This window comes from Phascolarctobacterium sp. (assembly GCF_030531065.1).
Taxonomy (GTDB): domain Bacteria; phylum Bacillota; class Negativicutes; order Acidaminococcales; family Acidaminococcaceae; genus Phascolarctobacterium_A.
The window spans coordinates 1-57,391 of record NZ_JAUNOQ010000008.1 but is presented as its reverse complement, the minus strand read 5'-3'; the positions used below and the strand labels follow the sequence as shown (position 1 = coordinate 57,391).

Genomic DNA, 57,391 nt, shown 5'->3' with positions numbered 1-57,391 from the left:
GCTGCCGGTGCTGCTGCGCTTGAAGCAGAAGTTCCCAGAGCTGGAGATAGAAGTTAATCGCTGCATGACCGTGGAATCGACCCTCGACGACGCATTTTGCAAAAAGCTGTATGATTTCGCTTTCGTACACATAGACGTGCAGCCGTTGTACACAAGGCGCGTGCAGCTGTGGAACCAGCCCATGGTGTGGGTGGCTGCGCGCGAGCTGTACGAAAGCAGGGGATGCGATAACGATATCTATAATTATCCTTTTGTCGGTTATCCGGCAAGCGAGGTTTATTATAAGCATTTGCAATCTAAGATAGACTTTTCGCGTTTAAAGCATTTTCTTACATTTAGCGATTCAGAGTCGGTTTTAATGGCGGTGCAGCAAAATTTGGGCATTGCGCTTACGCCGCGCGTTAAGGTGGAAAAAGAATTAGCTAACGGAAGCCTGGTGGAATTTCCCGATTGCTATTCCGGTAATATGCCGATTTCTGTATTGTACGATTACGAGTTGGATTTTACTTTACCTTGCAAACATTTTCTGACGCTATTGAAAGAGTCGCAGGAGAAAATACGCGATTAGATGCTTATCGTACTATAATAAAAAATTATCGTTATCGCTTGTTGACAAAATAAAGCTTATTCGATTCTTATGTGGCTTACCGGCTTACTCGCGCTGGTAAGTCTTTATTTTTAGTATAAAATTGACGTAAATGTGGAAATAAGTAGTAAAATTTTACTATAATCCCTGTATACAAAATGCAGCATAGCGTGTTATAGCTTTATGTATACAAGAATTTTTTCAATAAGCGCCGTTATGCTGATTTATTGTATACAAGCAGGCTTGATGATAAAATATTTTTAGATAGACGAGGTCATTGGCGCTATCTAAAAATTTAAGGCTGGGTTTGACGCAGCAGAATCGAGGGGTATCATGTCTAAAGATGAAACGAAGAAAACTAAACGGATGCCGACCTTTACGGAATCCATCATTCCCATTATTGCGATGATGGTTATCTTGACAATCGGCAAAGGCTATTTAGGCTATAACACCGAGCCGTTATTGCTGATGGTGGCCGCAGTAGCGGGTATTATCGCTTTCCGCGTGGGCGTAACGTGGGATGAAATGATGGATGAGATTTGCCAGAAGATCGCCAAAGGCATGCCGGCAATTTTGATTTTGACTTGTGTGGGCGCTTTGGTAGGCACCTGGATGGCGGCAGGCACCATTCCGATGATGATTTATTACGGTGTGCAGATCGTCAATCCGTCCTTCATGCTGGTAACGGCGTTTCTGATTACTGCCGTCGTATCCGTTGTAACCGGCACGTCCTGGGGCTCCGTTGCTACGATGGGCGTGGCGCTGATGGGTATTGCCAGCACGCTGGGCGTAAATCTGGCCGCCACTGCCGGTGCGGTTATTGCCGGTTCTTATTTCGGCGACAAGATTTCGCCGCTGTCCGATACGACTAACTTGGCTCCTGTAGCCGCAGGCTCCAAGCTGTACGAACATATTGCGCATATGTTCTGGACTACTATCCCGGCGACGATTATTTCTTTAGTAGTTTACGCCATCGTAGGTTTGCGCAACAGCGGCAGCACCGACGTGTCTTCGGAAGCGGTGACTACGCTGCTCGCACAGTTAGATTCTATGTACGATTTTAATTTATTACTGTTGTTGCCCGTAGTTTTGGTTTTAGCCGGTTCTATTATGCAAAAGCCGACGCTGCCTGTTATGATGGCTTCCACTGTTTTAGCGGGTATCGAAGCGTTGATTTTCCAAAGCGTAACCTTAAAGAGCGTTTTGGCTGCGACTGTTAAAGGCTTTAACGTAGCGATGATCGTGCGTCCCGGCTTCGACCCTGCTGCGGCTGCTCCCGCTGTCCTGAAATTGTTGAACCGCGGCGGCATGGTGGAAATCATGGGTACGACGCTGCTCGTATTCTGCGCCTTCTGCTTCGCCGGTATCATGAGCAAGGCAGGCTGCCTAGAGGTAGTGCTGCAAAAGATTTTGGGCTTCGCTAAGTCCACCGGCGCTTTGATTGCTTCCACCGTCGCTTCCTGCATTACCATGGGGTTGTGTACTGGTAATTCTTATCTGTCCATCCTGATTCCGGGCGAAATGTTCCGCGACGCTTATAAAGCCAGAGGGTTGGCCGCCAAGAACCTGTCCCGTACTCTGGAAGATTCGGGTACGGTGTTCGTACCCTTGGTACCGTGGTCTGCCGCAGGCGCTTATATGACGGCTTGCACCGGCGTAGAAACTCTGGATTACGCTCCGTGGGCTATTTTGTGCTACACAGGCTTTATTATCGCTATTTTCTACGGCTTCACCGGTATTGGTATCGCTAAGTTAGAGGATGAGAAGAAATGAGTTGTTTGCTGCTGAAAAACGCAGACGTTTATGCTCCTGAGCCGTTAGGCCTAGTTGACGTTTTAATCGTAAATGATAAAATAGTAAAAATAGCTCCGCAGATTCAAGCACCAGCAGAATTGGCTTGTAAGGTTTTAGATGTCGGAGGGCGCAAGGTCGTTCCCGGTTATGTTGACCAGCATGTGCATATTATTGGCGGCGGCGGTGAATCGGGGCCGTACAGCAGAACGCCGGAAATATTTTTAAGCGAGCTGACGCGGGTGGGCATTACTACTGTGATTGGCGTTTTAGGAACTGACGGGACGACGCGCCATAGCGAAAGCCTTTTAGCTAAGGCGCGGGCGTTGACCCATGAGGGTATCACCGCTTATATGCTGACAGGTTCTTATGAATTGCCTTTGCATACTATTACCGACGATGCGCGGCGGGATATTATTCTGATTAACGAGTGCCTGGGTATTGGCGAGGTTGCGCTTTCCGACCACCGTAGCTCGCAGCCGACGAGAGCGGAGCTGGAAAAGCTATTGACACAGGCCAGACTGGGCGGTATGCTTTCTGGTAAAGCGGGCGTTGTGCAGTTCCATATGGGCGTAGGGGAACGCGGTATTTCCGTGTTGATGGACATAGCGCGTGAAACGGAAATACCTGCCAAACATTTTATTCCCACGCATATCAACCGTTCTGCAAAACTTTTTGAGCAGGCTAAAGAATTTGCTCGTCTCGGCGGCTACGTCGATATAACTTCGGGTATTCGCGAGCAGGACGGCTTTCCCGTATGCGTTAAGCCGAGCGAAGCGATAAAAATATTGTACGAAGAAGGCGTGCCCATGGATAGAGTTACCATGAGTTCGGACGCTAACGGATGTATGAGTATAACTTTGCCGGATGGAATGCAGAAGCAGCTGGCCGTTTCGCCTGCTTCCTTCCAGGAAGAGGTTCGCGACGCTGTGCTGGCAGGCGTGCCTTTGCCAGTAGTATTGCAGGTAGTGTGCACTAATCCTGCCAAGGCTAACGGCTTGTATCCGCAAAAAGGCGCTGTGCGTGTTGGCAGCGATGCCGATATCATTATTTATGACGGCGATTACGGCGTTGATACGGTTATCGCTAAAGGAAATTTATTGGTTGAGGCAGGGACAGCTTTGGTTAAGGGGACTTTTGAAAGGTAGTGAATGCATTGATTAAGCTGATAAAGAACGCAGAGGTTTACGCGCCTGCGCCTTTGGGTAAAAAAGACGTTTTAGTTATCGCCGGTAAAATAGCGCGTATTGAGGATAAAATAGAAGGGTACGACGGCTTGCCGGAGGTTGAAGTTTTTGACTTAAGCGGCAATAAGCTGCTGCCCGGTTATATCGATATGCACATGCACATTACCGGCGGCGGCGGCGAGCAGGGGCCGGCTTCCCGCGTACCGGAGGCTATGCTGAGCCAGATTACCAGCTGCGGCATTACCACCGTGCTGGGGCTCTTGGGAACCGACGGCGTTACCCGCAGTATGGAAAATCTGGTGGCTAAGGCGCGGGCACTAACGGAAGAAGGCATTACGGCGTACTGCCTGACAGGCTCTTACGGTTTGCCGTCGGTGACGATTACCGGTTCTGTGGAAAAGGATATTATGATGATTCCGCCGATTATCGGCACCAAGATTGCCGTTTCCGACCACCGCAGCTCTAATCCTCAAGGGCCGGAGCTGATAGAAGTAGGCAGCGCTACCAGACGCGGTGGCATGCTGTCCAACACAGCGGGCTTAGTTACTATGCATATGGGTTCTGGCAAAGGCAAGCTGGATCCGCTGTTTTACGCGCTGGATCATTCCGATATCCCGGCGAAGAACTTCTTGCCGACGCATATGCTGCGCACGCCGGAACTGATGGAGGAAGGCGCGAAATTAGTGCGCCGTGGCGGTTATTTTGATATGACAGCAGGCAGTACGGACGAGAATATGGAAACCGGCGCTGAGCAAATAATGGAAATTCTCAGCTGGGAGGGCATGAGTACCGACCATCTGACTATGAGCAGCGACGCTTTCGGCTCCCAGCCCAAGTTTAACGAGCAGGGCGAATGTATTGGCCTGACCTACTGTTCGCCTAAGTATTTGCACCTGACGATTAAGAGCTTGGTGCGCCGCGGGCTGCCGCTGGAGCAGGCCATCAAGCTGCTGACCTCTACTCCTGCCGAGCTGCTGGGCAAGGCCGGCGTCAAGGGTTGCGTAGCAGTAGGCGCGGACGCCGACCTGCTGATTTTGGACGATAGCTTGGATATTGACAGCCTTTTTGCTAAAGGGCAATTAGCAATTTTGCATAAAGAGATAATTCTTAAAGGACGTTTTGAAGCGTAAAATAAAAACGGCTTCATCTGCTAAAAGTGCGGATGAGGCCGTTTTTGCAAATATGGGGACGAATATATTATTTCTTATTTTGCCTTAGTTTGTATAATTGAAACTCCACTGTTTCATCAACCAAGTTTTTGCCGTCTGCGTTTAGCTGCCGGTATTTTTTTATGAGTTCTTCCTCTTTGGCAGAAAGAGCAGGCGCTGCGCTGTAATTAGTCAGCGACGCGATTAACGACATGGGAGCGATGCCGAGAGCGCAGGATAGCGCGTTGATTTTTGTGCTTTTTAACGTCGGGAGCAGGCCGGCTTCCCAGCGAGATACCGTTGCTTCGCTGACGCCTACGATATCGGCCAGTTCCTTCATGGTATAACCGCGCTCCAAGCGCTTTTCTTTGATAATATCTTTAACTTCCATAGCGATTTCCTTTCCGTCTGCTTTTATAGTATATAGCCAATTTTACTGATTTGCAAGATGCCTTGCAAAAATGTATTGACAGCGGTGACGGAACGTGATATTATTTTCTTGCAAAAACGAAAGAGAATGTGGCTTCGCAATGCGTTGACGCTCGGAATGTAAGGCGAAATACTAATGATAGCGTGACGCTTTCAGCTCTTTCAATTAAAATTGCATTCGACTCCTAATTTTATAGGGAGGAGTGTCGCTTTTTGCTTGCAAAAATGCAATAAAATAAGTTTACGCTATACTTAGTTTGCAGTGAAAATATTTTGCCGACCTATTCGTTGAGTAACATTACTAATACTATTAGTATGAAAAATCGCTTTATAGGTATCAGCGACTCGTTCTGGAAAAGAGTAAAATAAATATGGATAAATTATGAAACGGTTCGGGGTGAAGCAAATTGTTTGCTATGGATATGAAGCGGATAGGCAGTAAAATAGCGTATTATAGAAAAATCCGTGGCATGACGCAAGTAGAACTGGCGGAAAAAGCGGAGATGAGCGCCAGCTATATATCGCGGATAGAACGAGGGGCTTCGGTGCAAGGCGTGCCGTTGACGATATATTTAAGACTGGCGGTCGCTTTGGGAGTGACGCTTGAGGATTTGTATAGGGATTGATATCGTGAGCGATGATGTAGGGAGTTGACCAGTATAATGGATTTTAGGCAACGTTTTGAAGAGGCTCAAAAAGAGGCTAAGGAATTATTTCAACAAGCAAAGGACGCAGTTCATAAATTAGTAAACTCTAATAAGCTTCAAATAGCCACTAAAGAATTTAAAGAATTGATAGACGGCATAAAAAATAAAATTAGCGCAGTAAAGATGCCTGAGCTTGTTTTGCCGTCGCTTTTCCTATTTCCTTTGAAAAGTACATTCACCAAAGAAAATTTTATAGCTTTGAGAAGCAAATTGATTGAATCTGTAAAACGATATCTGCGCATAGCGGAACAAAAAACTAATGCTTTTTTGACTACTAAGTTGCATATAAAATGCGCTAATGGAACGGCGTATAAATTTTGGGGTGCTTTAGGCGGCGTGGCAGTTTGTATATTCGCTTTAACAATGTTTTTGATGCGCCCCACTGTAGAAAAAGTTCAGGAAATGAAAGCCGCTGGAGATTTGCAGGGTCTTAATAAAGTGGTGCGGGAGTTAAAAGATACTTGGCTGTATGATGATGTCCGCATGTCGGCTATAAAAGCTCTTGTAGAAGTAAATACTTGTGAAAGCGATATTGTTTTAAATAGAATTATAAGCGATTATAAGTATGCTAAGGGTGGTTTTGCAAACGATGACAAAAAAGATATGGCGTTGTTGGAAGAGATAAAGCAGATACGCAAAGACGATATGCTCGAAGCTATTAAGAAAGATTCGCTCTATGTAAATAAAAAATTGGCGGCGTACATTGATTATGCAGGCGAGCAGAAAACATATAACGGTGAATGTGATGCATATTATAACTTGCAAGAAACTTTTAAAGATTTGGATTATGAACTTGAAGTAAAAAACGCTATTGCCGCTAATACGGTACGCGAAATTAAAGTAACTAACGAGATTCCTGATGAGGAAGATGCAAAAACACGGCTTGAATATGTAAGGAAATTGTTTGAGTACTCTACAAAAGATGATACTTCGCCTTATAAAGCCTTGGTTAATTTATATTTTGATAAAGCGAAAGAGGTAGAAAAGCTCGGAAACAGGGATGGCGAGATTGATAGAATTATTGATGATAATCTTAATGAAAAGATACAAATTGAAAATTTCTTTAGGACTAGCGACGATTATTATAGAAACCAAATGCGGCAAATTTATCTGCAGAAGGGAATAAATGCGGCGTTAGAGTATCAATCAAATATTACTAAAACGTATACGGAAAAAATAGATCGCTATTACGAGATTGATAGGGAAAATAATCAATTAAGAGCAGAACAAGCTAACTTACCTCAAAAACTCAAAGAATTGAAGAATTCGAAACGTAGAATTTGCTTAGCGATTCGAGCTAGAGGCAGCAAGGATATTGAAAAAATTAGAGAAAGCGCTAGCGAGCAAGGAGCGGCAAATACTTCCAGAAGAGATGAGTATGGTAAAGCAAAGCATATTTACTCTACAGAGAATAAAAATATTAATAATAAAGCTGATATTAAAACAGGTGAATATCAATGGAAAGGCTTTTCTATTAAATATCCAATTGTTAATTTAAGCAATGTTAACGCGCAAGACAAAATCAACGATGATATTTATGCTAGGGTAAAAAGATTCTTAGACCACCTGAAAGAGTTTCCCGACTATGATCCGGCTAAGGATGCTTCTGGAAGGGGAGCGGGAATGTGGTATAAAGTTACTTATGAAGATGATAAGTATTTATCGATACGCTTGGTTAGGTGGTTTGAGGGAATTGATGAACACCATGCTTTGGTGTACGATAAACGGACCGGCAATCTAGTTCCTCTGTCTAATTTCATTAATATCACCGTTGAGCGATTGAATACGGATATACAATTAGGCGAAGCGTTTTTAGTAGATAATGGTGGGTCTCAGTTCCAATTTGATAAAGATGTTGAAAAGGTCAGCAAAGATTATCTTTTGTTAGGTAATGGTATATTGGCGTTGCAATATTATAATTTTGAGTTGGGTCAAGGTTGGCGCAATGTATCATTCGTCATTGTGGGTGCTGGTACATATGATGAAAACCTTGGCAAATATATTAGCGATGTTATCTGGCCTCGTTCTTGATTATTATGATTAGAACTTGGGGAGGTATATTATAGAAACTCTTTCTTCAAACCAATGTCGGTATTAGAAAAGCATTTAAGGAGGTTGACGTAATTGGAAGTTATTATTTGGTTAATGTTTTGCGGCGCTGTGGGCTATTGGGCGGAGCAAAGAGGGCGCAGCCCGCTTTTATGGGGTCTGCTTTCTTTCGTTATAAGCCCGCTGCTGGCCGGGCTTGCTTTGGCTATGATGAAGGATAAAAAGCAGGAAGACAGCGTAGTAAAAACGCAAATGGAAGCGCAGCAGGTCAAAGAGCGCGTTGCAGTCAACGAAAGGGAGTTTAAGGAAAAAATCAATCGCGTGGAAGAAAGAGTACAGGTGTTGGAAAATGTTGTGGAGCCGGAAAAACAGCTCAACGCTTCGACGAACACTAATTCTAATCTTTTGAGCGACGGCGGCACTAAGCAATGCCCTGCCTGCGGTGAAACGATTAAGCGAAGCGCGATTAAATGCCGTTATTGCGGCGCGGAGTTAGAAGAAGTAAAAATGGTGGAGTGTCCATTTTGTAAGGAGCTTATTCGTTCTGACGCTGTGAAATGCAAGTATTGTAGAAGCGATTTGCCAAAGGCTACGGAAACAAAGGAAAATATTAGCGATGGTGAAAAATATGAAGCTTGACGGATTTATACGCAAATTACAAAATAATTTTGGCGATAATGTATTAACGCTATCCGGCAATATCTTAATCACCGCGCCGCTGCATAATGCTGCCGCCGCTTTGGACAATAGCAAGATTAAGCCGATAAAAGAAGCGGTGAAGCGTATTCGGCAAGGATATGAATTTTTAGAGGTTGATTTGGTTTACGGCCTGACGGATATAGAAATTAAATTTTTTGCTAATAAAAAAAGGCTAAACAGCAAAGAGTTTCTTGAAGAATTTAACGAAAAACTTTTGCTACTCGTGCAGGATATTTTAGCGCAGGATGCTTATTCTGTAAGGCTAAATATTTTTGGTAAGTATTGCGCTGAAGGAAAAGCTTTGACTTTTCGTTATCTGAACAAAGAAGACGATGTGAGGTATATCGTCGTAGACGAAGAGAAACGTTTGCTGGTAGATAAGATATTTACGCCGAAAGTTGTGACAGCGTTATTGGTATTGACTGCGGCTGGGTATGCGGGGTATGTATTGTACGGCAAGTATTTTAATAAATAATAGAAATTGACTTTTTGAGAAGGGAGCAATAATCATGTTTTGTCCGAAATGTGGCACTAATGTTAGCGACGATTTTAAATTTTGTTTTAATTGCGGCTTTGATTTGTCTGTTTTGCAGAATTCAACGCAGTCAACAGCAAAGCAACCTTTAAACAATAATGAAAAAAATAAATCAAAAGCTCAATCTTCTAACGAGTTACCGTCTGAAATAAAAATTTTTGACGGTAGCCAAGAAGAATACGAACGACTTTACTATAAATATGTTTATGATGAAGCTGATTTCGAGAAGGGAATATTATTAGATGAGTATGTAGGAGAAAACTATCCTGATAAAACATATTCTTTAAACTATTATTTAGGAATCAACACGTTATGGTTGGGGATTGCTAAGACTGCTGAAGAAGAAGGGGTTGAAAATACCATACTTTCTCTAGTAGATGAAGAAGATAAAGAAACTAATCCAATTTCTGAATATGCTAATTTAGCTGGATTTTTAGCAACAGATATGTATTTTTACAATACTATGGGACAAAGAAGGTATAAGAGCCAAAAGTTTTTCTATGAATGGAGTAAGGATTTTGATCAATATAATGAATTAAATGATGAACTTAGTAATGCTGATGATGGCACAAGAAAAACTTTAGAACGAAAAATAAAAATGATAGAGGATAAGTACGGTGGAAATATCGGCATGGAGTATATGGTGCTTAAATATATAAGCTTGATGGAAGCTGATAAAATTCAGGCGGATATTGGCGCTATTGCGGCTAGATATTCCGGGTGGATAGATGAAACATATACTAGATTTTTAGATAACGCTATACGAATGCATAATATCGGTGCTTTGCATAATATGTATCCTACTGTAGAGCAAAAAAATAAGTTTAGAAAAATAGTAGAGAATAAAATCTTAGACAAAACTAGACTTCTCTACAGCAAAATAGGCTTGCTTATTAGAAAAGCAGACGAATGTACTCGCTTGGCTAATAATGTTATGGAATTAAATAAAAAGACTAGTGGCGAGGAAGTATTAAAAAAAGGCGCACTTTCTTTAGGTTTAGCTATAGTGTCGGGGCCATTGGGAATATTAAATGGCATAAGAGAAGGCTATAATTTTTTTGAAGCCGATTCGAAATTACAAGAATTAAGGAATAAATTATGGGATACCTATGGTTCGTTATTAGATGAATGGACATCTTTGACTGAAGATTTTGTAGGTGCCTGCGGCGAGATCAATACTATCATGCAGGATGAATTGGCAGTCAATTATTTGTGTCCTGCAATCAATAGCATTGTAGACGTTATTAAAAAGAATAATATGGAATTGCATCCGTTAGGCGAGTATTTTAAGAAATAATTTTTTGTGCGTAATTGCAGGAAGGAGCAATGAAAATGGATTTTGACGATATGGACTACGGCTTTGACGACGGTATGGACGATATTGATAAAGGCTTTACTGCTCATGACGATTTTTCTACTCACAGTAATGTGTTCGGAGGGATGGATATTATAGATCATAACGGTAGTATGCTGGGTCACACGCAGGCAAATATTTTAGGTGGTCAGGATATTATCGATAACGATGGAGGTATGCTAGGACATACGCAGGCAAATATCTTTGGCGGGCAAAATTTGCATGATACCATGGGAAATTTGGTGCAAGAAACACATCAAAATATCTTCGGTGGGCAGGATATTTACCAAAATGGAACAAAAGTGGCTGAAACGCATGCTAATATTTTTGGCGGGCAAGACCTTTTTGAAAATGGAGTAAAGGTAGGAGAAAGCCATGCTAATATCTTTGGCGGACATAATGTGAAGAAGTTGTAAGATAATATCATAGTTTAATCACCGGGAGCGAAAACCATAATCTGCGCTTCCGGTTTTGTATTTCTATAGCTGCATAAGTAGGTGCGGTGGCAAAATCTTTTAGACGCTAATATTTTTCTCATTCATAAGTGGGTAGCAGCTCACCAGCATGGGGCAGCCGTAGTCGGCGGCTGCGCACTTTCTGGAACGAAACGATACTCGAAAAAGATGTTAGCAAAAAATAATACAGAGCTTGCTTCCTATATTGAAACGCGATAGGAAACGAATGTTTAAATCAAAAATGCTTTTCCCTTAACGCAAGGTTACTCCAAAAAAATAGCTGCTTCTGTTTACCAGTTTTGAAAAAAAATTGATTTTGGTAAATAGAATTAGTATACTATACTTGCGAGGTGGTGAATGATGAAGCTGATTGAACGTATCCAATATTTGGAAAAAATGATTAACGTAATTGGAACGCCGGATATAAAAGTTATTACCGGGGTTCGCCGCAGCGGTAAATCTAAATTACTGGAAGCTTTTAAAGAATATATAGAAGCCCATTGCCCTGACTGCAACATAATTCATATAAATTTTAATTTACTGGAGTTTGACGGCTTACTGGAGTATAAAGCCTTATATGATTATATAAAAGCAAAATATGTTCAAAAAAAGCAGAATTTTGTTTTTATCGATGAAGTGCAGATGTGCAGGGGCTTTGAAAAAGCGATAAACAGTCTGCATTCTGCGGAAAAATATGATATTTATATTACTGGCTCCAATGCATTTTTGTTAAGTTCCGACTTGGCTACGCTGTTTACCGGGAGAACATTTGAAATTAAGGTGTTCCCGTTTTCGTTCAGCGAATATATGCAGTATTTTAATTACGGCGACAAGTACGGCGCTTTTGATAGGTATCTGCTCGAGGGCGGCATGGCGGGTTCATATTTGTATAAAGACCAGGAAGCAAAGCTGGATTATATTGCAGACGTTTTCGATACGCTTATCGTCAGGGATATTCGTAAAAAATATAAGCTTCGCAATATGCAGCTTATGGAAAAGATAATTGATTTTTTGCTGGATAACATAGCCAATCTTTCTTCAGCGCGAAGTATTACTAGCGCGTTAAGCGGCTTAAAGGAAAAGGTTAATCATGTAACCGTCAGCGCTTATATGCAGTATTTGTGCAATGCTTTCGCTTTTTATAAAATTCGCAGATACGATATTAAGGGCAAAAAGTATCTTGCTAGCAACGATAAATATTATTTGAGCGACCACACCTTTCGCTATGCAAAGCTGGGAACAAAGAATATGGATTATGGACGGATGTTGGAAAATATTGTCGCGATAGAGCTGCTGCGCAGAGGTTATGAAGTTTATGCAGGCGTTCTTTACAAAAAAGAAATTGATTTTGTTGCCATCAAGCGTAATGAAAAAATATATATTCAGGTTTCCGATAATATTGAGAATGAAAAAACTTTTGTACGCGAACTGGCTCCCTTATTGCATATTAAAGACGCTTATCCTAAAATGCTGGTTGCGCGGACACGGCATAATGAATATCAGTATGAAGGCGTAAGAATAATTGATATTGCAGAATGGCTCCTGGCATAAATATAAAATATTTCAAGGCGTTTTTCTTTCCTATCGTGAAACGCGATGGGAAACAAATATTTGAATCAAAGGTGATTTTCTTGTAACGCAAGGGTACTCTAAAAATTCAGCTTCTGTTTACCAATTTTGAAAAAAATTTGATTTTGGTAAATAGATTCGTTATAAAGAAGGGCGGAAGCAGTCCTTGGGGTAACGAAACGTTAGTGGAAAGAATGTTCGTTAATATTTTTTCGATGATATTCATGCTTTACCATATGGCGGATTTGGTCGGCGTGAGCGTTACGTTCTTACACTGTCCACGACTATGGGTACAGTATATACAGTATAAGGGCGCAGCTTATATTAGTTCTACCGTAGGTTAGTATAAATATTTACTTTACTGAAGGAAGAGTTTACTAACGTAAATTCTAGTAGAATTAAACTGTACCCTTTGTCAAGGACATTTTTAAAAGAAAGAGGAGAAAAAAAGAAGCTCTATATATAAAAGCCAAATTTTGCCCAAAATCATACCATGCAAATTGCAAACTTTTTGTGAATTTTATTCTTGCCGTTTATTTCGCTTTTGACAAGTAAAAATACTTGACAAAGCTGGCGGCTTCGAGTATACTATCAAAGTCGAGTAAATTGTGTCGAGGTAGGATTATGTCAGCGGAAGAAATTTTTGAACAGCGTATGCGTTTGGGCAGGCTGTTTGACATTTACGGCAGCTTGCTTACGGACAAGCAGCGCGCCTGCCTGAGCTTATATTTTTACGACGATTTATCCTTGAGTGAAATTTCCGAGGAGCTGGGCGTTTCCCGTCAGGCTGTGCATGACCTGCTGAAAAGAGTAGAGCAGATTCTGGAGCGCTACGAGCTGGCTTTGGGCGTGCTGGCGCAAGAGGAGAAGCTGCACCAAAGGCTGCACGAGGTTGTGAGCCTTTTGGGCTGTGACGATAGAGAGAAAAAAGACGAAGCCGTCAGGATTCTGCAAGAAATCTGCGGCGAAGGTAGGTAAAAAAGATGGCGTTTGAAAGTTTATCCGAAAGATTACAAAATGCGTTAAAGATGTTTCGTGGCAGCGGTAAGCTAACGGAGGAGGATTTAAAGGCTCCTCTGCGCGAGGTGCGCATGGCTTTGCTGGAGGCCGACGTAAACTTCAAAGTGGTTAAGGATTTCGTTTCCCGCGTGAAGGAGCGCGCTTTGGGCTCGGAAGTCAGCGAGGGGCTGAACCCGCACCAGCAGATTATTAAAATCGTCAACGAGGAATTGATCGAGCTTTTGGGCGGTACGCAAAGCAAGCTGGCCGTGGCTCCCAAGCCGCCGACTATTATCATGCTGGTGGGCCTGCAGGGCGCGGGCAAGACTACGACCGCCGGCAAGCTGGCCAATTATTTAAAGCGCAAAAAGAAAAGACCCTTGCTGGTTGCAGGCGACGTTTACCGTCCCGCCGCAATTACCCAGCTGCAGGTTTTGGGCGAACAGCTCAACGTGCCCGTTTTCACTATGGGCGACCAGGTTTCTCCCGTAGAAATTGCGCAGAAATCCTTGGAAAAGGCGCATAGCCTGGCGTGCGATACGATTATTATCGATACCGCAGGCCGTTTACATATTAACGAAGAGCTGATGGACGAGCTGCGCAATATTAAAGGCGCGGTTAATCCGCAGGAAATTCTTCTGGTTGTCGACGCGATGACCGGTCAGGACGCCGTAACCGTTGCCGAAAGCTTTAACAGCGAGCTGGGCATCGACGGCTTAATCGTAACCAAGCTGGACGGCGACGCCCGCGGCGGTGCTGTGCTGTCTGTGAAGGCGGTAACCGGCAAGCCGGTAAAATTGATTGGCTTGGGCGAAAAGCTGGACGCTTTGGAGCCTTTCCATCCCGACCGTATGGCTTCCCGTATTCTGGGCATGGGCGATATCCTGACTTTGGTGGAAAAAATTCAGTCCACTACCGATTTGGCCAAAGCGCTGGAGATGGAAAAGAAGCTGCGCAAGGATGAATTTACCCTGGAGCAGTTTTTGGAGCAGATGCAGCAGGTGAAGAAGCTGGGCTCGTTGGAAACTATTCTGGGCTTGATTCCCGGTATGGGCGGCATCAGCCAAAAGCTGAAGGAAGCCAAGGTGGACGAAAAGGAATTTGACCGCATCGAGGCCATCATTCGTTCCATGACGCTGAAAGAAAGACGTAATCCCGACATCATTAACGGCAGCCGCCGCAAACGCATCGCTCAGGGCTGCGGTATGCGCGTGCAGGACGTTAATAAGCTTCTGAAAAATTTTGAAGAAAGCAAAAAGATGATGAAGCGGATGCAGGGTATGGCTAAGTTTGCTTCCAAGGGCGGCTTTAAGCTTCCCTTTGGACACTAATAAAAAAGTTCCATGTTGTGTAAGATTAGTTTAAGGAGGTGAAAATCAACATGGCAGTTAAAATTCGTTTAAAACGTATGGGCGCTAAAAAAGCTCCTTTTTATCGTATCGTTGTAGCAGACGCTCGTTCTCCTCGTGACGGCAGATTCATCGAATCCATCGGTTATTACGATTCCACCGTTAATCCGGCTAACGTAAAAATCGACGCAGAAAAAGCTGTGGACTGGATGTCCAAAGGCGCGCAGCCGACCGATACCGTTAAGAACCTGTTCAGCAAAAACGGCATTATGAAGCAATTTGCTGAAGCTAAAGCAGCAAAATAATTTAGAGGGGCGTGAGCTACATGAAGGAATTGGTAGAAATAATGGCCAAGTCTCTTGTAAGTGATCCCTCTGCAGTTGCAGTGGAGGAGGAAATTACCGGAACAACTACGGTACTCCGCCTCCATGTCGCTTCTGAAGATATGGGTAAGGTTATCGGAAAACAGGGCCGCATCGCCAAAGCTATCAGAACTGTGATGAAAGCAGTGGCAACCCGCGAAAACGTAAAGGTTATTGTCGAGATTATATAATTGAGGATGGTATAACTATGGATAAAATGACTGTAAGGGTTCCTGTTGCTGTCAAAGCGAAAGTGACTGAAGATTTGAAGTTGAAAATTATTGGAGATCTCCAAAACACTATAAAGAATATGGAGCTTGATTTGGAACAATTTGAGTTCCAGGCCAAAAAGGCTTTACATCAGGCTGCCAACGATTTGAGCATGCTGCCGGCTTTGCGTGAGCAAATCGACATCGAAAGACAAAAACGCACCGCCGCTAAAGCGGAAGCCGAAGCTAAGCTGAAAAGAGCCGAAGCTTTGGAAATGGGCGCCGAAATCGGTCACGGTACTTTAGAGCGTACTGTGGAAATTACCGTCGGCACCAATATCGACGCTTTGATGGGCGCGGAAATTCTTACGGAAGACGGCAAGATTATCGCCTTCCGCGAATGATCCATGAATAACCAAATAGTAATTGGCAAAATCGTCGCTCCGCACGGTGTGCGGGGCGATATTCGTATTCTGCCATTGACTGAAAAGCCGGAACAATTTTTAGAGCTGGATTATTTATTGCTGGCGGACGGGCGCAGGCTGACGCTGAAGCACGCCCGCTTTCACAAACGCATGGTGCTGGCTACGGTTGCGGAAATAAATTCGATGAACGAAGCGGAGCTGCTGCGCGGCCAGGAGGTTTTGATTAACGCCGGCGATTTGCCGGAGCTGGAAGAAGGGCAATTTTATGTGGCCGACCTTATCGGCCTGCCGGTTTACGACGAACAGGGCGCACAGATCGGCACCTTTAAGGACGCTTTGACTACTGGCAGCAACGACGTGTACGTTATCGCCGTGCCCGGCGCGAAGGATATTCTACTGCCGGCGCTGAAAATTTACGTTAAAGAAATCAATCTGGCGGAAAAACGCATAGTGGTAACGCTGCCGGAATGGGTTGACGAAGCATGAAATTTTTATTTGTAACCTTGTTTCCGGAGCAGATAGAGCAGGCGGCGGGCCACAGCATTCTGCAGCGGGCGCAGGCTAGGGGATTGATCGATATAAGCTGTATCAACCCCCGCGACTTTACGCACGACGTACACCGCACGGTGGACGACACGCCCTTCGGCGGCGGCGCGGGCATGGTGCTGAAGCCGGAGCCGATGGTGGCGGCCATCCGCAAGGCCAAGGAACAGCTGCCCAACGCGCGGGTAATCGCTATGTGCCCCGGTGGGCGCACGCTCAAACAAAGCGTGGTCGAAGAATACGCGGCCTGCGGTCAGGATTTGATTTTCGTCTGCGGGCATTACGAGGGCTTCGACGAGCGCATTTTTCATTGGGTGGACGAAAAGCTTTCCATCGGCGATTATGTGCTGACGGGGGGCGAGCTGCCGGCGCTGGTGGTTATGGACGCCGTCGCTCGTTTTCTTCCGGGAGTTTTGGGCAAGCTGGCCAGCGCCGAGGAGGATTCTTTCAGTACGGGGCTTTTGGAATATCCTCAGTACACGCGGCCGGTGGATTTTGAAGGGCTGACGGTGCCGGAGGTGCTGCGCAGCGGCAACCACGCTTTAATCAACAGCTGGCGCTTGCAGGAAGCGCTGCAGGCCACCTATTTTATCCGCCCCGATTTGCTGACGGCGGAGCAGAAGCAGCTTATCGACGGCAGGCTGCCGCTGAAAATGAAAAAATCCGAGCGCAGGTTCTGGGAGGAGCTGCGCGGTAAAATCGCGGCGGCCAAGGAGCTGCGCGCCGCCAGAAACGCGGCGGCAGCGAGCGCAGAGGAGGGAGAAAATGGCTGAATTATATGTGGGCCTGGTCCACTATCCCATTTATAATAAGCGGATGCAGGTCATTGCCAGCGCCGTAACTAATTTTGACATTCACGATATTTCCCGCACTTGCCGTACCTATAATGTGCAGCGCTATTATATTATTCATCCCCTGGAGCCGCAGAAGCGCATCATCGGTAAGATTATCGACTACTGGCAGCAGGGCTACGGCAAGGTGTATAATCCGGACAGGGCCGACGCCTTGGCGCGGGTCTGCTGGCTGGAGAATATTGCCGCCGCCGCTGCGGATATCGAGGAGCGCACGGGCAAGCGTCCCTATATTGTCACTACCGACGCCCGCGTTTATCCCAACACCGTGACCTACAGCTTTATGCGCAAAATGCTGCACGAGGGCGACCGTCCCGTACTGCTTTTGTTCGGCACGGGCTTCGGCATCGAAGCGGAAACGATGAAAAGCTTTGATTTTATTTTAGAGCCTGTGTACGGCCCCTGCGATTATAACCACCTGTGCGTGCGCGGCGCGGCGGCTATTATTTTAGACCGCCTGGCCGGGGAGGCCTGGTGGGAAAAGCCTTGACAGGAACTGGCTTAAGCGCTGTTTTTTTGTAAAAAATATTGCGTTTTTTCTTGATTTAATTTCTGGTTTATGGTAAAATTTTCGTTGTGTAATACGGACGGTCCGCTGTGGGGTTCACACATGAACGTCTATGATTTAGGAGGACATTATGAACATTATTGAAGTATTGGAACAAGAACAACTGCGTTCCGACATCCCTGACTTTAAAGCAGGCGACACCGTAAAAGTTTATTGCAAAATCGTTGAAGGCAGCAGAGAGCGTATCCAGCTGTTTGAAGGCGTTGTTATCGCCCGCAGCGGCTCCGGCGTGCGTGAAAACTTTACCGTTCGTCGTATTTCCTACGGCGTAGGCGTAGAAAGAACCTTCCCGGTTCACAGCCCGCGTATCGAAAAGATTGAGGTTGCCCGCCGCGGTATCGTTCGCCGCGCTAAACTGTACTATCTGCGCAACCTGACCGGTAAAGCAGCTCGTATCAGAGAAAAACGCTAATTCAGCGAAGATGTTCATGAATAATGAGAGGGACTGTAACATTAGTAGTGCAGTCCCTTTTATTATGGCGTAATTACCCTGCGGCTTGCGGGTATTTTTTACATAACTGCCATAACTTGCCCATGACGGCGCGGAATTTTTATGTTAAAATAAGAGCGTAAATTGTTTTAGAGAGGGGTCTGTATAATTGAGCAGCAAAAAAGAAACTTCCTGGCAGGACAGCGCCAGCGACTGGCTGGTGTCCATAATTGTCGCCGTTGCTTTGGCCTTTTGTATCCGTACCTTTTTAGTGGAGCCCTATATGGTTGAAGGCTCGTCCATGTATCCCACGCTGGTCAACCATGAGCGGCTGATTGTAGATAAGCTGAGCTATTTTGTGACCGACCCCAAGCGCGGCGAAATTGTAGTGTTCCGCTTCCCTAAGGATGAAAGCCGGGACTTTATCAAGCGCGTTATCGCGGTGGGCGGCGATACGATAGAGATGCGCAACGGCCAGGTGCTGGTCAACGGCACGGCCTTGAAGGAAAATTATATTTATAAGGACGACCCCAAGGGTCGCAATATTTCCAACTTCCGCAAGACGGTAGTGCCCGAGGGCACCATTTTTGTGCTGGGCGACAACCGCAATAATTCTGAGGACAGCCGCTTTGCCGACGTGGGCTTTGTTCCCCATAAGCTGGTGAAGGGCAGAGCGCTGGCGGCCTTCTGGCCCCTGAGTCAGGCGCGGGTTATCAAGGCTGACGCAGGTATGGGCCAATGATGCTGGAAGATTTTAAAATTCAATGGTTTCCCGGCCATATGACCAAAGCCAAGCGCATGATGGAAAGCCAGATTAAGCTGGTGGACGTGGTGGTGGAAATGCTGGACGCGCGCATTCCCCGTTCCAGCACCAATCCCATGCTGCAAAATATTTTAGGCGCGAAGCCCAAGGTTATCGCTTTGAACAAGGTGGATATGGCGGACAAAGCGCAGACCGAGCGCTGGCTGGAAAAGCTGAAGGGCAGCGGCCTGCCGGTGTGCAAGGTGGACTGCGCTACGGGCAAGGGCGTGAAGCAGCTCATCGGCGCTATTCAGCTGGCGGCTAAACCGGTAATCGACAAATGGCTGAAAAAGGGCGTGCGCAACCGTCCCGTGCGCGTGATGATTGTGGGCATTCCTAACGTGGGCAAGTCCACGCTGATTAACCGGTTAGTCGGGAAAAATAAAGTTATGGCGGCCGATAAGCCCGGCGTGACCCGCGGGCAGCAGTGGGTGACTATCGCCAAGGGCCTGGAGCTTTTGGATACGCCCGGCGTGCTGTGGCCGAAATTTGAAGACCCCGGCGTGGGCTTCGCTCTAGCGGCGACCGGCGCAATTAAGGAGGACGTTTTCGATAGGGAAATGGCCGTGGAGCTGCTGCTGGATTTTTTAATCCGCAGGTATCCCGAGGCCTTGCAAACTAAATATGCAGTGAGCTTAGAGGCTGGCGACGACGTTAACGCCGTGACGGCGAAAATCGCCGAAGCCCGCGGCTGTTTAAAGGCCGGCGGGTTGCTGGACTTGGATAAGGTGGACCAGCTGGTGCTGCGGGATTTCCGCTCCGGCCGTTTGGGCAGCTTTACCATCGACGAGCCCTAAGTTATGAGGTTTTAATTTTGAGAACCGCTTTGTAGTACCATTCGCGCTATAAAGCGGTTTTTATGCAATTTTTCAGGCTTTTAGCAAATTATTTTACAAAGGGAGTGTGAAGTAATGAAAATCAACGAGGTTAAGGAGCTGCTGGCAGGCCAGCCTGCGGCCGAGCAGCTGGAAGCTTTGCGCCAGGACGAACGCAGCGGCGTGCAGAAGTTGCTGGCGGCCTACGACAAACGCCTGGCTAAGGCTGAGGCCGAGCGGCGGCGCTTTGAGAAAATGCTGCGCTACGAGCATATTTATTACGGAAAGGGAGCGCAGTATGTGGCGGGCGTGGACGAGGCCGGACGCGGGCCGCTGGCCGGGCCTTTGGTTATCGCCGCCGTTATTTTGCCGCAGGAAATTTTTATCAGCGGGCTGAACGATTCCAAGCAGCTCAGCGCCGCTAGGCGCGATGCATTGTACGACGAAATTATGGAAAAGGCTTTGGCGATAGAGGTAAATATCGTCAGCGTAAGCAATATCGACGCTTATAATATTTACAGCGCCACCCAGCGGGGTATGGCGGCGGTGCTGGAGCATCTGCCGCTGCGTCCCCAGGTTGCTTTAATCGACGCGATGCCGGTGCAGGCTGCGGCAATCGAAACCGTTTCCGTTATTCACGGCGACGCCTTGAGCGCTTCCATCGCCGCCGCCTCCATCATTGCCAAGGTAACGCGTGACCGCATTATGGAGCGGCTGGATAAGCTTTATCCCGCCTACGGCTTTGCGCAGAACAAGGGCTACGGCAGCAGTGCGCATATGCAGGCCATTGCAGCGCACGGCGCTACCAAATGGCACCGCCGCAGCTACGAGCCGGTTAAAAGCATGGGCCTGCCGCCCGCAGCCGCTGCGGAAGATATTTTATATGCGCCCCAGCTCGACTCTTATGAATACCCGGTCGAGGATTAAACTGGGGGAGTACGGCGAAAACGCGGCCTGCGCTTATTTACAGCGGCAGGGATATAGGATTTTGGCGCGGAATTTTCGCTACCGCCGTTACGGTGAAATTGATATTGTTGCCAGTAAAGCCGGGGTATTGAGCTTTATTGAGGTCAAGACGAGGCATTCGCAGCGCTACGGCGCGCCTGCGGAAGCCGTAACCTTGACGAAGCAAAGAAAAATCTATCGTTGTGCCGAATATTACCTCCAATGCGCGGGGTTGATGGACTGCATACCGGTGCTTTCCTTTGATGTAGTTGAAATTATCATAGAAGGCACTGCGGCCGTGCAGCTCAGGCATTACCCGCATTGCTTCTGAAACGAAGATAGGAGTGTAAAAATGTTTGCGCAAATTTTAGGAGAAACTACCTGCGGTATCGACGGAGTACAAATTTTAGTAGAGGTGGACGTGAGCAACGGCCTGCCCAATTTTGATTTAGTGGGCCTGCCTGCGCTGGCGGTGCGCGAATCCAAGGAACGGGTCAAGGCGGCGCTGCGCAATTCCCATTATCCCTTTCCCATGACGAAAATCACGGTGAATTTAGCGCCCGCGGATTTGCGTAAGGAGGGCAGCGGCCTGGATTTGCCCATCGCCGTGGGCGTATTGTGCTGCTGCCGTCTGCTGGACGCGGAAAAGGTTAGGGAAAAAGTTTTTGTAGGCGAACTGTCGCTGGACGGACGTATCCGTAAAGTGTCCGGCGTTTTATCCATGATTATGGACGCTAAGCGCAGCGGGGCCAAGGAAATTTTTATCCCAAAGGATAACGCCGCCGAGGGCAAGCTCGTTCACGGCATTACGGTTTATACGGCGGCGACGCTTAGTGAAATCGTCGAGCATTTGCAGGGCAAAGCGCCGCTGACGCCCCTGCCGAAGGAAAATATTTTGCAGAACCAGCAGCGGGTTTATCATGTGGATTTTGCCGACGTTAAGGGACAGCTGGTAGCGCGGCGCGGTTTGGAAATCGCCGCCGCCGGAGGCCACAGTATTTTGCTGGTGGGCTCGCCGGGCTGCGGCAAGACGATGCTGGCGCGGCGCATGGTGACGATTCTGCCGCCGATGACGGAGGCCGAGGCTTTAGAGGTTACGAAAATTTACAGCATCGTGGGCCTGCTGCCCCAGGCAGACAGCGTCATGCTGGAACGCCCCTTCCGCAGCCCGCACCACAGCATTTCCGGCAGCGCGCTTTTGGGCGGCGGCTCCACGCCGCGTCCGGGCGAGGTGACGCTGAGCCATAACGGCGTGCTCTTTTTGGACGAGCTGCCGGAGTTTGAACGCTATACTTTGGAGATGCTGCGGCAGCCCTTGGAGGACGGCGAGGTTAACATTTCCCGCGTGCGCGCGGCTCTGACCTTTCCCAGCCGTTTTATTCTGGTAGCCGCTCAAAATCCATGTCCCTGCGGTTATCTTGGCGACAAGCTGCACCGCTGCACCTGCAAGCAGAAGGATATCGACGCTTACCGGCGCAAAATTTCCGGCCCGCTGATGGACAGAATGGATATGCAGATAAATCTGGCGCGGGTGGAATTTGCCGAGCTGAAAGAAAAAGCGGCGGGAGAAAGCTCAGCCGCGATTCGGGAACGAGTTGTTAAGGCCAGGCTGATTCAGCAGCGGCGGCTGGGACAGTGGGGGCTGTACTGCAACGCGCAGATGGGGCGCAGCGAGGTGGTAAAATACTGCAAACTGGACGACAACGCCCAAGCCGTGCTGGAAAAATATTTTAATATGCTGCACTTGAGCGCCCGCAGCCACGACCGCATTTTAAAAGTGGCGCGCACCATCGCCGACCTGGCCGGCAGCGAACAGATTACAGCTAGGCACATTGCCGAAGCCATTCAGCTGCGCACCAGCGTGAGCAATTAAAAATTAAGACTGACGGAACAAGCGCGCCTTGCCGTAAATTAGCGGCGGGCGCAGGCTTGTCTGTCAGTCTTTTTTAGCTTTTGCCGCTCTGCACGCAAAAATCAATGAACTGCCGCACTAAGGCGTCGGTATTGTCCTTGCGGTAGTAGATATTGATATTGCGGGTAGCCAGCGGGTCGTTGATTTTATAATAAATCAGATGGGCGGTGGGCTCCATATATTTCAGCAGGGAATCCCGCAGGAAAACAATGCCCTGCCCCGACCGCGCCAGAAAATATAAAGTGTAGAAGTCCTCGATATGGGCTAAAACGCGCGGGCGCATATTCTGGCGGTGAAAGATGCGCATGGCGCGTTTATACATATCCTTACTTTTTTTATGCAGAATGAAAGGATAATTGTCAAAATAAGCCAGCGGTACGCAGGGATAGCGTTGCTGCCGCCATTCGCCGCTGTTGATTTGCTGCAGGGTAAGCGCGTAGCCGGTCAAACGCTTATTGATGTCGAAAGCGGCGGGGACGGCCAGCACAATGCTTTCGCTTCTGATGGGAACGAAGCAGCAGTCCTTGAGATGGTTGTTGTGCGCCGTGATGACCATGTCCAGCTCTTTCTTTTGCAATTTATGCAGCGCCGCTTCCGTAGAGGCTTCGATACATTTATAAGTAATCTGCGGGCGCTGCCGGGAAAAATCCTCCTTTAATTTATTGATAAAATTGACGAAGAAAAAAGCGGAGCTGCCGATGACCAGCTCTTTTTTATCGTCTTGGTGATTTTGCAATTCCTGGAATAGTCTGGCTTCAATTTTTTGTATTTTTTTGGCGGCCGCAATATATTTCGTGCCGGCCGACGTTAGTTTGACGGGTTTGACGCTGCGGTCGAAAAGCTGTACGCCGAGTCGTAATTCTTCTTTGTGGATGATGGCGCTTAAAGCCGGCTGGCTGATGAACAAACACTCTGCCGCTTTGGAAAAGCTGCGCTGGCTGTCCACTTGTAAAATATATTCCATAGCTTTTTCCACTGTACCGGCACACCTCCTGTAACAAAATTATTTTTCGCGCTGAAGTATTTTGCATAACAAATTAGTATTTCGGGATTTGTTATTATGATTATAAAACGGAAAAGCCCGTAAAACAAGGGAAAACGGCGCTAAAGTATAAGTTTTTTTATATATTTAAGCATAGTATTTTGTATTAGGCAAGCAGGCGGGCCGTTTAGTATAATAAAATTATAGTTACAATTTAGTGAATTTTCAGGGAGGCGGTATGATGATTGATTTACGCAGCGATACTTTGACTATGCCAGACGAGTCTATGCTGCAAACCATTATGACGGCTCGCTTAGGCGACGACGGCAGAGTCGGCGCCGACGGCCGCGGCGAGGATTTGACGATTAACGCGCTGGAAGATTTGACGGCGGAGCTGACCGGCATGGAGGCCGGACTGCTGTGCCCTACCGGCACGATGGGCAACACCTGCGGCGTGCTGAGCTGGTGCAAAGCGGGGGATAAGGTACTGGTACACGAGCAGCAGCATTTATTGCTGACGGAAAAATTTCTTTTCGACGAGCAGTATTGCCGTATGATTCCCGTAAAATATGCGATGAACGAAAAAAATACCCCGGACGTGGAGCAGATAGACAAACTGTTGGCAGAGTCGGGCGCGAAGCTGCTGTGTTTGGAAAATACGCATAATTTTTCCGGCGGTTATGTGATACCGGTGGAGGAAATGGCCAGGCTGCGGGCGGTGGCCGACAAGCACGGCGCGCATATTCATATGGACGGCGCGCGGCTGTTCCATGCCGCCGCTGCCTTAGGCGTGGAGGCCAGGGAGATTACCCGATATGTGGATTCCGTTATGGTGTGCATTTCCAAGGGCATCGGCGCGCCGGTGGGTTCCGTGCTGTGCAGCACTAAAGCGCAGATTGCCAAGGCCCGCGAAATCCGCAAGGTGCTGGGCGGCGGTATGCGTCAGGCCGGCGTCATCGCCGCTCCCGGCATTTACGCGCTGCAGCATAATTTGCAGCGGATGCGGGAGGATATCGCCAACGCCCGGCTGACGGCTTCGTTGTTGCGCGGCAGGCTGCGCAAGCTGACTATGCAGGACGAGGTGCAGTCCAATATTCTGGTGCTGGACGTCAGCAAGGCCGGCGTCAGCCCCGCAGAATTCTGCGCTATGGCGGAAGCCAGGGGCCTGCTGATTAAAACCGTGCTGCAAACCTGCGTAAGGCTGGTTTATTATAAGGGGATCGGCAGCGAGGACGCGCGCAGGGCGGCGGAAATTATTTTAGAGCTGGACGCCGCAATTTAATTGAAAATCGCAAATTAAGGAGGGTATCAGTATGGTCATTTTTGGAAAAAAGATTAGCTTGACGACGCAGATTTTTATAGCTATGATTCTGGGCGCAGTTATGGGCCTCGCCTTTGGCCCCACTATGAAAGCCGTGGGCTTTATTGGCACTATTTGGCTGAACTGCGTGAAGATGATTGTCGTGCCGATGGTTTTAGTAACCATCATCACCGGCATTATTTCCCAAAAGGATTTAAGCTCTCTGGGACGCATTGCCGTGCGCATCATTCTCTATTATATTTTGACGACTTTGGTGGCGACCGTTGTGGGCCTGGCCGTTACCGGCGTGCTGCGGCCCGGCGAGTTCGCTAATTTTACCGGGCTGGCCTCGAAAAAAGTTGTGGGCTCCGCCGATATTACGGTAGCGCAGTTCTTCACCTCGATGTTCACCACCAATATGTTCCAGACCTTCGCCAAGGGCAATATCGTGCAGACCTTGATTGTTGCCGTAATGACCGGCATCGCGATTATGAAGGTGGCTAACGAGGAGCATAAGGAAACGCTGAAAAAGATGTTCAACGCCATCAACGCTATGGTATTTTCTTTAATCGGCATGGTTATGAAGGCTTCGCCCATCGGCGTATTTTTCCTGATGGCCGATTCCTTCGCGAAATACGGCGTCAGCATTTTCACCAGCATGGCCAGTCTGGCGGGCGTGTATTATTTGGCCTGCCTGTTGCACGTGCTGTTCGTTTACGGCGGCGTTTTGTGGCTGAGCTGCGGCATTACTCCCTGGCGCTTTATTAAGGACAGCGCCGAGCTGTGGATGTACACTATCACCACCTGCAGCAGCGTAGCTTCCATTCCTGTTAATATTAAGGTAGCGAAAGAAAAATTTAACGTGCCGGAGCGCATTTCCAGCTTCACCGTGCCTTTGGGTTCGCAGATGAACTACGACGGCAGCGTAATTTTGTACGGCTGCGTAATCACTTTTATCAGTCAGGTTATCGGCGCGCCGCTGGATATTCCCACGCTGTTGAAGGTTGTGGTGCTGTCCGCAATTTTGTCCACGGGCGGCGGCGGTATCCCCGGCAGCGGCATTGTCAAGCTGTTCGTTATGGTTGAGGCCTTCGGTCTGCCGACGGAAATCGTTGGCATCATCGCCGCTTTCTATCATATTTTTGATATGGGCACGACGACCAACAACTGTCTGGGCGATTTGGCCGGTACGATTTTCGTTTCTAAAATGGAAGAGAAAAGAGAACAGGCTGCCTGAGTTTATTTTCAGAATTAAAAAGCGAAGCTCCTTATGCCGGGGGTCATTCAACCTTTGGCTAAGGAGCTTCGCTTTATGTTTTTAATTAAAAACTCAAGCTCCTTACGCCAAGGTTTGCGTTACCTTCGGCATAAGGAGCTTTACTTTATTTTTCGATTTTGAAAAGCATCTCCATGGGGCGGTCGGGAACTGGTTCAATGGGCTTGCTATCCGCCGCGGGCATTTCGTCTGCGTTTAAGACGATGCGTCCGCATTTGCGCTCGTAATCGTCGACGACCCATTTTAAAATTTGTTCGATTTCTTTATTAACGGAACGGCCGTTATTTTTAGCTATATGCTTCATCTTATTCATAATGATGGGGTGAATACGCAGAGTAAAGCGCGCCTCTTCCATTGATAATCCCTCCAAAATTTCAGCTTACTTCTTATTATAGGCAATCGGCGCGATTTGCGCAAGCATTAACCTGCGGGGGCAAATTGATTTTAAGAAATGATTTCTACAATGAAATGCGGCTTCTGAACTTTTATTGCTTTGTCTATATCGTGCTCCCGTAGTTGGAAAATGGATTTCCACGCTTTATTAAGGTTAATTCTTTAATATTTAGCAGAAATCAGTTATAATGTAAATATACGAATTGCAGGAGGCTGCCACAATGTATATTAACAATATAAGAATAAGAAATTTTCGAGGAATAGAAGATAGTACCATTGAATTTAAACCAGGATTTAATCTGATTAAAGGTGAAAACGGTAAAGGAAAAACTTCTATTGTTGAAGCTATAGCCGTAGGCTTAGGCGGGTTTATAGGCGGATTTTCTGACGTTTCTACCAGACATTTTTCCAAAGAAGAAATTAGAAAAGAATGGAAATTAATGGGCGACGGTTCTTGCAGTGAATTTTATAAGACGCCTACTGAAGTATCATTAAATATTGAAATTGATGAGCGGCAATATGAATTGATTAGAAGCAGAGCCAGCGTAAAATCTTCTCGTACTACTACCAGCCCCAAAGATATTGTAAAATATGCGGAACAATTGCAATGCGATGAATATGCCGAACTACCGGTTATCTGTTTGCAGGGCGCCGGAAGAGTGTGGAGCCAGAAACGAGAAAAATCAGAAAATGTTTTTAAGACAAAATATTCTCGAACTGCAGGATATATCGACGCGCTTGCAGATGCTTCCAATATTAAATTATTATTAAATTGGTGCGTTAAAATGGAGCAGGTGTCTTGGCAAAAAGAAAGCAAAATTGCTGAATACGAAGCTGCGAAGCAAGCCGTAGCTAATTTTATGAAGCAAATTAACGGCGAAGGCGAGTATAAAATTTTTTATGATAAACAAATGGAAGAATTAGTTTATTCTGTAGACCATAATGTAGCGACTATTAATAGTTTAAGCGCGGGCTACCAATCTTTGATATGGATGGTTTTTGATATTGCTTATAGAATGGCGGTATTGAATCCTGCAAAAAAAATGGATATAGCTAAAACTAAAGGCATAGTGTTGATAGACGAAATAGATATGCATATACATCCGAGATGGCAGTGGAATATTATTGAAGCTTTAAGAAATGTATTTCCCAATGTGCAATTTATAGCGACTACTCATGCTCCGATTCTTTTTGCTTCTGCGAAAAATGTTTGGCTAATAGATGTTGAGAGGCCGGAGATTACTTATTCAGAATCTCATTACGGCCTCGATGTTAATGCTTCCATAAAGGATTTTCAGAAAACAAACGATATTCCTATCAGTATTCAAAAAGAGATTGATAGCTTTTATAATGCTATGGATAAGGGAAAATTTAATGAAGCGAAAGAAATTTTAGCCAGAGTTGAAGAAGAAACTAAACCTGAGTCCACTAATGTAGTTAAAATGCGTGCACGTTTTGAGTTTGATACTATGGATTTAGGTGACGGCTTATGATATTTATTGATAAAGGGCGCGAACCAAGAGCTTTAACAGAATATAAGCTGCAAGAGCATGCGTATTATGACGGCTGTCCGAAATCGGCAATAAGGGAAAGCTTAACGGCTGAGCAAGGTAATCTTTGCGCTTATTGTATGCGCAGGATTGATAAGGATTCTGCGCGTATAGAACACTGGATACCGGAATGCTTGCTGACGGAATATGAAAAAATGGATTATAGAAATCTGCTTGGCGTTTGTTCCGGTCATCTGGAAGGTCAGCAAGGTAGGGACGATACCTGCGACGCTCATAAAAAAGATACGCCGATTACAGTAAGTCCATTAAATGAGAGTACCTTAAGGGGCATTTATTATTGCAGCGCTAACGGCGAAATTCATTCTTCAGATGAAACAGTAAATAGTGATTTGAATGATACTCTTAATTTAAATAGCCGGCAGCATCGTTTACCAATGAATAGAAAGGCGAAGCTTGAGGAAGTAATTCTTTTGCTGAAAAAACGCTACGGTACCAAAGATTGGGCGATTGGTAAGTTAAGAAGCTTTTTAGACACATATTCCAGAGTAAACGCCAATGGCGATAAGCCTGAGTATTTAGGTATTATAGAGTGGTACATCAATAAGAGGATAAACGGTCGTTAATCGATAAGTAAGTTCAAAAAAGCTATACATATCGTAATATGCAGAACGCAGAAAGCTATCAATACTTTTCCGCGTTCTGCTTTTTTGCGCGGAATTTTCTTCATAAATATTTCTGCTCTTATCCCATAAAAAATTTTACGCGGTGCTCGATTTAGCAACGCAAGCGGTTGGAAAAATTTTGTTTTTCTTTTCGTCGGCTCACTACCCCAAAGTAAAACAGAGGCAAGCTAGAAAAAGTAAATATTTATACATACAAGAAGCTTGCCGGGGGGGACTTCTATGCTACAATTAAACTAGCGCAACGTATATCAGTAAGCAATTTATGCTGCGAGGACGATAGCAATTTTGCAAAGCGCAACTGCATTTTATTTTTGGGCGGACCTGCTCGACGCGGGCGTGTGAATTTTTTGGAGAGGATGATTTTGATGGGCGGAAAGAAAAAGAAATTTTTAGTGCAGGCGATAACCTTGGGCTTGCTGCTGGCTGTGCCGTTGGGCGTGCAGGCGAAGGATTATACACAGCGAGTTACCGGTAATAGATCTAATTATCCTACTACACCTGGGATGGACAATATCTTAACTATTGATAACATAAATAATAAATATACATATAATTTCTCAGCAGATGATAGACTTATCTGCAATGATCCAATGTATGGAGCAAATGCGGTATATTTATATGAATCTACTACCGATAATAAGATTTTTGATTTAGGTAATCTTGGATATATTGAATATACTAGAAATGATTCGGGAGATACTTTAAGGGCTATTCTTGTGGCAGGTGAAAATAAAAAACTTATATTGAGAGATTGTAATATTAAGGCAGAAGGAAATTTTAGGTATATAGCAGGTGTTGATGCAATATCGTATTCTAATAAAGGCAGTATTGATATAGATTTTGGTAAAGTGGATATAAACGCTGTAAGTTCTTATAACGGAAGCAATAGAGGCATTGTTTATGGCATAGTTTTGAGTTATAAATCTACAGCTACTTTAGGAGAGAGTTCAACCATAAATACTTCTGGCTGTAGTGGCGGATTTCTTAAAGCGTGGGGTGTCTGTGTAAAATATGCATCTAAAGGTATAAGTCTAGGAAATAATACGACGATAAATACAAATCTTGAATATACAGGTGATGGTGTAATAACCGCTCCGGATTATGAAGGCGTAGGCGATAAGGATAGTGATCCTGTAAAGAGTAATGGTGAGTCCGTAGGTATTTATGCGGATAGTGGATTAGTTTCAGTTGAAGGTGGATTGACAATCAATTCCACAGGTTACGGTACAGGAAGCGTTTGGGTTCGTGGCATTAACGCACAAATGTCTCCAGATAATTCTGGTTTAATTCCAGATGTAGATATAAAAAATAATGCAACTATCAATATAATGAATAAAGCTATTACGGGTACGGCTTACGGCATGTTCATCAATGCCGGTTCTGTTTCGTTTGGCGATAATGCTAAAATTATTTCACAGGCGCAAATTGATAATAATATGAAAAATACAAATGAAAATGGTATTAAGGTTCGCGGAATTTACATAGATACATCCAATAATAATATTTGGTCGGAAGATGTAATAAAGAATACAAATGCTATTGTAGAATTTGGCGACGGCGCAACAATTCAAGCTATCAATAATTCTAAGGGCGGCGAAACGACCGGCGTGTATGCGCACGACAGCGTTGTCTTTAAAGGCGCGTCGCAAATCGTGGCGGAAGCAGGCAGCGAGGGCAAGCACGACAGCTATGGCGTTTACGCCACAAGCGAGAAGGGCGACGTCGATTTAGGAACTGCGTCTGTGATTTCGGTAATCAATAATTCAAACGCTAGCACGGCTTACACCGCAGGCATCAAAGCTGTAGATAGCAGCAAGGTTACTATGCGCGGCGGTTCGATTAGCGGTAAGAGTGCGGACGGCGAAAATTTTAAAGCTATCGTAACGTCGGATGCGGCGCAGGTCAATGTTAATGCGGACGGCGCACAGAATATAATAGTAGAAGGAGATTTGGAAGCGGATTCGCAAAGCCAAATTAAAATGCGAGCTAACGATGCGCAATCGTATCTTATTGGCGCGGTTACTACCGCTTATGAAGAAAATGTAGATGATGATTCCAAAACCAAAACTGATTTGACTTTTAAAAATACAACCTGGTATCTGACCGGCGACAGTAATGTTACGAATCTAACTTTGGATAACGGTATTGTCAGCATGGTGGAAAATGCAAATTTAGCGCGCACTGTCAGCGGTAACGCGCAGAAGCTCTCCATAGATAAGGCGTTGAACGGCAGCGGCACTTTCATTATGGATTTGAAGTATTACGATAACGACGTCAAATCTTACGAGAACGCGACGGATAGCGACTTCATTTACATTCATGGCGGCGATAACAGCGAGCAGCGTCTTGTTTTTAAAGACAACAACAGCAATTTGGGAGCGATGGCCAGCGACGCTAAGCTGTACTTTGCGCAGATAAAAAATAACGCCGCGACTTTCGGCGACGGCGGCGATAGCGTTACGGACGGCGGAGAAAAATATGATACCGTTACGGCGATTAACGAAAAAGGCATTTACGATTTGGAATTTTATATCGATTCCGAACAAAACGCGGAGCAGGCGGATTACAACGACTGGTTCATCACCGGCAAAACGAACAAGAGCAATCCCAACGGCGACGGCCCCATTCATTCTTATAACGCGGGCTTTGCGCTGTGGCGCGACGACGACACGCTGCTCAAACGCCTGGGCGAGCTGCGTTTTACCAACGACGAGGGCGGCGCGTGGGCGCGGGTCATCGGCAAAAAGCTGGAGGATAACAGGAGCCTGGGCTTCAACACGCACGCCAAAACCGTGCAGGTGGGCTACGACCGCAAGGATGTGCAGGAGGACGGCAGCGGCACCTGGCGCAAGGGCGTCGCTTTGGGGCACACCTGGGCGGACACCGGCTTCCGCGGCGGCAGGGGCGAAAATAATTATACCGATTTAACGCTGTACGCTACGAATATCCGCAAGCACGACCATTACTGGGATTTGGTAGCGCGCATCGGCTATATAGATTCCGAATACGACACCGCTTACGGCGACCGCGGCGAGTTCGACAACTGGGCTGGCAGCCTGAGCGCGGAATATGGGCGCAAGAAAAAACTTAACGAGGACAACTGGTTCATCGAGCCGCAGGCGCAGCTGACCTACAGCTATATGTGGGGCGACAGCTACACGACGCGCAACGGCGCGCGCGTGGTGCAGAGCGACGCCGACAGCCTGGTAGGACGCGCGGGCTTTATCATCAGCAAGGAAATAGAAAGCGAGCGCAAATATCCGCACCGCTATTACGCCAAGGCGTTCATTATGCACGAATTCCTGGACGGCGGCGACAATAATATTTATTTTGACAGCGACAGGCTGTATGGCGGCAGCGATTTCAAGGACACCTGGTACGTTGCAGGCGTGGGTGCGAACGTGGACATGGGCAACAGCTGCACGTTCTACTTCGACGCCGAAAGAAACTTTAAGGCGCACGCCAAGATGCCGTATCGCATAGAAGCGGGCTTCCGCTGGGAATTCTAAAGAGAGGTGCAGATTATGAAAAAAATTATTAGCATGGGCGTCGCTATGGCTCTGCTGCTGACGGGCACGGCCCTGGCCAGAGAAATGCAGCAGGGCAACGCGGTGCGGGACAGAGTGATTCAGCAAAAACAAATTCAGGAAGCGGCTTATCAAAAAGATATCCAATTATTTTCGCAGGAGGAAATTGTTATTACCAATAGCGTACTGCCCAACGGCACGGTGACGACGATAAACAAAGCGGCGGAGGATTTGGGACAGCTTTTAGAGATTCGCTATTTTTATGAGGATGGCAACGACGACCAGAACGATGAAAATGAAGAAGAGCGGGCGGTTCTATTGACGCACGCTTTTTACGAGAACGGCGAGCTGTGGATGCGGGGCAGAGTAGAAGCGGACGAGGAAGCGCCGGTGGAACGGCTGACAACCAAGCGGCTTGATGTGGAAACCTTTAAGGGCTTGAAAGTCGGCGACGATTTCCAAAAAATTATGGAGCTGTACGGCGAGCCGCAGTTTATTCATTGGAACCGCTTGTGTAAGGACGATTGCGAGGAGGTGGACCGCTGGTTCATTTACTTCTGCCAGGAGCCTTACGAAAAAGGGACGCCGAAGGCAGAGCGGCCGAAGATAACCAAGCTTTTGCTTGGCATTAAGGGCTTAAAGGTGACGCGCGTAGGCTATTCGGGAATGTGGCGCTTAGGATTGTAAGATAAAATTATAACGTAAAAATAAAATTAAAATTAGAAAGCCGGTCGGCGATTTTCAAGGGAAAAAGAAATTGTCGGCTGGCTTTAACATTTTGTTTTGCAGATTTGTTACGCTGGGACTGCTGTGCGGCAAAGGGATTTGTGGTATAATGTTGTACACAGGGATTCGCGAGCCGTAAGGTGAAGCGAGAGCTGATGTACAACACTTGTGGCGAAATAAAAAACTATGATAACTAAAGGAGGATAAGGTTTTGAGTATAGCAAAAATAAACGATGCCTCTCTTTGGATGAAGGAACGGAGAGAGCGATTAAAAAATTTGACTCCTGAAGCCAGAACTTATAAACGTATTCGCGGCAGAGCGCGTACTCCTGAGGAAAAAAAAGCCTTGGTCTTGGCTTGCGCCAATGCTTGGAATGAATGGATTAGTTCAGGCAGGCTTGTTAAAACAGAAAAAGGATACAGATTATGCAAGGTATAGATGGGAACACCATAAAGAAAATTCATAATCAAAATATATCTGATCCGGTTAATGAACGTTTATTGATAGCCGGCCTTATTTGTTCTTTGGCTAAGGATTTTTCTAACGAGCTAGTTGTTGTTGGCGGTTCTGCGGTAGAATTTTATACTGCGGCCAGCTACATGACTAAGGATATAGATTTTATCGCTAAGGATGATTTTCAAATTTCTAAGATTATGACTTCTTTGGGTTTTACTATTGACGACGGATACACATGGTTTCATCCTGATACGTCTGTTGTGGTTGAATTTCCTAAACCACCGCTGGCGGGAGATATAAATCGTTTAACAGAAGTTGAAACGGAGTATGGAACTGCGAAAATTATTGGCATTGAAGATATAATTTTAGATAGATTGAAAGGCAGAGAGTTTTGGCAGGATAATAATGAATTGCCTGAAATGATGATATTATCGCATTACGATGATATTGATTTTGAATATTTGCGCTCACAAGCAGAATATGAACTTGTTGGCGATGTGCTGGAGAAAGCTATTTCAGATGTTGAATGTTATAAAGAGGGGAAATCTCCGTATTTACGAAATCGATTTTATAGCGATAAGATTATTGAGCAAAAAATAATTGACGCATTGGAATACGATGTTCCCTTAGATAAAATAGTCAGCCGTTTGGCGACAGACGATCAGGTAAAGGGTAGCGACAGTGTGGAGAGAAAAGCATATATTAAGTATATAGTAAGTGCCAGTGCAGAAATTCAAAAACTTTTAAAAGAGTAGAGAAACGAGAATGAATCATCGTTTAAAATAGTGTTATAATAACGAGAGTTGAATTTTAATAAAAATACCCTGACGCAGAACGCAGAAAGCTAACAATAGTTTTCCGCGTTCTGCTTTTTTGTGCGGGAAATTTTTATCATAACTATACCCATCCTTGTCAAAAAATTTTTACGCAGCTTTTATTTTTGAGATACAAGCGGTTGGAAAAATTCTGCTTTTCTTTTCATCGTCCCACTACCCCAAAAGTAAAACAGAGGCAAGCTAGAAAAAGTAAATATTTATACACACAAGAAGCTTGCCGGGGGGGACTTCTATGCTACAATTAAACTAGCGCAACGTATATCAGTAAGCAATTTATGCTGCGAGGACGATAGCAATTTTGCAAAGCGCAACTGCATTTTATTTTTGGGCGAGCCTGCGCGACGCGGGCGAGCAAAATTTTTTCGAGAGGATGATTTTGATGGGCGGAAAGAAAAAGAAATTTTTGGCGCAGGCGATAATCTTGGGATTGCTATTGGCAATGCCGTTGGGCGTGCAAGCTGAAGTTTATAATGTTCAAATTGGTATGAATGATGGCTATAATTGGGAAAAAAATAGTGAAGGTCAGTTTATAAAAAAACAGATACAAGATGATCCAAATATTATGGGGGTCTATACATATACATATTCGTTTGATGAAGATGATCGGCTTATATATAAAGGAGGAAGCAATACCGCTGCAAATTTATATAATCATCATATAAAAACCACATATGATTTAAGCAAGCTGTTGTATATAGAAATAGAACCTGATCTGGATACTTATCCTGTCCTTGCTGACTATTCTGTTTATGGGGTTTATTCTCGCGGCGATGGTCTTACAGTTAAAATGGGAGATGGAACAGTAATAGCAAGATCGCAAACTTCTGATAGCAATGGCATATATGCAAGAAATTGGAGCACTATAGAATTAGGAACCACGAAGATATTAGCTGAAAATAATTATACGACAGATATGAGTGCGTACACAGTTGGTTGGGCTAGGGGCGTTAGCATACGTAGTGAGGCTATAGGTACTTTAGAAGATAAATCAATAATAAGAGCTTCGACATGGGGTGACCGTTACGATAAGGCGTGGGCCGTCAGCGCAGAATATTTTCCGACAAGCGTAACATTGGGAAGCGATACTATAATCAACGCAACGTGCAGCGCCGCCAGCGGCGAAGCAACGGGAATTTATGTAGATGCTGGTACTTTTGATGTAGGCGATAATTTGAAAATTATTGCTAAGGGCGAAGGCGACGGCAGTATTTGGGTACGCGGTATTAATTCGGAGGTTCATCCGCATAGAGATTATATTGAGTATGTGAACGAATACCCAGCTCCAGTCGTGAATATAGGAGAAAACCTAAAAGTCATTGCAATAAATGAAGCTACAGCAGAAAAACACTATACTTATGATAAATTAGACGACCAAGATTATATTGATAATATCGACAAACCGCATACTAACAGTACCTCTTATGCCATGTATATAAATTATGGTAAAGTTACTGCGGACAAAAATTCCGTAATCTATTCTGCGGGGTCCGGCGACGGCGAGATTACTGTGCGCGGAATTTATATCAATTCCGTAGATAATCCTTTAAGAGACGATCCGCAACACGTGGATGTCGAGATGATTCCGGCTGAGGTAACATTAAAAGAAAACGCAATTCTCAAAGCGAGCAACATTGCTAGAAACGGCGACGCAACAGGTATTTGCGCGCGTAATATAGTTAATGTAGAAAGTAATTCGCAAATTATTGTAACGGCAGAAGGCGAACATCATGACACTATTGGCGTTTATACGGAAAGCAAAAAATATGATGCCGCTTTAGATAAAGATTTCACAACTAAAGCCGAAGTTAATTTAACGGACACAGATATTACTGTAATTAACAACTCTACAGATACATTTTCATATACGGCTGGCATTGAAGCAACTGCAGAAAGTAAAGTAAAGATGCAGGGCGGTTCTATCGCAGGCAAGAGCGCGGATAATCAAGAGTTTAAAGCGATTGTTACTTACGATTCGGGCGAGGTGAACGTAAAAGATGCGGTGATAGCCGGGTCTTTAATAGCTGATGATCAGGGCGTTATCAATATGGAAGCCAACGATTCGTCCTCGTATTTGATTGGCACGGTTACAACTGACAATGGAGTTAGAAACGGCGGCTCTACTACCGATTTGACTTTTAAAAACACGACTTGGTATATGACGGGCGACAGCAATGTTACTAATTTGAATTTGGATGGCGGCGTTGTCAGCATGGTTGCCAATGAAAAAGATTTTTCTTATACGGATTACGAGGTGGAAATCGAAAAAATTGCTGACGATGAAATAGAGTATTATTACGATGTAGCTAATGAAAGCTATACGCAAAAATCAATCGGCACTGTCAGCGGTAACGCGCACAAGCTCTCCATAGATAAGGCGTTGAACGGCAGCGGCACTTTCATTATGGATTTGACCTATCACGATAACGATGTCAAATCTTACGAGAACGCGACGGATAGCGACTTCGTCTACATTCATGGCGGCGATAACAGCGAGCAGCGTCTTGTTTTTAAAGACAATAACAGCAATTTGGGAGCAATGGCCAGCGACGATAAGCTGTACTTTGCGCAGATTAAGCAGGACGCCGCTACCTTTGGCGACGGCGGCGACAATGTTGGCGAGTATAGCACCGTGACCGCGATCAATGAAAAGGGCATTTATGATTTGGAATTTTATATCGATTCCGAGCAAAACGCGGAACAGACGGATTACAACGACTGGTTCATCACCGGCAAAACTAAGAAGAGCAACCCCAACGGCGACGGCCCCATCCATTCCTATAACGCGGGCTTTGCGCTGTGGCGCGACGACGATACGCTGCTGAAACGCTTGGGCGAGCTGCGTTTTACCAACGACGAGGGCGGCGCCTGGGCGCGGGTCATCGGCAAAAAGCTGGAGGATAACAGGAGCCTGGGCTTCAACACGCACGCCAAAACCGTGCAGGTGGGCTACGACCGCAAGGATGTGCAGGAGGACGGCAGCGGCACCTGGCGCAAGGGCGTCGCTTTGGGGCACACCTGGGCGGACACCGGCTTCCGCGGCGGCAGGGGCGAAAATAATTATACCGATTTAACGCTGTACGCTACGAATATCCGCAAGCACGACCATTACTGGGATTTGGTAGCGCGCATCGGCTATATAGATTCCGAATACGACACCGCTTACGGCGACCGCGGCGAGTTCGACAACTGGGCTGGCAGCCTGAGCGCGGAATATGGGCGCAAGAAAAAACTTAACGAGGACAACTGGTTCATCGAGCCGCAGGCGCAGCTGACCTACAGCTATATGTGGGGCGACAGCTACACGACGCGCAACGGCGCGCGCGTGGTGCAGAGCGACGCCGACAGCCTGGTAGGACGCGCGGGCTTTATCATCAGCAAGGAAATAGAAAGCGAGCGCAAATATCCGCACCGCTATTACGCCAAGGCGTTCATTATGCACGAATTCCTGGACGGCGGCGACAATAATATTTATTTTGACAGCGACAGGCTGTATGGCGGCAGCGATTTCAAGGACACCTGGTACGTTGCAGGCGTGGGTGCGAACGTGGACATGGGCAACAGCTGCACGTTCTACTTCGACGCCGAAAGAAACTTTAAGGCGCACGCCAAGATGCCGTATCGCATAGAAGCGGGCTTCCGCTGGGAATTCTAAAGAGAGGTGCAGATTATGAAAAAAATTATTAGCATGGGCGTCGCTATGGCTCTGCTGCTGACGGGCACGGCCCTGGCCAGAGAAATGCAGCAGGGCAACGCGGTGCGGGACAGAGTGATTCAGCAAAAACAAATTCAGGAAGCGGCTTATCAAAAAGATATCCAATTATTTTCGCAGGAGGAAATTGTTATTACCAATAGCGTACTGCCCAACGGCACGGTGACGACGATAAACAAAGCGGCGGAGGATTTGGGACAGCTTTTAGAGATTCGCTATTTTTATGAGGATGGCAACGACGACCAGAACGATGAAAATGAAGAAGAGCGGGCGGTTCTATTGACGCACGCTTTTTACGAGAACGGCGAGCTGTGGATGCGGGGCAGAGTAGAAGCGGACGAGGAAGCGCCGGTGGAACGGCTGACAACCAAGCGGCTTGATGTGGAAACCTTTAAGGGCTTGAAAGTCGGCGACGATTTCCAAAAAATTATGGAGCTGTACGGCGAGCCGCAGTTTATTCATTGGAACCGCTTGTGTAAGGACGATTGCGAGGAGGTGGACCGCTGGTTCATTTACTTCTGCCAGGAGCCTTACGAAAAAGGGACGCCGAAGGCAGAGCGGCCGAAGATAACCAAGCTTTTGCTTGGCATTAAGGGCTTAAAGGTGACGCGCGTAGGCTATTCGGGAATGTGGCGCTTAGGATTGTAAGATAAAATTATAACGTAAAAATAAAATTAAAATTAGAAAGCCGGTCGGCGATTTTCAAGGGAAAAAGAAATTGTCGGCTGGCTTTAACATTTTGTTTTGCAGATTTGTTACGCTGGGACTGCTGTGCGGCAAAGGGATTTGTGGTATAATATAATAGATTTTATAGCATATACTACAGGAGGTCACAATGAATTTGGAGATAAATAAAATTTACCACGGTTTCAAGGCGCTGCAAGAAGGTTTTGTCAGCGAGGTACATTCCCGTGCGTACCTGATGGAGCATGTGCAGAGCGGCGCGCGTTTGTTGTATTTAGCCAACGACGACGACAATAAGGTGTTTTCTATTGCCTTCCGCACGCCGCCCGCCGACGATACCGGCGTGGCGCATATTCTGGAGCATTCCTCTTTATGCGGTTCGCGCAAATATCATTTGAAGGAGCCTTTTGTGGATTTGGTCAAGGGCTCGCTGAACACTTTCCTGAACGCCATGACCTATCCCGATAAAACGGTTTATCCCGTGGCCAGCCGCAACGCCAAGGATTTTCATAATCTGATGGACGTTTATCTGGACGCGGTGTTTTATCCTTTGCTTTACGAAAATAAATATACGCTGCGCCAGGAGGGCTGGCATTATAATCTGGAAAGCCCGGAGGACGAGCTGAGCTATAACGGCGTTGTTTATAACGAGATGAAGGGCGTTTATTCTTCGCCCGACGCTTTTTTGGAAAACGAAGCGATGAAGGCGCTGTTCCCCGATACTTGCTATCGCTTTGAATCCGGCGGCTATCCGGACGCAATTCCGCAGCTGACGCAGGAGCAGTTTGAAAATTTCCATAAGACTTATTACAGCCCGGAAAATTCCTTTATCTATTTGTACGGCGATATGGATATCGCGGCTACGCTGGCTTATTTGGACGCGGAATATTTGTCGCAGTTTAGCAAAACGGGGCAGGTGCAGTCCGAAATTCCTCTGCAAGCGCCTTTGGCGCGGACGGCGGAGGTGGAGGCCTTCTATCCCGTGGATGCGGAGGAAGACTGCAAGGGCAAAACCTACCACGAATTGTCCATCGTTACCGGCAAAGCTGTGGATTTGCAGACCAGTATGTCCCTGCGCTTGCTGGAAGCGGTATTATTGGAAAGCGAATCCTCGCCCTTGCGCCGCGCTTTGCTGGCGGCTGGCGTAGGGCAGAACATCAGCGGCAGCTATACGGGCAGCTTGCAGCAGCCTGTGTTTGCCATTCGCGCCGCAGGCAGCGAAAAGGATTTGCGCGATAAATTTATCAGCGTGATTTACAAAACCTTGCAGGATTTAACCATCAACGGCATAGATAAACAGCTGCTGGAGGCGTCGCTGAATTCTACGGAATTTAAGCTGCGCGAGGCCGACTTCGGGCCTTATCCCAAAGGCTTGATTTACGGCTTGGGCGTGCTGGATACCTGGCTGTACGGCGGCGACCCCATCGAGGGCCTGCGCTACGAGCAGGCTTTGGCCGCTATGCGCAAGGGCTTGGCAAGCAATTATTATGAAAGCCTGATTGAAAATTATCTGCTGGATAATACCCACAAGGTTATCGTGACGCTGCTGCCACAGCCTGGCAAGGAGGAGGCCGACCAGGCTGCCGCCGCGGAAAAAATGCAGCGGCTGAAGGACGGCATGACGCAGGAAGAATTGGCGCAGTACGCTTTTGAATGCGCCGAGCTGCACCGCTTGCAGGCCGAGCCCGACAGCGAGGAATCCCGCGCTTCCATTCCCATTCTGCAGCGCAGCGATATCCGCCGCCGGACGGAGCGCATTGCAAAAGTGGAGGAGGGCGAAGCTAATCGGCGTTTAGTTTTCGTTCCCGCAGTGACGAATAAAATTGCCTATACGAATTGGTATTTTGATATCAGCGGCGTACCGGCGGAGCAGCTGCCCTTGTGCTTTCTGCTGTCCGACGTTTTGGGTAAGTTCAATACCAGGCGTTACAGCTATCAGGAGCTGTCTACTTACGGCATTATGTACACCGGCGGTATTACTTTTAACGTGCGCGCCGTTTCTGAGGCGGAAAACGCCGACGCTTACCGCCTGTATTTCAGCGTGAAGGCTAAGGCTTTGCTGCAAAATCTGCCCCATGTTTTCGATTTGCTGCAGGCCATCGGCACAGAAAGCTTGCTGAACGATGTGCAGCGTTTCCAGGAGCTGCTGGCGGAAATCAAAACCGATTGGGACGACGAATTTTTCAATCGCGGCCAGACTATCGCTATTTCCCGTCTGTATTCCTACTGCGCGGCGGGGGCTCGCGCCAACGAGCAGGATCAGTTCAGCTATTACCAATTTTTGAAAAAGCTCAGCGATAATTTTGCCGAGCAGGGCGCTGCCGTTTTGCAACAGCTGCAAGATTTGCTGGCGCTGTTTTTCCAAAAGAGCCGCTTTACGCTGTTCTATTCCTGCGACGCGGAGGATAAGGAGCAGGTGAAGGCGCAATGCCTGGACTTTGCGGCTAAACTGCCGGAGGCTACCGTGGCCGTCGCGCCGGAAATTTTGCCTGCGCCGGGGCATAACGAGGGCATCACGACGGCGGGCAAGGTACAGTACGTTGCCGCAGGCGGCAGCTTCGCGAAGTTCGGCCATAAATATACCGGCGCTATGCGGGTGCTGGAAACTATTCTGCGTTACGAATATTTGTGGACGAAGATTCGTATTCAGGGCGGCGCTTATGGCGCGACGGCGCGCTTTGAGCTGAACGGCCTGGGCGTTTTCGCATCTTATCGAGACCCGCAGCTGGCAAAATCTCTGGAGGCCTACAAGGCGCTACCTGCCTGGCTGCAAACGGTGGAATTTCCCGACCGCGAGCTGGATAAATACGTTATCGGCACAATCAGCGGCATGGATACGCCGTTGACCAACAGTATGCGCTTGGATCAGGCGGCGCTGCAATATTTGAAGCAGATTCCCGAGGAACTGCGCCAGCGCATCCGCGACGAGGTGCTGGACGTGAGCAACGCCGATTTGCAGGCCTTGGGCAAGGTTGTCGAGGATATGCTCAGCGACGGTTTGCTGTGCGTTGTGGGCGGCAAGCAGCCTATCGAAGCCAATAAGGATAAATTTACGGCTATCATTAACAGCTGAATAAGCAAAACGCTTGTTTCCCCTCGCGTTTCACGATAGGAAACAAAAGCTGTTTCCACCTATAGGAATAAATAAAAATAAAAAGCGTACCCTGAGTTCTGCATGGATAAGCAGAGTAGGGTACGCTGATTTTTTAGGTAAGTTCGCCGCGCTTGGCAGCGTCGATAAGCTCTTGGTAAGCTTTGTAAACGGCGCTGTTATAGCAGGTCAGGATAATTTTCATGGCATAGTCAGGATTATCGTTGAGCCATTGGGTCACGGTCAGCAACGCAACGCGCGCCGCTTCTTCCACGGGATAGCCGTAAGCGCCGGTGGAAATGGCGGGGAAGGCGATGCTGTGCAAATGGTACTCCTTGGCTAAGTTCAGACTATTGCGGTAGCAGTCGGCGAGCTCCAGTCGTTGGCTGACCTTGCCTGCGTAAACGGGGCCCACAGTGTGGATAACGTAGCGGGCAGGCAAATTGTAGCCGAAGGTAATTTTTGCTTCGCCTGCCCGGCAGCCGTGCAAAGTTTGGCATTCGGCCAGCAGCTGCGGCCCGGCAGCGCGGTGGATAGCGCCGTCCACGCCGCCTCCTCCCAAAAGCGAGCCGTTGGCGGCGTTGACGATTACGTCGCAGTCCAGCGTGGTGATGTCGCCGCGCCAAAGAGCGACGCCGCTTTTTAAAGGCTGCTGCTGCGCGTTCTGCAGCAGCTCCCGCAGCATTTTCTTTTGCAGCGTCACGGGAGCAGGGGAGCAGGGGTTAAAGACGATGCCGGCAATTCCCTCCATTTGCAGAATGGCTTCGCAATAATTTATTAAAGGCCGGGCTATAGCGTTCGCTGTATCGCAGCCGCCGGCGGTTGCCGCACTGGAATAAGCGGCTGCGTAAACCAAATCGTCTTCCGCCGTATGGGTTAAAATACTGATTTGACCGCCCGCAGCATTGGACGCGACGGGAATCAAGATTTCAGCGCCCTCCTGCATAATATTGCTGACGGCCTGCAGCAGCGCGGTCAGATTGCGGGCGCTTTGCTCTGCGGCATAAGCGCGCTGCGCGCTGGCGATAATATCTTGAATAGGATGCAGCATAATGACTTTGGTCTTGCGTTCTTACAGCCTGTTGCTGCTGTTGAGTACGTCGCGCATTTTGTGAGCTACCATGTCCTGAATGGCCTGACGGGCGGGTTTCAGATATTGGCGCGGGTCGAAGTCGGCGGGATGCTCGACAAAGTGCTTGCGGATGGAAGCGGTCATGGCCAAACGCAGGTCGGTGTCGATGTTGATTTTGCAGACGCCGAATTTGCCTGCCTTCAGCAGCATATCTTCGGGCACGCCCTGAGCGCCGTCCAGCTTGCCGCCGTATTTATTGCATTCTTCAACGAAAGAGGGGATAACGGTGGAAGCGCCGTGCAGTACCAGCGGATAGCCGGGCAGCAGGTTGGTGATTTTTTCCAGACGAGCAAAGTCCAGCTCCGGTTTGCCTTTGAATTTATAAGCGCCATGGCTGGTGCCGATAGCGATAGCCAAAGAGTCGCAGCCCGTGCGTTCTACAAATTCCACAGCTTGGTCGGGGTCGGTGTAGGTGGCGTCTTTGGCGGCAACCTTAACGGCGTCTTCTACGCCTGCCAGCTTGCCTAATTCGGCCTCTACTACAACGCCCTTGCTGTGAGCGTATTCAACGACGCGGCGGGTCAGCTCGATGTTTTCTTCAAAGGGATGCTTGCTGCCGTCAATCATAACGGAAGTAAAGCCGCCGTCTACGCAGGCTTTGCAGATTTCAAAATCTTCGCCGTGGTCCAGATGCAGGCAGATGGGCAGGCCGGTGTCTTCTATGGCGGCCTCTACCAGCTTCATGAGGTAGATATGGTTGGCGTATTTGCGCGCACCTGCGGAAACCTGTAAAATCAGCGGGGATTTTTCCTGCTGGGCTGCGGCTACGATGCCCTGGATAATTTCCATATTATTTACGTTGAAAGCGCCTACTGCATAGTGGCCTTCATAAGCTTTTTTAAACATTTCGGTAGAAGTTACTAAAGGCATTAAAATTCCTCCTTACGATAATCAGGCAGCAGTTCTTATGACGGCTGTTGTCTGACTTCTTTATATTACGTATCTTAATTATAGCACACTAATTGCATTTTAGTATAGTATTTTTCGTAAATCCTGCGGCAGAGCGCGGGTAATTTCCAGCGGCGTATCGCCGACCGGATGCAGCAGGGCCAGACGGTAAGCGTGTAGCGCGTGGCGGGCCTGGGGGCCGGGCGTTCCGTAAAGATTATCGTTGACCAAAGGATGGCCGATGTGGGCCAGATGCACGCGGATTTGGTGCGTTCGGCCTGTGAATAAACGTATTTGCAGCAGGGTGCTGGCACCGTAATAGCCTAGGACGGTGTAAGCCGTTTTGGCGTACTTGCCGCGCTCATAGTCCACGCAGCGCTCGATGATGCTCCCCTCCTTGCGGGCGATAGGCGCTTCGATGACGCCGTGCAGCTGTTGGACGCGGCCTGCGGCGATAGCCAGATATTCTTTAACCGGCTGCCGCTGGCTGAGCCAGAACTGTACTACGGGCTCCTTGGCGAACAGCACCAGGCCGGAGGTGTTGCGGTCCAGGCGGGATACGGGATGGATACCGCAGTTGGTGCGGCGATAGTTGTAATATTCCTGTACATAATCGTAAAGGGTGGAGCCGCTTTCGCTGACCGTGGGGTGAACCAGCATCCCGGCAGGCTTATCGATAATCAGCAGATAATCGTCTTCAAAGGCGATCATGCCGGGGGTAAGACGGGGAGCGCCGTTCATTTCAGTTCAGCTTTTCAGGCGCTTCGTCCACGATTTCGATATTGTCCAGCTGCGCCTTGAGCTGGCTGCGGATATTAGCGAGATAACGCTTGTAAAGCTCTTTTTGCTCCGCCTGTTCTTCGCGAGTAAGCCCTTGTGTCTTTTTTTTATGAGCCAGTTCGTTGATGCGTTCAATCATATCTTTGATATTCATGCTTTCACTTCCGTTATAATTTTCTAAACGCGGGACGCGGCGCATTTTGCTTGCGGCGAGCTCTGCGTCGGATTTAAAAATTCGCCCGTCTGTAATTATAGCAAAGCGCAGGCTCAGGGGCAAGCGGCGCAGCAATTTATTGACTGCAAGCGGTAATTGTGCTATTATGATGACAATGTAATTGAGAATATCTCCTAGAGATGGGCGCGCGTTTTTTAGCGTGCGCTTTGCTTGTCTAACGAGGTGACAGAAAATGAATTTAAAAAAATTAGCCGGAGTTTTGCTTTGCGTTTTGGCACTGGGCGTCGCAGGCTGCGGCGGCGAGCAAAAGGAGGCCGGCGGCGGCAAGGCCTATTTGCAGCTGACGGACGCTGCGGGGCGGCAGGTGACTTTGACTAAGAAACCGGAACGGATAGTAAGCCTGAGTCCGTCCTATCTGGGTATGATCGACGCGGTGGGCGGTAAGCTGGCGGGGCGCGCGACTTCGAAGGTGGGTACTGTGCCTGCGTCTATGAAGGACGTGCCGGAGATAGGCCTGGTATATAATATAAATATGGAAAGCTTAGTGGCGCTGAAGCCGGATTTAGTGCTGGCGGGAAAAAATCAGCACGAAAAATTTGTGCCGCTGCTGACTTCCAATAATATCAGTGTTATTGAGTTCGACGCTAAAACTTATGACGAGGTAAAGCAGACAGTGACCACCTTAGGCGACATTTATGGCGCTCAGGACAAGGCAGCGGCAGAGAACGCTTTGCTGGATAAGGAAATTGCCGCCGTAACTGCAAGGCTGCCTAAGAATAAGAAACGGGTTGTTATTATGCACGCTACGGCCAGCAGCGTGACGGTGGAAGGCTCGCATAGCATCGCGGGCTGCGTCAGCGACCTTTTGGGCTTTGAGAATGTGGCCGCCGCCGCTTTGCAGGGCAAGTCCGACAAAACTCCCTACAGCATGGAAAGCCTGGTAGGGCAGGATCCCGATATTTTATTCATTACCTCTATGGGCAAGCCGGAGGAAATAGAAAACCGCCTGCGCAGCGATTTCAAGCAGAATCCGGCGTGGAACAGCCTGCGGGCCGTGCAGCAGGGACATGTTTATGTGCTGCCGGAAAAGTTGTTTTTAATCAATCCCGGACTGCGTTACCCCGAAGCGGTAAAATATATGGCGCAGCAGGTTTATCCAGAGGTCTTTAGAAATGGAAAATAAGCAAGCGGAGGATTTGCAGAGCGCAGAACGCTTGGGCGTAGGCCGCGGTGCGTGGCGTGCAGGCGTTTTGCTGCTGTTTTTGGCTTTGGCGCTGGCAGGCTCCTTTTTAAGCCTGACGAAGGGCTCCAGCGTGATTACTATGCGGCAGATAGCCGATATCCTGCTCCATCCAGGCACGGACCCGCAAAGCCAGATTATTTGGAATATCCGTATGCCGCGCACCATTGTAGGAGCGTTGGTAGGAGTTAATTTATCCTTGTCCGGCGCGATTTTGCAGGCGATTATGCGCAATCCTCTGGCAGATCCGCATATTATCGGTATTTCCTCCGGCGCTGGTCTGGCAGGTGTGGCGATTATGATTTTGTTTCCGGCGTTGGAATATTTGATTACGCCTGCGGCGTTTATCGGCGCTATGCTGGCGGCGGTGTGCATCTATATTTTGGCGTGGAAAAACGGCATTAAGCCGGTGCGTATTATTCTGGCCGGCGTGGCGGTTTCCGCTTTTTTGAGCGCCGGTATCAGCGGCCTGATGATTTTTTACAGCGACCGGGTACACGGCGCGTTGATGTGGATGGTGGGCGGCTTGGCGGCCCGCAGCTGGCCCCATGTGCAGATTATTCTGCCGTATGCGGCGATTGGCATGCTCTTGGCCCTGGCCAGCGCGGCCTATCTGAATATTTTGCAGCTGGGCGACGAAATGGCGCGTGGCTTGGGCATTAACGTGGAGGTAACGCGGGTGCTGCTGACTGCCGTGGCGGCTTTACTGGCGGCCAGCGCCGTCAGCGTCGTAGGGCTGTTGGGCTTCGTTGGCCTGGTAGTGCCCCATGCGGCAAGACTGCTGATTGGCAGCGATTACCGCTATCTTTTGCCTGCTTCCGCATTGCTGGGCATTGCCATTGTAACGCTGAGCGACACCTTCGCCCGCGTTGTCTTTGCGCCTATCGAGCTGCCGGTGGGCATTATTATGGCCTTTTTGGGCGCGCCCTTCTTTTTGTTTTTGCTGAGGAGGGAAATATGATGCAGCCGATTTTAGAAGCCAGGCATATCGATATTGGCGTCAACAATAAAACCATCGTGCACGATTTGTCCCTGCAAATTCCGGAGGGTAAAATTACGGCTATTATCGGGCCTAACGGCTGCGGCAAGAGTACGACGCTGAAGGCTTTGTCCCGCATCTGGCCCTGCCAGCAGGGCAGCGTTGTCTTTAAGGGACGGGATATTAAAAGCTTTACTCATCGCGAGCTGGCTCAATGTCTGGCAATTTTGACCCAGGGGCCGCAGGCTCCTGCCGATTTGACCGTACAGGATTTGGCGGAGATGGGGCGTTTTCCGCACCGAGGCTTTTTGGGCCGCGGCGCTAAGGACGACGGCCGGCATGTGGAATGGGCCTTGGCGCAGACCAATATGACGGAGATGCGCCATCGCCTGCTGCATACTTTAAGCGGCGGCGAGCGTCAGCGGGCCTGGATTGCCATGGCGCTGGCGCAGCGGCCCCAGGTTTTGCTGTTGGACGAGCCGACAACCTATCTGGATATTTGCCACCAGCTGGAGGTGATGCAGCTTTTGCTCAAGCTGAACCGGGAGCTGGGGCTGACGGTAGTAATGGTTATTCACGACCTGAACCACGCTATTCAGTACGCCGATTATGTGGCGGTAATCAAGCAGGGGCGTTTGGTGACCTGCGGCGAACCTCAACAGATTGTGACGGCGCAGCTGCTCGCGCAGGTGTTCAGGGTGCAGGCCGACGAATTTGCCTGCAGCAACGGTTTGCGCGCTTTGCTGCCTGTGGATTTGTGCAGGTAAATTAAGTTAATATGGAACGAAAAAATTCCCCGCTTATCCTGTGATAAACGGGGAATAGCTTTATGCCGTTAGACGCGTTCGTTGACCAGCTTAAAGCCTGCGGCGGCAAGCTTGGCCTTGATTTCGGCAATTTGCTCCTTGTCGCGGGTTTCCAAACCTAATTTTAAGAAGCAGCTGGTGATGGCCATGTTGGCGTCGCTGCGGTCGTGGTGGACGCTGATGACGTTAGCGCCGCAGCGGCTGACGATATCGCTGACCAGATTGAGCTGGCCGGGCTTATCCTCCAGCGCAATCATCAGATTGGTTTTGCGACCGCTGGTTACCTGGCCGCGGGTAATGACGCGGGAAAGAATGTTGACGTCGATATTGCCGCCGGATACCAGGCAGACGGTCTTTTTACCCTCGATGGGCAGCTTGTTGAAAAGAGCTGCGGCTACGGGAGTAGCGCCTGCGCCCTCGGCGATAAGCTTTTGCTTTTCCATGAGGGTGAGGATGGCCGTAGCGATTTCGTCCTCGCTGACGGTTACGATATCGTCCACATATTTACTGATAAGCTCGTAGGTGTTTTCGCCGGGAGTTTTCACGGCGATGCCGTCGGCAAAGGTGTTGACCTGCTCCAGCGTTTCGTATTTATGGTCGTGGTAAGCGTTGTACATGCTGGCTGCGCCTGCCGCCTGCACGCCGTAAACCTTTACTTCGGGACGCAGGCTTTTAATGGCGAAGGCTACGCCGGAAATCAGGCCGCCGCCGCCGATGGGGACGATGACTGCCTCTACGTCCGGCAGCTGGTCGAGAATTTCCAGACCGATGCTGCCCTGACCGGCGATTACCAGCTCGTCGTCATAGGGATGAATGAAGGTCATGCCCGTTTCCTCCTGCATTTGCACGGCACGGTCGTGGGCATCGTCGTAAGCTCCGGGCACCAGCTCGACATGAGCGCCCAGGCGTTTAGTGTTTTCTACTTTCATAATGGGCGCGCCGTCGGGCATGCAGATGACGCTTTTGATGCCCATGTGGGTGGCTGCCAGGGCTACGCCCTGGGCGTGATTGCCGGCGCTGCAGGCGATAACGCCTTTAGCGCGTTCTTCTCCGTTTAATTGGCTGATTTTGTAGTATGCGCCGCGCACCTTAAAGCTGCCGGTGACCTGCAGGTTTTCTGTCTTTAAATACAGGTTTTGGCCTTCGCAAAGGTGGGGTGCGGCAATGAGGTCTGTTTTGCGCGCCACGCTTTTGAGCACAAAGGAGGCGTGGTAGATTTTGTCTAATGTGAGCATTGCGGCACTTCCTTTTTCCCTTATTTTACAATAACAATATAAAATGATGCGAATTGTTGAACGTCGCGCTTGTAAGGCATCATAATTTTATGCAAATATAACTCCCTCAGTCACCTGCGGTGACAGCTCCCTCAAAGAGGGAGCACAATGGCTTTTCAATTATCTTTTGTTTGTTCCCCCTCTTAGAGGGGGAGGTCGAGCGTGAGCGAGACAGGGGGAGATAATTTGGCTTTGAAAAATGACTAAGGATATTGCTTTGCCTAAAAGTACAATAGCTTATCACAGTGTACAAGCTGTTGACGTAACGCTAACCCTTCGCATAAATAAAGTATAAAATTAAAATTTAGCATCGTCAAGAGAAAATGCACATGAATTTTGTTGGATAGCTGTGCAATTCATAGCGCGATAGTGTATAATAGAATGATAAATAAGCAAGCGATAAATTTTGCGAAGGGAGTTTGAAGATAGATGAACGATTGGATAGAGGTTAATGTGGCTGTGACGCACGAGGCGGTGGAGGCTGTTTCGGATATTTTGACGGAGGCTGGGTCGAAGGGCGTGGCTATCGAGGACCCGCGGCTGATTAACGAGCTGCGCAGCAGCGGCACCTGGGAGCTGTGCGATATTCCGGAGCAGCAGAATACCGAGGTGGTAACGGTCAGCGGCTATTATGCTGACGATGATCGGCTGCAGCCGCGTTTGGCGCAGATTGAAGCCGCTTTACAGGAGGTAGAGGAGCGCATCGGCAAGTACCGCTTTGGCAATACGCGCTTCCGCCGGGTGTCCGAGCAGGATTGGGCCAATGAATGGAAGCAGTATTTTCATGTGACGCATGTGGGTAAATCGCTGGTGATTAAGCCCAGCTGGGAGGAATACGAGCCCAAGGCAGGGGAACACGTTATCGAAATTGACCCCGGCATGGCCTTTGGCACGGGTACGCACCATACTACGAATATGATGATGGAGCGCCTGGAGCGAGTGCTGCCCAAGAATGCCGTGGTTTTTGACGTGGGCACGGGCAGCGGTATTCTGGCTATTGCGGCGGCGCTGTGCGGCGCTCAAGAGGTTAAGGCGGTGGATATCGACGGCGTGGCTGTGCGCGTAGCCCGCGAGAATGTGGCGAATAATCATTTGAGCGCTAAGATTGAGGTGCGCGAGGGCGATTTGCTGCACGGCACCGAGGGTAAAGCGGATGTGATTATCGCTAATATTATCGCTGATATTATTATTCTGCTGCTGAAGGACGTTCCCGGCAAGCTGAAGGACGGCGGCCTGTTTTTGGCCAGCGGCATTATCGAGGAGCGTATGGCCGACGTGGCGGCAGAAGCTGAGCTGCAGGGCATGCATGTGGACGCTGTGGATAGGCGCGGCGGCTGGGTTGTGATGCAGATGAGGAAAAAATAATTATGCGACTGCCCATAAGGCGTCATCTGCGTTGTTGCGGCTCCTAGGAGTACTACTATGTACGCCGTCGTCGCCGCGCCTAGCATCTGACGCCTTCTGAGCAGTCTTAGTTTTAAACAAGCAGGAGAAATATATGCATCGTTTTTTTATACCTCAATTATATAATGAAGAAATGTATTTGGAGGGCGTGGACGCGCGGCATATTGGCAAGGTGCTGCGCATGCAGCCCGGCGATAAGCTGCAAATCGTCAGCGACGACGGGGTCAGCGCGGTGGCGCAGATTACGTCTATCGACGGGGAGCGCGTTTATGTGCGCTGCCTGGAAAAGCTGGCCGAAAGCCACGAGCCCCGCGTGCAGCTGGTGCTGGCGCAGGGTCTGGCCAAGGGCGAAAAAATGGATTTCATCATTCAGAAGGCCGTGGAGATGGGAGCCTACAGCATTGTGCCGGTGGCTATGGAGCATTCCGTGGTGCGCCTGGAGGGCGTTAAAGCCGTTAAAAAGGTGGAGCGCTGGCAAAAAATTGCCGAAAGCGCCGCCAAGCAGAGCAAGCGCGATATTATTCCCCGGGTGCAGCCGGTGCAGACTATGGCGCAGATGCTGGCGAATAATCCCTGCCAGACGAAGATTATCGCTTACGAGTGCGAGGACCGCTTGAGCCTGAAGGCAGCGCTGCGGGAGGCGGACGCCGCCAATATCAGCGAGCTGTTGCTGATTATCGGGCCGGAGGGCGGCATCAGCGAGAACGAGCTGGAGCAGGCGCGGGCGGCCGGGGCGACGCCGGTTACGCTGGGCAGGCGGATACTGCGGGCGGAGACGGCAGGCCTGGTAGCGATCAGCGCTATTTTTTATGAAAAAGGAGATTTAGGAGATTAACCATAGATGAAAAAAATTGCTTTTTATACCTTGGGCTGTAAGGTTAATCAGGCGGATACGGCGAGCATGGAGAGCATTTTCCGCGCCGCCGGTTACGAGGTGGTGGGCTTTGCCGAGTCGGCCGATGTTTATTTGATCAATACCTGCGTGGTGACGAATACGGGGCAGCGCAAGTCGCGGCAGATCATTAACCGCGCCGTGCGCCGCAGTCCGCTGTCGCTGGTAGTGGTTACGGGGTGTTATCCGCAGACAGCGCCGGAGGAAGTGCGCGCTATTGAGGGCGTGGACGTAATCATCGGCAATCAGGAGCGCGGCCGCATTGTGGAGCTGGTGGAGCAGGCCTTGGAGCGCAAGGAAACAACGGTTTTGGATAATGTGCAGCAGATGACGGTGGATACTAAATTTGAGGAGCTGGGCGTCGGTACGGAAACTGATAAAACGCGGGCCTTCTTAAAAATCCAGGAGGGCTGCAACCAATACTGCACCTACTGTATTATCCCCTTTGCCCGCGGACCGCTGCGCAGCCGCAGTCTGCCAGGCATCCGGGAAGAGGTTGCCAAACTTGTGGCGGCTGGCTACAAGGAGGTCGTGCTCATCGGCATTCATTTGGGCTGCTATGGCAAGGAGCTGCTCAAGGAAGGGCGGCACGTTACCCTGTATGATGCGGTACAGGCCGCTTTAAGCGTGGAGGGCGTGCGCCGCCTGCGCCTAGGCAGTTTAGAATCGGTAGAGGTGGAGCCGCGCTTGCTGGAACTGATGGCGCGGGAGCCGCGTTTGTGCAGGCATCTGCATCTGCCGCTGCAAAGCGGCTGCGATAAGGTGCTGCGGGCTATGCACCGGCCTTATGATACGGCGCGCTTTGCCAAATTATTGCAGGAGATTCGCCAACAGGTGCCTGATGTGGCGATTACTACGGACGTTATTGTGGGCTTCCCCGGAGAAACGGAGGAGGATTTCCTGACGACGCTGGACTTTGCGCGTCAGTGCGGCTTTGCCAAGATGCATATTTTCCCTTATTCCAAGCGCAAGGGTACTCCTGCTGCGGCGATGCCTGAGCAGGTGGACGAGGCGGTAAAGGCGCAGCGCGCCGCCGAGCTGGCGGAGCTGGACGCGGCCATGCATCAGGAAACGCTGGCGTCCATGGTGGGGCGCACGGAAGAGGTGCTGTTCGAGCAGCCTGTGGACGCGGAGCATATGGAGGGCTTGTGCGGACCGTACCTGCGCGTAGTAGTTCGCGGTACGCCGGAGCTGGCGGGAGAAATTCGCCGCGTTAAGCTCACCGGCGTGCAGGACGATTGGCTGACGGGCGAGCTGGCATAAAATAATCTTTCTTTTTAGCAGGAATTTAAAATTAAAGCTAGAATATAAACAAGATAGATAAGAATGAGAGGAGGAAAATGAACCATGGCTGAGAATTGTATTTTTTGTAAAATAATCAAGGGCGATATCCCTTCCGCCAAAGTATATGAAGACGATAGAATGATCGCGATTAACGACGTGGCTCCGGCCGCTCCCGTACATGTGCTGCTGCTGCCCAAGGATCATACCGCTAATATTGTCGAAGCCGACCCTGAGCTGGTTGCTTATATGCTGAGCAAGGTTAAGCTGATTGCTGAAAAAACAGGCATTGCCGAAAAGGGCTTTCGCGTTGTTATCAACACCGGCGACGACGGCGGCCAAACCGTTAAGCATCTGCACATCCATGTGATCGGCGGCAAAGTATTAGGCTGGCCTCCCTGCTGAAAATATTGACAACAGTTGTCTTTTCCTGTATAATAGGTCAGTAAGTGTTTTTAGGTGGCAACGCCTGAAACTTAATTTGCATATACACTTCCCTAAGTGTGTGGAGGGAGGGAGATCAGATGGCAGAAATTAAAGTTGGCAAGAATGAAACTTTAGACAGCGCACTGCGCAGATTTAAAAGAGCAACCCAAAAGGCAGGCATTCTTTCTGAGGTAAGAAAACGCGAGCATTATGAAAAGCCCAGCGTTGCCCGTAAGAAAAAATCCGAAGCAGCCAGAAAACGTAAAACCAGATAATTGGAGGCGGGCTGTATGTCTATAAAAGACCAATTGACTAACGATATGAAGCAGGCCATGAAGGAAAGAGAAGCGGGCAAGCTGCGCTTATCCGTTATCCGCATGGTACGCGCTAATATTAAGAACGTTGAAATCAACGACAAAAAGGAACTCACTGACGATGAGGTTCTTGCAGTCCTGATGAAAGAGGTCAAGATGCGTCAGGATTCTCTGGAGGAATTCCAGAAAGCCGGACGCGAAGAATTGGTTGCCCAAGCTAAGGAAGAAATTGCTATCTTAAAGAAATATCTTCCCGAGGCTCTCGGTGATGACGAACTGAAAGCTATCGTAGCTGAAGTAATTGCCGCTGTCGGCGCTGCCAGCCCCAAGGATATGGGTAAGGTGATGCCGGCTGTCATGGCCAGAACTAAAGGCCGCGCAGATGGCAAACGCATTAACGCTATAGTTCGTGAATTGCTCAAATGATTATGATAACCGTGTTGACGAAAGTTAGCACGGTTATTTCATTTTTTACAGATAAAGTAAGAGACTAGTTAAAACTGATAATAACTAACGTATCAGCTTTAAGCTAGTCTCTTTTGCTTTTCTCCTGATGATATTTTTTTACATACTGTGTTAGTGCATATTCTATTTCTTTGTTGGTAGAACGGCAATTTTCGTTTGCTATAAGCTTTATTTCTTCTAGTAGTTCCTCAGGAATACGTAGAGAAAAAATAGGTAGTAATGATGGCATAAGCATAACCTGCTTTCTTTAGATTATGTTATTATATTAGCTTTCGAAATAGTTTCTGTATACTTTCAAGGTGCTATCACTATGATTTGACAATGATGTCGACAACTGCTATACTATCATTAAATATTAGAGAAAAATTTTCGTGAAATTTTCGACATTACGGTGTTGCTGTTGTGACTAAGAGGTGTATCGTGAGTAAAATAGCAGTTTTAATTCCTTGTTATAATGAAAGTTTAACTATAGCGAAGGTCGTTTCTGATTTTAAAAAAGCATTACCGGAAGCAGATATTTATGTTTACGATAATAATTCATCGGACCAGACAGATAAAATTGCTGAGCAGGCAGGAGCTATTGTGCGCTATGAATATAGGCAGGGCAAGGGAAATGTTATTCGTTCTATGTTCAGAGATATAGAGGCTGATTGCTTCTTAATGATAGATGGAGATGATACTTATCCCTCTGAAAATGCGCGGGAAATGTGTAATGCGGTATTAGATAAGGGTGCAGATATGGTTATTGGCGACAGGTTATCTTCAACGTATTTTAATGAAAATAAACGCCCTTTTCATAATATTGGGAATGTTATCGTAAGAAACAGCATCAATATGCTATGGCGGCCTAAAGAAAAAATTTTAGACGTTATGACTGGGTATCGTGCTTTTAGTCCCATATTTGTTAAAAGTTTTCCCGTTCTTTCTAAAGGCTTTGAAATAGAAACAGAAATGACTATTCATGCTCTTGATAATAATTTAGTGATAACAAGTATTCCTGTCACATATAGGGACAGACCGTCAGGCAGCGTTAGCAAGCTGAACACTTATAGTGATGGCGCCAAAGTGATTATGACTATTTTTAATTTGTACAGAGATTATAAGCCATTAAAATTTTTTGGCATAGTTGCTTTATTGCTTACTTTTCTTTCTATAGGACTTTTTATTCCTGTATTTATAGAGTATGTGCAGAATGGTTTGGTGCCAAGGGTTCCTACACTAATCGTGAGCGGCTTTTGTATGTTAGCTGCCGTTCTTTCCATAGTGTGCGGATTGATTTTAGACACTAATGCTAAGAACTGCCGCAAAAATTTTGAAATACAGATGAACGCTATGCTTTTATTATTGAAAAAGTAATGCAGAAATTATTTTTTGAAGTAATACGTTTTGGCTTAGTTGGCTGTTTATCGTTTGTGGTGGATTATGGACTGCTCTATTTTTATACAGAATTTTTGGGAGTCAGGTATTTGTATTCTGCCGCCATATCTTTTTCTATATCTTTGCTGTTAAACTATTGGTTATGCGTAAGATATGTTTTTCAGAAGGCAGTTGAATCAACCGCTAAGAGACAACTGCTGTTTATCGTTAGCAGCATAGCAGGTTTGGGCCTTAATCAGTTCTGTATGTATGTACTGGTAGAGATTTGTTTACTCTATTACATGAAAGCTAAAATAATATCGACTGTAGTCGTTATGTTTTGGAATTATATTATGAAGCGAAAGGCGGTTAAGGGATAAATGATTGGTGAGAGGCGTTACTCTTTTATTAGTAATATTTATTTTAAAACTATAGTTACGTCTATTGCCTTGACGTATCTGTTTAAGTTATCAACGGTCAGTATTTTTCCATTATTTATAGCAGTGTTGGCGTATTATTTTTATAAAATTAATGCGGATTGCAAAATTCAGAACGAAGCGAAATGGTGCGGAGCGCTGCTTGCGCTTTTCTTGACTTTAGGAGAGCCGGATTTATTATTAAATATAAAGAGAAATATGGTAAAGATATTTGCTTTGCTGATGGGGTCAGGCTTTTTCCTAAGCTGTTTGCTGCAAATTTTTTATGATTTATACGACAAGTATCTTAGTGACAGTACTCCCCTGGAGCAGGCTTATAATAAAATTGCAGTAGTTTCTTTAACTGCTTTCGGTTGGTTGCTGGTCTGCTGGATACCTTATTGGCTGGCGTGTTACCCTGCTGTCTTAACGCCTGATAGTATCAGCCAAATAAAACAGGTGTTGGGGCTTGCGCCGTTGGTCAATCATCACCCGATTGCTCATACTATGACGCTAAAGTTAATGTATGAATTTATCAGTTCTTGTGGCGTTCAGGATATCAATGCGATTATAGGGTTTATTAGCTTTATCCAGCTTTTGTTTTTAGCAGTGTGCTTTACGCTTGTGGTCCGGTTTATTTATGTGAAAACGGGCAATAGGTTGTTGGTGTGTTTAATATTGTTGTATTATGGCTTGGTATCTTTTCATGGCTATTATAGCGTGACCATCTGGAAGGATATTACTCATGGAGCGATTACTGTTCTGTTGTTACTAGCTTTGGTTAAAGCGTTATCGTTTTCTGGACATATGAATTCGAAGAGTGCTGTTCTGTATGTAAGTTTATTTTTATTATGCTGCGCGTTTTGTTTGTTCCGTAGTAACGGTTACTATGCCTTGCTTCTGTGGCTGCCTTTTCTGATATTATTTTCGTACAAATTCAAAAAATATTATTTAGTGGCGGTAGTATTTTTGGCTATAATATTCAGTAGTTATGTAAAAGGGCCTTTTTATGAGTCTTTGGGAGTTCGCGATGCGAAATTTTCTGAAAAACTGTCTATTCCTTTGCAGCAGATAGCTTATGTGGTGAAGAATAATAGACCGCTGACAGAGAAGCAAAAATATCTTTTAGAGCAAATTATTGATGTACGAAGGATACCCAGGCTGTATAAGCCTTACATTTCCGACCCGATTAAAGGAAATTGCCGCAACGGAGAGTTTTTCGCTGCTAATAAATGGGAATATTTTCAAATGTGGTTTGACTTGGGAATAAAATACCCTAAGGATTATCTTATAGCGTGGCTTCATCAAACCAGGGGATATTGGTATCCTAATATAAAATATTGGGTTTACGGAAAAGGAGTAAAGAAAAACGATATCGGGCTTGAACGGAGCCCAATAGCTGTGAATAAAGTTATAGAAAAAATATCATTAGAAAAAATTTGGGGGTTGGGCGCGTTCTATAATGTCGCAGCATATACGTGGGTATTGCTGGTTATGCTTTCCTTTGCCGTTGCGCGCCGTAACTGGAGCGTTGCGCTTTGTTATTTATTGTTGTGTAGCATTTTCTTTTCTTTGCTGTTAGGGACTCCTGTTTTTGCTGAATTTAGATATTATTTAAACTGTACCCAAGAAAATGGACACTCCTAACATAAAAAACTTTAATCTGGAC

The 57,391-nt window shown here is 47.5% G+C and carries 57 protein-coding genes and 1 pseudogene (1 of these 58 cut by a window edge); 48 read left to right on the top strand and 10 right to left on the bottom strand.

Features of this window, described 5'->3' with window-relative positions; all coding sequences use genetic code 11:
- The 4 genes from Q4E64_RS06875 to iadA (Q4E64_RS06860) all read left to right on the top strand — a co-directional run.
- Positions 1–568 carry the 3' portion of a LysR family transcriptional regulator gene (locus Q4E64_RS06875; RefSeq protein ID WP_303167029.1) on the top strand. 314 nt of this gene lie to the left of the window's left edge, so only the last 568 of its 882 coding nucleotides appear in the window; the start codon falls outside the window, past its left edge; its stop codon occupies positions 566–568.
- A 351-nt stretch (positions 569–919) separates the two neighbouring features.
- Positions 920–2,359 (top strand): Na+/H+ antiporter NhaC, encoded by a 1,440-nt coding sequence (gene nhaC / locus Q4E64_RS06870; protein WP_303167028.1) that lies wholly within the window; start codon positions 920–922, stop codon positions 2,357–2,359.
- The gene (gene iadA, locus Q4E64_RS06865) at positions 2,356–3,525 is read left to right on the top strand and encodes a beta-aspartyl-peptidase (RefSeq protein ID WP_303167027.1); all 1,170 of its coding nucleotides are present in this window, start codon (positions 2,356–2,358) and stop codon (positions 3,523–3,525) included. Before nhaC ends, iadA (Q4E64_RS06865) begins: the two co-directional genes overlap by 4 nt.
- Positions 3,525–4,694: a beta-aspartyl-peptidase gene (iadA, locus tag Q4E64_RS06860; RefSeq protein WP_303167025.1), complete on the top strand. Its 1,170-nt coding sequence runs from the start codon at positions 3,525–3,527 to the stop codon at positions 4,692–4,694. Before iadA (Q4E64_RS06865) ends, iadA (Q4E64_RS06860) begins: the two co-directional genes overlap by 1 nt.
- A 67-nt stretch (positions 4,695–4,761) precedes the next feature.
- Here the strand turns inward: iadA (Q4E64_RS06860) and Q4E64_RS06855 are convergent, their stop codons facing one another.
- On the bottom strand, positions 4,762–5,103 hold the full coding sequence (locus tag Q4E64_RS06855; RefSeq protein ID WP_303167024.1) for a helix-turn-helix domain-containing protein: 342 nt from the start codon (positions 5,101–5,103) through the stop codon (positions 4,762–4,764).
- A gap of 454 nt (positions 5,104–5,557) precedes the next feature.
- Here Q4E64_RS06855 and Q4E64_RS06850 point away from each other — a divergent pair, with 454 nt between their 5' ends.
- The 21 genes from Q4E64_RS06850 (at position 5,558) to Q4E64_RS06750 (ending at position 22,680) form a co-directional block, all read left to right on the top strand.
- The gene (locus Q4E64_RS06850; protein ID WP_368501534.1) at positions 5,558–5,767 is read left to right on the top strand and encodes a helix-turn-helix domain-containing protein; all 210 of its coding nucleotides are present in this window, start codon (positions 5,558–5,560) and stop codon (positions 5,765–5,767) included.
- 36 nt (positions 5,768–5,803) lie between these two features.
- Entirely contained in the window at positions 5,804–7,879 is a 2,076-nt protein-coding gene (locus Q4E64_RS06845; protein WP_303167022.1) for a hypothetical protein, read from the top strand.
- 93 nt (positions 7,880–7,972) lie between these two features.
- Entirely contained in the window at positions 7,973–8,536 is a 564-nt protein-coding gene (locus Q4E64_RS06840; RefSeq protein ID WP_303167021.1) for a zinc ribbon domain-containing protein, read from the top strand.
- Positions 8,526–9,071, top strand: coding sequence for a hypothetical protein (locus Q4E64_RS06835; protein WP_303167020.1), 546 nt, complete (start codon positions 8,526–8,528; stop codon positions 9,069–9,071). Before Q4E64_RS06840 ends, Q4E64_RS06835 begins: the two co-directional genes overlap by 11 nt.
- 34 nt (positions 9,072–9,105) lie before the next feature.
- The gene (locus Q4E64_RS06830) at positions 9,106–10,428 is read left to right on the top strand and encodes a zinc ribbon domain-containing protein (protein WP_303167019.1); all 1,323 of its coding nucleotides are present in this window, start codon (positions 9,106–9,108) and stop codon (positions 10,426–10,428) included.
- 35 nt (positions 10,429–10,463) lie between these two features.
- Positions 10,464–10,901 carry a hypothetical protein gene (locus Q4E64_RS06825; protein WP_303167018.1) on the top strand — a complete coding sequence of 146 codons (438 nt, stop codon included), beginning with the start codon at positions 10,464–10,466 and terminating at the stop codon, positions 10,899–10,901.
- A gap of 399 nt (positions 10,902–11,300) precedes the next feature.
- Positions 11,301–12,491 (top strand): ATP-binding protein, encoded by a 1,191-nt coding sequence (locus Q4E64_RS06820; RefSeq protein ID WP_368501539.1) that lies wholly within the window; start codon positions 11,301–11,303, stop codon positions 12,489–12,491.
- Positions 12,492–13,133: 642 nt separating this feature from the next.
- A complete protein-coding gene (gene ylxM / locus Q4E64_RS06815; RefSeq protein WP_303167015.1) occupies positions 13,134–13,487 on the top strand; it encodes a YlxM family DNA-binding protein in 354 nt (117 codons plus the stop codon).
- Positions 13,488–13,492: 5 nt separating this feature from the next.
- Entirely contained in the window at positions 13,493–14,839 is a 1,347-nt protein-coding gene (gene ffh / locus Q4E64_RS06810) for a signal recognition particle protein (RefSeq protein ID WP_303167013.1), read from the top strand.
- 50 nt (positions 14,840–14,889) lie between these two features.
- Entirely contained in the window at positions 14,890–15,162 is a 273-nt protein-coding gene (gene rpsP, locus Q4E64_RS06805) for a 30S ribosomal protein S16 (protein ID WP_293728360.1), read from the top strand.
- A gap of 20 nt (positions 15,163–15,182) precedes the next feature.
- Positions 15,183–15,410: a KH domain-containing protein gene (locus Q4E64_RS06800; RefSeq protein ID WP_303167012.1), complete on the top strand. Its 228-nt coding sequence runs from the start codon at positions 15,183–15,185 to the stop codon at positions 15,408–15,410.
- Between the two features lie 17 nt (positions 15,411–15,427).
- On the top strand, positions 15,428–15,832 hold the full coding sequence (locus Q4E64_RS06795) for a YlqD family protein (protein ID WP_293728358.1): 405 nt from the start codon (positions 15,428–15,430) through the stop codon (positions 15,830–15,832).
- A gap of 3 nt (positions 15,833–15,835) precedes the next feature.
- The gene (rimM, locus tag Q4E64_RS06790) at positions 15,836–16,339 is read left to right on the top strand and encodes a ribosome maturation factor RimM (RefSeq protein WP_303167011.1); all 504 of its coding nucleotides are present in this window, start codon (positions 15,836–15,838) and stop codon (positions 16,337–16,339) included.
- On the top strand, positions 16,336–17,169 hold the full coding sequence (gene trmD / locus Q4E64_RS06785) for a tRNA (guanosine(37)-N1)-methyltransferase TrmD (RefSeq protein ID WP_303167009.1): 834 nt from the start codon (positions 16,336–16,338) through the stop codon (positions 17,167–17,169). The genes rimM and trmD overlap by 4 nt, the downstream gene beginning before the upstream one ends.
- The gene (locus tag Q4E64_RS06780) at positions 17,162–17,737 is read left to right on the top strand and encodes an RNA methyltransferase (protein ID WP_303167007.1); all 576 of its coding nucleotides are present in this window, start codon (positions 17,162–17,164) and stop codon (positions 17,735–17,737) included. Before trmD ends, Q4E64_RS06780 begins: the two co-directional genes overlap by 8 nt.
- A gap of 148 nt (positions 17,738–17,885) precedes the next feature.
- Positions 17,886–18,227: a 50S ribosomal protein L19 gene (rplS, locus tag Q4E64_RS06775; RefSeq protein WP_293729145.1), complete on the top strand. Its 342-nt coding sequence runs from the start codon at positions 17,886–17,888 to the stop codon at positions 18,225–18,227.
- A gap of 187 nt (positions 18,228–18,414) precedes the next feature.
- A complete protein-coding gene (gene lepB / locus Q4E64_RS06770) occupies positions 18,415–18,987 on the top strand; it encodes a signal peptidase I (RefSeq protein ID WP_303167005.1) in 573 nt (190 codons plus the stop codon).
- Positions 18,984–19,844 (top strand): ribosome biogenesis GTPase YlqF, encoded by an 861-nt coding sequence (gene ylqF / locus Q4E64_RS06765; RefSeq protein WP_303167004.1) that lies wholly within the window; start codon positions 18,984–18,986, stop codon positions 19,842–19,844. The genes lepB and ylqF overlap by 4 nt, the downstream gene beginning before the upstream one ends.
- 114 nt (positions 19,845–19,958) lie before the next feature.
- Positions 19,959–20,789 carry a ribonuclease HII gene (locus Q4E64_RS06760; protein WP_303167003.1) on the top strand — a complete coding sequence of 277 codons (831 nt, stop codon included), beginning with the start codon at positions 19,959–19,961 and terminating at the stop codon, positions 20,787–20,789.
- Entirely contained in the window at positions 20,767–21,138 is a 372-nt protein-coding gene (locus Q4E64_RS06755) for a YraN family protein (RefSeq protein WP_303167002.1), read from the top strand. The genes Q4E64_RS06760 and Q4E64_RS06755 overlap by 23 nt, the downstream gene beginning before the upstream one ends.
- Before the next feature lie 21 nt (positions 21,139–21,159).
- Complete coding sequence (locus Q4E64_RS06750) at positions 21,160–22,680, top strand: YifB family Mg chelatase-like AAA ATPase (RefSeq protein WP_303167001.1); 1,521 nt, start codon at positions 21,160–21,162, stop codon at positions 22,678–22,680.
- 73 nt (positions 22,681–22,753) lie between these two features.
- Here Q4E64_RS06750 and Q4E64_RS06745 read toward each other — a convergent pair whose 3' ends face one another.
- Complete coding sequence (locus Q4E64_RS06745; RefSeq protein WP_303167000.1) at positions 22,754–23,695, bottom strand: LysR family transcriptional regulator; 942 nt, start codon at positions 23,693–23,695, stop codon at positions 22,754–22,756.
- Positions 23,696–23,939: 244 nt separating this feature from the next.
- Between Q4E64_RS06745 and Q4E64_RS06740 the strand changes: the two genes are divergently transcribed.
- Both Q4E64_RS06740 and Q4E64_RS06735 read left to right on the top strand, forming a co-directional pair.
- Entirely contained in the window at positions 23,940–24,983 is a 1,044-nt protein-coding gene (locus Q4E64_RS06740) for a low specificity L-threonine aldolase (protein ID WP_303166998.1), read from the top strand.
- 31 nt (positions 24,984–25,014) lie between these two features.
- A complete protein-coding gene (locus Q4E64_RS06735) occupies positions 25,015–26,238 on the top strand; it encodes a dicarboxylate/amino acid:cation symporter (RefSeq protein ID WP_303166996.1) in 1,224 nt (407 codons plus the stop codon).
- A 145-nt stretch (positions 26,239–26,383) separates the two neighbouring features.
- On the opposite strand, the gene Q4E64_RS06730 is transcribed toward Q4E64_RS06735, so the two are convergent.
- Positions 26,384–26,632 (bottom strand): Arc family DNA-binding protein, encoded by a 249-nt coding sequence (locus Q4E64_RS06730; RefSeq protein WP_303166995.1) that lies wholly within the window; start codon positions 26,630–26,632, stop codon positions 26,384–26,386.
- A 259-nt stretch (positions 26,633–26,891) separates the two neighbouring features.
- Between Q4E64_RS06730 and Q4E64_RS06725 the strand changes: the two genes are divergently transcribed.
- The 9 genes from Q4E64_RS06725 (at position 26,892) to Q4E64_RS06685 (ending at position 41,876) form a co-directional block, all read left to right on the top strand.
- Entirely contained in the window at positions 26,892–28,163 is a 1,272-nt protein-coding gene (locus Q4E64_RS06725; protein ID WP_303166994.1) for an AAA family ATPase, read from the top strand.
- Positions 28,160–28,804, top strand: a complete 645-nt coding sequence (locus Q4E64_RS06720) for a hypothetical protein (RefSeq protein WP_303166993.1) — start codon at positions 28,160–28,162, stop codon at positions 28,802–28,804. Before Q4E64_RS06725 ends, Q4E64_RS06720 begins: the two co-directional genes overlap by 4 nt.
- A 1,388-nt stretch (positions 28,805–30,192) precedes the next feature.
- Positions 30,193–32,373: an autotransporter outer membrane beta-barrel domain-containing protein gene (locus tag Q4E64_RS06715; RefSeq protein ID WP_303166992.1), complete on the top strand. Its 2,181-nt coding sequence runs from the start codon at positions 30,193–30,195 to the stop codon at positions 32,371–32,373.
- Positions 32,374–32,388: 15 nt separating this feature from the next.
- Positions 32,389–33,078, top strand: a complete 690-nt coding sequence (locus Q4E64_RS06710) for a hypothetical protein (RefSeq protein WP_303166988.1) — start codon at positions 32,389–32,391, stop codon at positions 33,076–33,078.
- 250 nt (positions 33,079–33,328) lie between these two features.
- Complete coding sequence (locus Q4E64_RS06705) at positions 33,329–33,556, top strand: hypothetical protein (RefSeq protein ID WP_303166991.1); 228 nt, start codon at positions 33,329–33,331, stop codon at positions 33,554–33,556.
- Positions 33,544–34,329, top strand: coding sequence for a DUF6036 family nucleotidyltransferase (locus tag Q4E64_RS06700; protein ID WP_303166990.1), 786 nt, complete (start codon positions 33,544–33,546; stop codon positions 34,327–34,329). The genes Q4E64_RS06705 and Q4E64_RS06700 overlap by 13 nt, the downstream gene beginning before the upstream one ends.
- Before the next feature lie 994 nt (positions 34,330–35,323).
- Positions 35,324–38,062, top strand: a complete 2,739-nt coding sequence (locus Q4E64_RS06695) for an autotransporter outer membrane beta-barrel domain-containing protein (RefSeq protein ID WP_303166989.1) — start codon at positions 35,324–35,326, stop codon at positions 38,060–38,062.
- Positions 38,063–38,077: 15 nt separating this feature from the next.
- On the top strand, positions 38,078–38,767 hold the full coding sequence (locus Q4E64_RS06690; protein ID WP_303166988.1) for a hypothetical protein: 690 nt from the start codon (positions 38,078–38,080) through the stop codon (positions 38,765–38,767).
- A 187-nt stretch (positions 38,768–38,954) separates the two neighbouring features.
- The gene (locus Q4E64_RS06685) at positions 38,955–41,876 is read left to right on the top strand and encodes an insulinase family protein (protein WP_303166987.1); all 2,922 of its coding nucleotides are present in this window, start codon (positions 38,955–38,957) and stop codon (positions 41,874–41,876) included.
- 133 nt (positions 41,877–42,009) lie between these two features.
- Here the strand turns inward: Q4E64_RS06685 and Q4E64_RS11485 are convergent, their stop codons facing one another.
- The 5 genes and pseudogenes from Q4E64_RS11485 to Q4E64_RS06665 all read right to left on the bottom strand — a co-directional run bounded on the left by Q4E64_RS11485 (position 42,010) and on the right by Q4E64_RS06665 (position 44,848).
- A complete protein-coding gene (locus Q4E64_RS11485; RefSeq protein WP_368501538.1) occupies positions 42,010–42,579 on the bottom strand; it encodes an O-acetyl-ADP-ribose deacetylase in 570 nt (189 codons plus the stop codon).
- A gap of 3 nt (positions 42,580–42,582) precedes the next feature.
- Positions 42,583–42,945: pseudogene (locus Q4E64_RS11480) on the bottom strand (SseB family protein); the annotation flags it as partial.
- Positions 42,946–42,966: 21 nt separating this feature from the next.
- Positions 42,967–43,896, bottom strand: coding sequence for a class II fructose-1,6-bisphosphate aldolase (fba, locus tag Q4E64_RS06675; protein WP_303166985.1), 930 nt, complete (start codon positions 43,894–43,896; stop codon positions 42,967–42,969).
- A 99-nt stretch (positions 43,897–43,995) separates the two neighbouring features.
- Positions 43,996–44,655, bottom strand: coding sequence for an RluA family pseudouridine synthase (locus Q4E64_RS06670; protein WP_303166984.1), 660 nt, complete (start codon positions 44,653–44,655; stop codon positions 43,996–43,998).
- Between the two features lies 1 nt (position 44,656).
- Positions 44,657–44,848 (bottom strand): DUF896 domain-containing protein, encoded by a 192-nt coding sequence (locus Q4E64_RS06665; protein WP_303166983.1) that lies wholly within the window; start codon positions 44,846–44,848, stop codon positions 44,657–44,659.
- 253 nt (positions 44,849–45,101) lie between these two features.
- On the opposite strand from Q4E64_RS06665, the gene Q4E64_RS06660 reads away from it, so the two are divergent.
- From Q4E64_RS06660 to Q4E64_RS06650, 3 genes are read left to right on the top strand one after another with little or no spacing between them, the layout of a single operon-like run.
- On the top strand, positions 45,102–46,052 hold the full coding sequence (locus Q4E64_RS06660; protein WP_303166982.1) for an ABC transporter substrate-binding protein: 951 nt from the start codon (positions 45,102–45,104) through the stop codon (positions 46,050–46,052).
- Positions 46,042–47,070, top strand: coding sequence for an iron ABC transporter permease (locus Q4E64_RS06655; protein WP_303166980.1), 1,029 nt, complete (start codon positions 46,042–46,044; stop codon positions 47,068–47,070). The genes Q4E64_RS06660 and Q4E64_RS06655 overlap by 11 nt, the downstream gene beginning before the upstream one ends.
- Entirely contained in the window at positions 47,067–47,855 is a 789-nt protein-coding gene (locus Q4E64_RS06650) for an ABC transporter ATP-binding protein (RefSeq protein WP_303166978.1), read from the top strand. Before Q4E64_RS06655 ends, Q4E64_RS06650 begins: the two co-directional genes overlap by 4 nt.
- Before the next feature lie 68 nt (positions 47,856–47,923).
- Here the strand turns inward: Q4E64_RS06650 and ilvA are convergent, their stop codons facing one another.
- Complete coding sequence (gene ilvA / locus Q4E64_RS06645) at positions 47,924–49,129, bottom strand: threonine ammonia-lyase (RefSeq protein WP_303166977.1); 1,206 nt, start codon at positions 49,127–49,129, stop codon at positions 47,924–47,926.
- 468 nt (positions 49,130–49,597) lie between these two features.
- On the opposite strand from ilvA, the gene prmA reads away from it, so the two are divergent.
- The 6 genes from prmA to Q4E64_RS06615 all read left to right on the top strand — a co-directional run bounded on the left by prmA (position 49,598) and on the right by Q4E64_RS06615 (position 53,911).
- Positions 49,598–50,533, top strand: a complete 936-nt coding sequence (gene prmA, locus Q4E64_RS06640; RefSeq protein ID WP_303166976.1) for a 50S ribosomal protein L11 methyltransferase — start codon at positions 49,598–49,600, stop codon at positions 50,531–50,533.
- 133 nt (positions 50,534–50,666) lie between these two features.
- Positions 50,667–51,407, top strand: a complete 741-nt coding sequence (locus Q4E64_RS06635) for a 16S rRNA (uracil(1498)-N(3))-methyltransferase (RefSeq protein WP_303166974.1) — start codon at positions 50,667–50,669, stop codon at positions 51,405–51,407.
- 6 nt (positions 51,408–51,413) lie between these two features.
- The gene (gene mtaB, locus Q4E64_RS06630) at positions 51,414–52,727 is read left to right on the top strand and encodes a tRNA (N(6)-L-threonylcarbamoyladenosine(37)-C(2))-methylthiotransferase MtaB (RefSeq protein WP_303166972.1); all 1,314 of its coding nucleotides are present in this window, start codon (positions 51,414–51,416) and stop codon (positions 52,725–52,727) included.
- 84 nt (positions 52,728–52,811) lie between these two features.
- The gene (locus tag Q4E64_RS06625) at positions 52,812–53,150 is read left to right on the top strand and encodes a histidine triad nucleotide-binding protein (protein WP_303166971.1); all 339 of its coding nucleotides are present in this window, start codon (positions 52,812–52,814) and stop codon (positions 53,148–53,150) included.
- 119 nt (positions 53,151–53,269) lie between these two features.
- A complete protein-coding gene (gene rpsU / locus Q4E64_RS06620; protein ID WP_021720854.1) occupies positions 53,270–53,446 on the top strand; it encodes a 30S ribosomal protein S21 in 177 nt (58 codons plus the stop codon).
- 15 nt (positions 53,447–53,461) lie between these two features.
- A complete protein-coding gene (locus Q4E64_RS06615) occupies positions 53,462–53,911 on the top strand; it encodes a GatB/YqeY domain-containing protein (protein WP_303166970.1) in 450 nt (149 codons plus the stop codon).
- Between the two features lie 103 nt (positions 53,912–54,014).
- Here Q4E64_RS06615 and Q4E64_RS11475 read toward each other — a convergent pair whose 3' ends face one another.
- On the bottom strand, positions 54,015–54,179 hold the full coding sequence (locus Q4E64_RS11475) for an Arc family DNA-binding protein (protein ID WP_368501537.1): 165 nt from the start codon (positions 54,177–54,179) through the stop codon (positions 54,015–54,017).
- A 191-nt stretch (positions 54,180–54,370) separates the two neighbouring features.
- Between Q4E64_RS11475 and Q4E64_RS06610 the strand changes: the two genes are divergently transcribed.
- From Q4E64_RS06610 to Q4E64_RS06605, 3 genes are read left to right on the top strand one after another with little or no spacing between them, the layout of a single operon-like run.
- Positions 54,371–55,306, top strand: a complete 936-nt coding sequence (locus tag Q4E64_RS06610; RefSeq protein ID WP_303166968.1) for a glycosyltransferase family 2 protein — start codon at positions 54,371–54,373, stop codon at positions 55,304–55,306.
- On the top strand, positions 55,306–55,686 hold the full coding sequence (locus tag Q4E64_RS11470; RefSeq protein WP_368501533.1) for a GtrA family protein: 381 nt from the start codon (positions 55,306–55,308) through the stop codon (positions 55,684–55,686). The genes Q4E64_RS06610 and Q4E64_RS11470 overlap by 1 nt, the downstream gene beginning before the upstream one ends.
- A complete protein-coding gene (locus tag Q4E64_RS06605) occupies positions 55,687–57,369 on the top strand; it encodes a DUF6020 family protein (protein WP_303166966.1) in 1,683 nt (560 codons plus the stop codon). It abuts the gene before it with no gap.
- Positions 57,370–57,391: the final 22 nt, after the last annotated feature.

Excerpts from the sequence above, each read along its gene's own strand:
- Q4E64_RS06655 (WP_303166980.1), top strand. The coding sequence starts at position 46,042 with ATGGAAAATAAGCAAGCGGAGGATTTGCAGAGCGCAGAACGCTTGGGC.
- Q4E64_RS06700 (WP_303166990.1), top strand. The coding sequence starts at position 33,544 with ATGCAAGGTATAGATGGGAACACCATAAAGAAAATTCATAATCAAAAT.
- rpsU (WP_021720854.1), top strand. The coding sequence starts at position 53,270 with ATGGCAGAAATTAAAGTTGGCAAGAATGAAACTTTAGACAGCGCACTG.
- Q4E64_RS06735 (WP_303166996.1), top strand. The coding sequence starts at position 25,015 with ATGGTCATTTTTGGAAAAAAGATTAGCTTGACGACGCAGATTTTTATA.
- Q4E64_RS06720 (WP_303166993.1), top strand. The coding sequence starts at position 28,160 with ATGATATTTATTGATAAAGGGCGCGAACCAAGAGCTTTAACAGAATAT.
- Q4E64_RS06835 (WP_303167020.1), top strand. The coding sequence starts at position 8,526 with ATGAAGCTTGACGGATTTATACGCAAATTACAAAATAATTTTGGCGAT.
- Q4E64_RS06625 (WP_303166971.1), top strand. The coding sequence starts at position 52,812 with ATGGCTGAGAATTGTATTTTTTGTAAAATAATCAAGGGCGATATCCCT.
- Q4E64_RS06850 (WP_368501534.1), top strand. The coding sequence starts at position 5,558 with ATGGATATGAAGCGGATAGGCAGTAAAATAGCGTATTATAGAAAAATC.
- ylxM (WP_303167015.1), top strand. The coding sequence starts at position 13,134 with ATGTCAGCGGAAGAAATTTTTGAACAGCGTATGCGTTTGGGCAGGCTG.
- Q4E64_RS06685 (WP_303166987.1), top strand. The coding sequence starts at position 38,955 with ATGAATTTGGAGATAAATAAAATTTACCACGGTTTCAAGGCGCTGCAA.
- Q4E64_RS06660 (WP_303166982.1), top strand. The coding sequence starts at position 45,102 with ATGAATTTAAAAAAATTAGCCGGAGTTTTGCTTTGCGTTTTGGCACTG.
- Q4E64_RS06830 (WP_303167019.1), top strand. The coding sequence starts at position 9,106 with ATGTTTTGTCCGAAATGTGGCACTAATGTTAGCGACGATTTTAAATTT.
- rplS (WP_293729145.1), top strand. The coding sequence starts at position 17,886 with ATGAACATTATTGAAGTATTGGAACAAGAACAACTGCGTTCCGACATC.
- Q4E64_RS06820 (WP_368501539.1), top strand. The coding sequence starts at position 11,301 with ATGAAGCTGATTGAACGTATCCAATATTTGGAAAAAATGATTAACGTA.
- Q4E64_RS06780 (WP_303167007.1), top strand. The coding sequence starts at position 17,162 with ATGGCTGAATTATATGTGGGCCTGGTCCACTATCCCATTTATAATAAG.
- prmA (WP_303166976.1), top strand. The coding sequence starts at position 49,598 with ATGAACGATTGGATAGAGGTTAATGTGGCTGTGACGCACGAGGCGGTG.
- Q4E64_RS11470 (WP_368501533.1), top strand. The coding sequence starts at position 55,306 with ATGCAGAAATTATTTTTTGAAGTAATACGTTTTGGCTTAGTTGGCTGT.
- iadA (WP_303167027.1), top strand. The coding sequence starts at position 2,356 with ATGAGTTGTTTGCTGCTGAAAAACGCAGACGTTTATGCTCCTGAGCCG.
- ffh (WP_303167013.1), top strand. The coding sequence starts at position 13,493 with ATGGCGTTTGAAAGTTTATCCGAAAGATTACAAAATGCGTTAAAGATG.
- Q4E64_RS06725 (WP_303166994.1), top strand. The coding sequence starts at position 26,892 with ATGTATATTAACAATATAAGAATAAGAAATTTTCGAGGAATAGAAGAT.
- Q4E64_RS06605 (WP_303166966.1), top strand. The coding sequence starts at position 55,687 with ATGATTGGTGAGAGGCGTTACTCTTTTATTAGTAATATTTATTTTAAA.
- Q4E64_RS06740 (WP_303166998.1), top strand. The coding sequence starts at position 23,940 with ATGATGATTGATTTACGCAGCGATACTTTGACTATGCCAGACGAGTCT.
- Q4E64_RS06695 (WP_303166989.1), top strand. The coding sequence starts at position 35,324 with ATGAGTGCGTACACAGTTGGTTGGGCTAGGGGCGTTAGCATACGTAGT.
- Q4E64_RS11485 (WP_368501538.1), bottom strand. The coding sequence starts at position 42,579 with ATGCTGCGGGAGCTGCTGCAGAACGCGCAGCAGCAGCCTTTAAAAAGC.
- Q4E64_RS06825 (WP_303167018.1), top strand. The coding sequence starts at position 10,464 with ATGGATTTTGACGATATGGACTACGGCTTTGACGACGGTATGGACGAT.
- Q4E64_RS06845 (WP_303167022.1), top strand. The coding sequence starts at position 5,804 with ATGGATTTTAGGCAACGTTTTGAAGAGGCTCAAAAAGAGGCTAAGGAA.
- Q4E64_RS06710 (WP_303166988.1), top strand. The coding sequence starts at position 32,389 with ATGAAAAAAATTATTAGCATGGGCGTCGCTATGGCTCTGCTGCTGACG.
- Q4E64_RS11475 (WP_368501537.1), bottom strand. The coding sequence starts at position 54,179 with ATGCCATCATTACTACCTATTTTTTCTCTACGTATTCCTGAGGAACTA.
- rpsP (WP_293728360.1), top strand. The coding sequence starts at position 14,890 with ATGGCAGTTAAAATTCGTTTAAAACGTATGGGCGCTAAAAAAGCTCCT.
- Q4E64_RS06730 (WP_303166995.1), bottom strand. The coding sequence starts at position 26,632 with ATGGAAGAGGCGCGCTTTACTCTGCGTATTCACCCCATCATTATGAAT.
- Q4E64_RS06750 (WP_303167001.1), top strand. The coding sequence starts at position 21,160 with ATGTTTGCGCAAATTTTAGGAGAAACTACCTGCGGTATCGACGGAGTA.
- Q4E64_RS06665 (WP_303166983.1), bottom strand. The coding sequence starts at position 44,848 with ATGAATATCAAAGATATGATTGAACGCATCAACGAACTGGCTCATAAA.
- nhaC (WP_303167028.1), top strand. The coding sequence starts at position 920 with ATGTCTAAAGATGAAACGAAGAAAACTAAACGGATGCCGACCTTTACG.
- Q4E64_RS06855 (WP_303167024.1), bottom strand. The coding sequence starts at position 5,103 with ATGGAAGTTAAAGATATTATCAAAGAAAAGCGCTTGGAGCGCGGTTAT.
- trmD (WP_303167009.1), top strand. The coding sequence starts at position 16,336 with ATGAAATTTTTATTTGTAACCTTGTTTCCGGAGCAGATAGAGCAGGCG.
- mtaB (WP_303166972.1), top strand. The coding sequence starts at position 51,414 with ATGAAAAAAATTGCTTTTTATACCTTGGGCTGTAAGGTTAATCAGGCG.
- Q4E64_RS06690 (WP_303166988.1), top strand. The coding sequence starts at position 38,078 with ATGAAAAAAATTATTAGCATGGGCGTCGCTATGGCTCTGCTGCTGACG.
- fba (WP_303166985.1), bottom strand. The coding sequence starts at position 43,896 with ATGCCTTTAGTAACTTCTACCGAAATGTTTAAAAAAGCTTATGAAGGC.
- Q4E64_RS06670 (WP_303166984.1), bottom strand. The coding sequence starts at position 44,655 with ATGAACGGCGCTCCCCGTCTTACCCCCGGCATGATCGCCTTTGAAGAC.
- Q4E64_RS06650 (WP_303166978.1), top strand. The coding sequence starts at position 47,067 with ATGATGCAGCCGATTTTAGAAGCCAGGCATATCGATATTGGCGTCAAC.
- ilvA (WP_303166977.1), bottom strand. The coding sequence starts at position 49,129 with ATGCTCACATTAGACAAAATCTACCACGCCTCCTTTGTGCTCAAAAGC.
- Q4E64_RS06715 (WP_303166992.1), top strand. The coding sequence starts at position 30,193 with ATGAATAAAGCTATTACGGGTACGGCTTACGGCATGTTCATCAATGCC.
- Q4E64_RS06615 (WP_303166970.1), top strand. The coding sequence starts at position 53,462 with ATGTCTATAAAAGACCAATTGACTAACGATATGAAGCAGGCCATGAAG.
- Q4E64_RS06635 (WP_303166974.1), top strand. The coding sequence starts at position 50,667 with ATGCATCGTTTTTTTATACCTCAATTATATAATGAAGAAATGTATTTG.
- Q4E64_RS06795 (WP_293728358.1), top strand. The coding sequence starts at position 15,428 with ATGGATAAAATGACTGTAAGGGTTCCTGTTGCTGTCAAAGCGAAAGTG.
- Q4E64_RS06800 (WP_303167012.1), top strand. The coding sequence starts at position 15,183 with ATGAAGGAATTGGTAGAAATAATGGCCAAGTCTCTTGTAAGTGATCCC.
- rimM (WP_303167011.1), top strand. The coding sequence starts at position 15,836 with ATGAATAACCAAATAGTAATTGGCAAAATCGTCGCTCCGCACGGTGTG.
- Q4E64_RS06760 (WP_303167003.1), top strand. The coding sequence starts at position 19,959 with ATGAAAATCAACGAGGTTAAGGAGCTGCTGGCAGGCCAGCCTGCGGCC.
- ylqF (WP_303167004.1), top strand. The coding sequence starts at position 18,984 with ATGATGCTGGAAGATTTTAAAATTCAATGGTTTCCCGGCCATATGACC.
- Q4E64_RS06755 (WP_303167002.1), top strand. The coding sequence starts at position 20,767 with ATGAATACCCGGTCGAGGATTAAACTGGGGGAGTACGGCGAAAACGCG.